This window comes from Halomonas sp. Bachu 37 (assembly GCF_039691755.1).
In the GTDB taxonomy this organism is placed as follows: Bacteria; Pseudomonadota; Gammaproteobacteria; order Pseudomonadales; family Halomonadaceae; genus Vreelandella; species Vreelandella kashgarensis.
In genome coordinates this window covers 1663060-1720730 of the sequence record NZ_CP137552.1, presented here as the reverse complement: position 1 = coordinate 1720730, position 57671 = coordinate 1663060, and the positions used below count along the sequence as shown (strand labels likewise).

General features: G+C 57.6%; 53 protein-coding genes (2 of these 53 only partly in view). 38 read left to right on the top strand and 15 right to left on the bottom strand.

The features are described 5' to 3' along the window. The 3 genes from R5M92_RS07890 to R5M92_RS07880 form a co-directional block, all read right to left on the bottom strand. Window positions 1-1223, bottom strand: the 5' portion of a protein-coding gene (locus tag R5M92_RS07890) for an EAL domain-containing protein (RefSeq protein ID WP_346799178.1). The gene continues 673 nt to the left of window position 1, outside the view; the window shows 1223 of its 1896 coding nt (coding positions 1-1223); the start codon lies at window positions 1221-1223; the stop codon falls past the left edge of the window. Between the two features lie 17 nt (window positions 1224-1240). Next, window positions 1241-1828, bottom strand: coding sequence for a transglutaminase-like cysteine peptidase (locus R5M92_RS07885; RefSeq protein ID WP_346799177.1), 588 nt, complete (start codon window positions 1826-1828; stop codon window positions 1241-1243). A 210-nt stretch (window positions 1829-2038) separates the two neighbouring features. Next, window positions 2039-2722, bottom strand: a complete 684-nt coding sequence (locus tag R5M92_RS07880) for an arylesterase (protein ID WP_346799176.1) — start codon at window positions 2720-2722, stop codon at window positions 2039-2041. Here R5M92_RS07880 and R5M92_RS07875 point away from each other — a divergent pair. The 6 genes from R5M92_RS07875 (at window position 2721) to nadS (ending at window position 9808) form a co-directional block, all read left to right on the top strand. Continuing rightward, window positions 2721-3440, top strand: a complete 720-nt coding sequence (locus tag R5M92_RS07875; RefSeq protein ID WP_346799174.1) for an ABC transporter ATP-binding protein — start codon at window positions 2721-2723, stop codon at window positions 3438-3440. The genes R5M92_RS07880 and R5M92_RS07875 overlap by 2 nt on opposite strands. After that, window positions 3437-6007 (top strand): ABC transporter permease, encoded by a 2571-nt coding sequence (locus tag R5M92_RS07870; protein ID WP_346799172.1) that lies wholly within the window; start codon window positions 3437-3439, stop codon window positions 6005-6007. Before R5M92_RS07875 ends, R5M92_RS07870 begins: the two co-directional genes overlap by 4 nt. A gap of 117 nt (window positions 6008-6124) precedes the next feature. Next, on the top strand, window positions 6125-7537 hold the full coding sequence (locus tag R5M92_RS07865; RefSeq protein ID WP_346799170.1) for a hypothetical protein: 1413 nt from the start codon (window positions 6125-6127) through the stop codon (window positions 7535-7537). A 151-nt stretch (window positions 7538-7688) separates the two neighbouring features. Next, a complete protein-coding gene (gene glyA / locus R5M92_RS07860) occupies window positions 7689-8954 on the top strand; it encodes a serine hydroxymethyltransferase (protein WP_346799169.1) in 1266 nt (421 codons plus the stop codon). 291 nt (window positions 8955-9245) lie between these two features. Next, complete coding sequence (locus R5M92_RS07855; RefSeq protein ID WP_417339139.1) at window positions 9246-9527, top strand: type II toxin-antitoxin system RelE/ParE family toxin; 282 nt, start codon at window positions 9246-9248, stop codon at window positions 9525-9527. Then, window positions 9524-9808, top strand: coding sequence for a NadS family protein (gene nadS, locus R5M92_RS07850; protein ID WP_346799167.1), 285 nt, complete (start codon window positions 9524-9526; stop codon window positions 9806-9808). Before R5M92_RS07855 ends, nadS begins: the two co-directional genes overlap by 4 nt. Window positions 9809-9973: 165 nt before the next feature. On the opposite strand, the gene R5M92_RS07845 is transcribed toward nadS, so the two are convergent. Together R5M92_RS07845 and R5M92_RS07840 are read right to left on the bottom strand one after the other, a co-directional pair. Further along, window positions 9974-10288 carry a hypothetical protein gene (locus tag R5M92_RS07845; RefSeq protein WP_346799165.1) on the bottom strand — a complete coding sequence of 105 codons (315 nt, stop codon included), beginning with the start codon at window positions 10286-10288 and terminating at the stop codon, window positions 9974-9976. Window positions 10289-10290: 2 nt separating this feature from the next. Next, complete coding sequence (locus R5M92_RS07840) at window positions 10291-10527, bottom strand: addiction module protein (RefSeq protein WP_346799163.1); 237 nt, start codon at window positions 10525-10527, stop codon at window positions 10291-10293. Between the two features lie 250 nt (window positions 10528-10777). On the opposite strand from R5M92_RS07840, the gene R5M92_RS07835 reads away from it, so the two are divergent. The 19 genes from R5M92_RS07835 (at window position 10778) to R5M92_RS07745 (ending at window position 37422) form a co-directional block, all read left to right on the top strand. Further along, window positions 10778-12532, top strand: a complete 1755-nt coding sequence (locus tag R5M92_RS07835; protein ID WP_346799161.1) for a type I secretion system permease/ATPase — start codon at window positions 10778-10780, stop codon at window positions 12530-12532. A 5-nt stretch (window positions 12533-12537) separates the two neighbouring features. Continuing rightward, window positions 12538-13947, top strand: a complete 1410-nt coding sequence (locus R5M92_RS07830; RefSeq protein WP_346799159.1) for an HlyD family type I secretion periplasmic adaptor subunit — start codon at window positions 12538-12540, stop codon at window positions 13945-13947. Window positions 13948-14141: 194 nt separating this feature from the next. Then, window positions 14142-15638, top strand: a complete 1497-nt coding sequence (locus R5M92_RS07825) for a TolC family outer membrane protein (RefSeq protein ID WP_346799158.1) — start codon at window positions 14142-14144, stop codon at window positions 15636-15638. 9 nt (window positions 15639-15647) lie between these two features. Then, window positions 15648-17027 (top strand): undecaprenyl-phosphate glucose phosphotransferase, encoded by a 1380-nt coding sequence (locus tag R5M92_RS07820; RefSeq protein ID WP_346799156.1) that lies wholly within the window; start codon window positions 15648-15650, stop codon window positions 17025-17027. A 12-nt stretch (window positions 17028-17039) separates the two neighbouring features. Beyond that, a complete protein-coding gene (locus R5M92_RS07815; protein ID WP_346799155.1) occupies window positions 17040-18869 on the top strand; it encodes a DUF6311 domain-containing protein in 1830 nt (609 codons plus the stop codon). 59 nt (window positions 18870-18928) lie between these two features. Beyond that, the gene (locus R5M92_RS07810; RefSeq protein ID WP_346799154.1) at window positions 18929-19690 is read left to right on the top strand and encodes a glycosyltransferase family 2 protein; all 762 of its coding nucleotides are present in this window, start codon (window positions 18929-18931) and stop codon (window positions 19688-19690) included. A 174-nt stretch (window positions 19691-19864) separates the two neighbouring features. Next, window positions 19865-20242, top strand: coding sequence for a GtrA family protein (locus R5M92_RS07805; protein WP_346799152.1), 378 nt, complete (start codon window positions 19865-19867; stop codon window positions 20240-20242). Window positions 20243-20301: 59 nt separating this feature from the next. Beyond that, the gene (locus R5M92_RS07800) at window positions 20302-21738 is read left to right on the top strand and encodes a mannose-1-phosphate guanylyltransferase/mannose-6-phosphate isomerase (protein WP_346799150.1); all 1437 of its coding nucleotides are present in this window, start codon (window positions 20302-20304) and stop codon (window positions 21736-21738) included. Between the two features lie 100 nt (window positions 21739-21838). Further along, window positions 21839-23011, top strand: a complete 1173-nt coding sequence (locus R5M92_RS07795; RefSeq protein ID WP_346799149.1) for a glycosyltransferase — start codon at window positions 21839-21841, stop codon at window positions 23009-23011. Continuing rightward, window positions 22992-23243 carry a hypothetical protein gene (locus tag R5M92_RS07790; RefSeq protein WP_346799147.1) on the top strand — a complete coding sequence of 84 codons (252 nt, stop codon included), beginning with the start codon at window positions 22992-22994 and terminating at the stop codon, window positions 23241-23243. The genes R5M92_RS07795 and R5M92_RS07790 overlap by 20 nt, the downstream gene beginning before the upstream one ends. Then, complete coding sequence (locus R5M92_RS07785; RefSeq protein ID WP_346799146.1) at window positions 23236-26214, top strand: glycosyltransferase; 2979 nt, start codon at window positions 23236-23238, stop codon at window positions 26212-26214. Before R5M92_RS07790 ends, R5M92_RS07785 begins: the two co-directional genes overlap by 8 nt. Further along, window positions 26214-27059: an ABC transporter permease gene (locus R5M92_RS07780; RefSeq protein ID WP_346799144.1), complete on the top strand. Its 846-nt coding sequence runs from the start codon at window positions 26214-26216 to the stop codon at window positions 27057-27059. The genes R5M92_RS07785 and R5M92_RS07780 overlap by 1 nt, the downstream gene beginning before the upstream one ends. A 101-nt stretch (window positions 27060-27160) precedes the next feature. After that, window positions 27161-28402, top strand: coding sequence for an ABC transporter ATP-binding protein (locus R5M92_RS07775; protein ID WP_346799142.1), 1242 nt, complete (start codon window positions 27161-27163; stop codon window positions 28400-28402). Continuing rightward, a complete protein-coding gene (locus R5M92_RS07770; RefSeq protein WP_346799140.1) occupies window positions 28399-29904 on the top strand; it encodes a class I SAM-dependent methyltransferase in 1506 nt (501 codons plus the stop codon). The genes R5M92_RS07775 and R5M92_RS07770 overlap by 4 nt, the downstream gene beginning before the upstream one ends. Continuing rightward, complete coding sequence (locus R5M92_RS07765; protein WP_346799138.1) at window positions 29901-30929, top strand: glycosyltransferase family 4 protein; 1029 nt, start codon at window positions 29901-29903, stop codon at window positions 30927-30929. The genes R5M92_RS07770 and R5M92_RS07765 overlap by 4 nt, the downstream gene beginning before the upstream one ends. 465 nt (window positions 30930-31394) lie before the next feature. Further along, window positions 31395-34010, top strand: coding sequence for a DUF4214 domain-containing protein (locus R5M92_RS07760; RefSeq protein WP_346799136.1), 2616 nt, complete (start codon window positions 31395-31397; stop codon window positions 34008-34010). A gap of 127 nt (window positions 34011-34137) precedes the next feature. Next, a complete protein-coding gene (locus tag R5M92_RS07755; protein ID WP_346799135.1) occupies window positions 34138-34914 on the top strand; it encodes a SapC family protein in 777 nt (258 codons plus the stop codon). Window positions 34915-34926: 12 nt separating this feature from the next. After that, window positions 34927-35136 (top strand): DUF6447 family protein, encoded by a 210-nt coding sequence (locus R5M92_RS07750; protein WP_346799134.1) that lies wholly within the window; start codon window positions 34927-34929, stop codon window positions 35134-35136. 432 nt (window positions 35137-35568) lie between these two features. Further along, on the top strand, window positions 35569-37422 hold the full coding sequence (locus R5M92_RS07745) for a DUF4214 domain-containing protein (protein ID WP_346799132.1): 1854 nt from the start codon (window positions 35569-35571) through the stop codon (window positions 37420-37422). A gap of 60 nt (window positions 37423-37482) precedes the next feature. Here the strand turns inward: R5M92_RS07745 and R5M92_RS07740 are convergent, their stop codons facing one another. Then, entirely contained in the window at window positions 37483-38040 is a 558-nt protein-coding gene (locus tag R5M92_RS07740; RefSeq protein ID WP_346799131.1) for a hypothetical protein, read from the bottom strand. A gap of 215 nt (window positions 38041-38255) precedes the next feature. Between R5M92_RS07740 and R5M92_RS07735 the strand changes: the two genes are divergently transcribed. The 5 genes from R5M92_RS07735 (at window position 38256) to R5M92_RS07715 (ending at window position 43331) form a co-directional block, all read left to right on the top strand. After that, entirely contained in the window at window positions 38256-38462 is a 207-nt protein-coding gene (locus R5M92_RS07735) for a hypothetical protein (protein WP_346799130.1), read from the top strand. Between the two features lie 77 nt (window positions 38463-38539). Next, entirely contained in the window at window positions 38540-39301 is a 762-nt protein-coding gene (locus R5M92_RS07730; protein ID WP_346799129.1) for a SapC family protein, read from the top strand. 128 nt (window positions 39302-39429) lie between these two features. Beyond that, complete coding sequence (locus R5M92_RS07725) at window positions 39430-41085, top strand: DUF4214 domain-containing protein (protein WP_346799127.1); 1656 nt, start codon at window positions 39430-39432, stop codon at window positions 41083-41085. 369 nt (window positions 41086-41454) lie between these two features. Next, entirely contained in the window at window positions 41455-41937 is a 483-nt protein-coding gene (locus R5M92_RS07720) for an NUDIX hydrolase (protein ID WP_346799125.1), read from the top strand. 275 nt (window positions 41938-42212) lie between these two features. Further along, on the top strand, window positions 42213-43331 hold the full coding sequence (locus R5M92_RS07715) for a DUF4214 domain-containing protein (protein ID WP_346799124.1): 1119 nt from the start codon (window positions 42213-42215) through the stop codon (window positions 43329-43331). A 173-nt stretch (window positions 43332-43504) separates the two neighbouring features. Here the strand turns inward: R5M92_RS07715 and R5M92_RS07710 are convergent, their stop codons facing one another. Both R5M92_RS07710 and R5M92_RS07705 read right to left on the bottom strand, forming a co-directional pair. Beyond that, window positions 43505-45856 carry a FlgK family flagellar hook-associated protein gene (locus tag R5M92_RS07710; protein ID WP_346799122.1) on the bottom strand — a complete coding sequence of 784 codons (2352 nt, stop codon included), beginning with the start codon at window positions 45854-45856 and terminating at the stop codon, window positions 43505-43507. 42 nt (window positions 45857-45898) lie between these two features. Continuing rightward, on the bottom strand, window positions 45899-46228 hold the full coding sequence (locus R5M92_RS07705; RefSeq protein WP_346799120.1) for a flagellar basal body protein: 330 nt from the start codon (window positions 46226-46228) through the stop codon (window positions 45899-45901). 329 nt (window positions 46229-46557) lie between these two features. Here R5M92_RS07705 and R5M92_RS07700 point away from each other — a divergent pair, with 329 nt between their 5' ends. Further along, on the top strand, window positions 46558-47754 hold the full coding sequence (locus R5M92_RS07700) for a Calx-beta domain-containing protein (protein WP_346799118.1): 1197 nt from the start codon (window positions 46558-46560) through the stop codon (window positions 47752-47754). A gap of 168 nt (window positions 47755-47922) precedes the next feature. After that, complete coding sequence (locus tag R5M92_RS07695) at window positions 47923-48135, top strand: DUF6447 family protein (protein WP_346799116.1); 213 nt, start codon at window positions 47923-47925, stop codon at window positions 48133-48135. 243 nt (window positions 48136-48378) lie between these two features. Here the strand turns inward: R5M92_RS07695 and R5M92_RS16225 are convergent, their stop codons facing one another. From R5M92_RS16225 to R5M92_RS07690, 3 genes are read right to left on the bottom strand one after another with little or no spacing between them, the layout of a single operon-like run. Beyond that, on the bottom strand, window positions 48379-48480 hold the full coding sequence (locus R5M92_RS16225; RefSeq protein WP_417339081.1) for a hypothetical protein: 102 nt from the start codon (window positions 48478-48480) through the stop codon (window positions 48379-48381). Continuing rightward, complete coding sequence (locus tag R5M92_RS16220) at window positions 48434-48805, bottom strand: type II toxin-antitoxin system YafO family toxin (RefSeq protein WP_417339136.1); 372 nt, start codon at window positions 48803-48805, stop codon at window positions 48434-48436. Before R5M92_RS16220 ends, R5M92_RS16225 begins: the two co-directional genes overlap by 47 nt. Window positions 48806-48809: 4 nt before the next feature. Further along, complete coding sequence (locus tag R5M92_RS07690) at window positions 48810-49340, bottom strand: hypothetical protein (RefSeq protein ID WP_346799114.1); 531 nt, start codon at window positions 49338-49340, stop codon at window positions 48810-48812. 53 nt (window positions 49341-49393) lie between these two features. On the opposite strand from R5M92_RS07690, the gene R5M92_RS07685 reads away from it, so the two are divergent. The 4 genes from R5M92_RS07685 to R5M92_RS07670 all read left to right on the top strand — a co-directional run bounded on the left by R5M92_RS07685 (window position 49394) and on the right by R5M92_RS07670 (window position 53348). Continuing rightward, the gene (locus tag R5M92_RS07685; RefSeq protein WP_346799112.1) at window positions 49394-49516 is read left to right on the top strand and encodes a hypothetical protein; all 123 of its coding nucleotides are present in this window, start codon (window positions 49394-49396) and stop codon (window positions 49514-49516) included. A gap of 174 nt (window positions 49517-49690) precedes the next feature. Next, on the top strand, window positions 49691-50689 hold the full coding sequence (locus R5M92_RS07680; RefSeq protein WP_346799111.1) for an Rpn family recombination-promoting nuclease/putative transposase: 999 nt from the start codon (window positions 49691-49693) through the stop codon (window positions 50687-50689). Window positions 50690-51055: 366 nt separating this feature from the next. Continuing rightward, window positions 51056-52498 carry an MBL fold metallo-hydrolase gene (locus R5M92_RS07675; protein WP_346799109.1) on the top strand — a complete coding sequence of 481 codons (1443 nt, stop codon included), beginning with the start codon at window positions 51056-51058 and terminating at the stop codon, window positions 52496-52498. A gap of 178 nt (window positions 52499-52676) precedes the next feature. Continuing rightward, window positions 52677-53348: a hypothetical protein gene (locus R5M92_RS07670; RefSeq protein WP_346799107.1), complete on the top strand. Its 672-nt coding sequence runs from the start codon at window positions 52677-52679 to the stop codon at window positions 53346-53348. A 156-nt stretch (window positions 53349-53504) separates the two neighbouring features. On the opposite strand, the gene R5M92_RS07665 is transcribed toward R5M92_RS07670, so the two are convergent. The 4 genes from R5M92_RS07665 to R5M92_RS07650 all read right to left on the bottom strand — a co-directional run bounded on the left by R5M92_RS07665 (window position 53505) and on the right by R5M92_RS07650 (window position 55586). After that, window positions 53505-53822 carry an addiction module antidote protein gene (locus R5M92_RS07665; RefSeq protein WP_346799105.1) on the bottom strand — a complete coding sequence of 106 codons (318 nt, stop codon included), beginning with the start codon at window positions 53820-53822 and terminating at the stop codon, window positions 53505-53507. Window positions 53823-53825: 3 nt separating this feature from the next. Further along, window positions 53826-54122, bottom strand: coding sequence for a type II toxin-antitoxin system RelE/ParE family toxin (locus R5M92_RS07660; RefSeq protein ID WP_346799104.1), 297 nt, complete (start codon window positions 54120-54122; stop codon window positions 53826-53828). Between the two features lie 163 nt (window positions 54123-54285). Beyond that, entirely contained in the window at window positions 54286-54885 is a 600-nt protein-coding gene (locus R5M92_RS07655) for a FlgO family outer membrane protein (RefSeq protein ID WP_346799102.1), read from the bottom strand. A 5-nt stretch (window positions 54886-54890) separates the two neighbouring features. Next, on the bottom strand, window positions 54891-55586 hold the full coding sequence (locus R5M92_RS07650) for a hypothetical protein (RefSeq protein WP_346799301.1): 696 nt from the start codon (window positions 55584-55586) through the stop codon (window positions 54891-54893). Window positions 55587-56010: 424 nt separating this feature from the next. Here R5M92_RS07650 and R5M92_RS07645 point away from each other — a divergent pair, with 424 nt between their 5' ends. Both R5M92_RS07645 and R5M92_RS07640 read left to right on the top strand, forming a co-directional pair. Next, on the top strand, window positions 56011-57195 hold the full coding sequence (locus R5M92_RS07645) for an OmpA family protein (protein WP_346799100.1): 1185 nt from the start codon (window positions 56011-56013) through the stop codon (window positions 57193-57195). A gap of 333 nt (window positions 57196-57528) precedes the next feature. Then, window positions 57529-57671 carry the 5' end (the start) of an HAD-IIB family hydrolase gene (locus R5M92_RS07640; protein WP_346799098.1) on the top strand. It continues 766 nt past the right edge of the window, so 143 of the gene's 909 nt are visible here — the first part of the coding sequence; the start codon lies at window positions 57529-57531; its stop codon lies off the right edge, out of view.

The following is a 57671-nucleotide window of genomic DNA, read 5'->3' as shown; positions in this document are numbered from 1 at the left end:
GCGGTGCGCCATTCCGCATGGGTATTAAACAGTACCGTGCGCTCACGATGACGAATGACGATTTGTTGAGTTACGTCGTTTTCCGCCGTCGCCAACGCATCATCCAGGGTTGCCAGTAGTTCGCCACGATTATCATTCTGCGCATAATCGACCACGGCGGCAGGGAAGCGAATGGAAAAGTCCTTCTGCCTTTTCTGTATCATGCTCAGGGCCAGCTTGAGGCTACTGGTTATTTTATCCAGCTCGTCAGTGCAGGGAATCAGCAGCGCGAAATCGCGTCCATTCATGCGCCCCGTTAAAAAGTCGCTGTACTGGCGTCCAAGCTTCTCCAGTTGCTTTGCCAGATCCTGGAGCATTTGGTCGGTTTCAGCATGGCCCACTTGTTCATTCATTTCATCCAGGTTTTCCACCCGCACCAGCAGAAGAATGCCGGTGGCCCGGCGATCGTTACTGTCGAGATAAGTGGTAAACCGCTCGATGAATGTCGCCCGATTCAGCAGGCCGGTAACGCGATCATGTTGTAATTGACGGCGCAGCTCTTCCAGTTTTCTGCCTTCTTTACTCAGCATGGCACGAACGTTGGCGGAAAGCGCATTCATGGCTCTCACCACCTGGCGCAGCTCCCGAATACGAGGCTCGGCAACGGTAGTGAAACGTTTCGCGCTGATATCTTCGGCTTGGCTTATGACGGTCGCCAAGGGGCGCTTGATCCGGCTGACCAGGAGTGCAGCAAGCAGCAAGCTGAAAAGGCCCGCGAGGGCGAACCATCCACTCAATTCCAGCATGCTTCTCCAGAGCGAACGATAAGCGAAGCTATGCACACTCTGTAGCTCCAGAGTGCCGTATTGGCGCCAGCCGTCTTGAACGGTAGCCGTGCCGGCGGCAACATCGAAGTCAACCATGTCGACGAACCAGCCCGGCACATTAGCGATGCGCTCACCCGCTGTCCGGCTGATTAGAGTTTCCCCCTCGGGATCGAAAAGCTCGATGCGACGATAGTGGCCGGTATCGAACTGCGCCGCCAAGAGAAGCTCCATGGTGACGGGGTCTTTTTCCAGCTGGCTCATGGACAGGGCCAGAGCGTTGGCATTATCCGCATTCTTGAGCAGGATCTCCTGCTCCATATAGTGGCGACTGGTGGTCACGCTGATCAACAAGCTGCCCAGCAACGAGACCAGCAACAAGCTCAGAATGGCTAACCACAGCTGTTTTGTCAGAGTCATGTTTTTTAATTCTCCCTTTAAATGAATCCCTGCGTCTGCATACGCTCAATGACGCTACGCCAGCGTGATAGCCGCGCTAGAGGATCTGCCTTAGATTGCGACGATCCCCCCGCCCAAAGACCGCTACTGTTGAAACTGAACAGAGGGTCAAGGTCGGTACGTTGAGAAGCGGGCGTGATTGACGGCACGATGTTATCGAGAACCAACGGCTCGGCAGTCGGCGTGGAGTAATAACCCAGCACCATATGGGCCTGGGTAATCTGGCTGCGCCCGATGCGAGCCCGAACATAGATCATCCGTAGGCGTTCCCCCTGAACACCCAGCTGCTTTAACGTGATGTATTTGGCAATCGAGTAATCCTCGCAGTCCCCTTCTCCCTTGCCCATGGTCTCCAGTGGTGTGGCCCAGTGGTCTTCCTGACCCCAGACGACATTATCCTCTACCCAGCGAATACGATGATTGAAGAAAGCATTTACCTCTCTGAGTCGGGTCTGGATATCTTGATCGCGTAGCTGCTCGAGTAGTGCAAGCCACTCCTCGAGAATGGATAGTCCTACCTGGCCGAACTGCTGCTGCATGTGTTGGCGCAGGCGTGACGGCGACATATCGGCCTGCAACGTTTGCGTTTTCAGCCCTAAAGCGCCCAGGCACAAACTCGCGGCAAGGCCCGTCAAAAAACGACGGCGTCCGGGAGAATAAGCGATAGAAGGGCGGTTTGAAAACATCGAGTACCGTGGGTAAAAAGTATGAAAATTGCAGCGTGATCAACGAGATCCGTAAGAGATTCGGCTGAAGCCAATCTCCTTGACTCGTCATCATAGGCTAGTGGCGTCTGCCGATAAATGCATTTCCAGAAGTGGCTCCAGCGCCGGCCAGACATTGTCGAGTATTCTGGGTTGGGCCGAAGCGGTGGGATGAACGCCGTCGCCTTGCATCAACTGTGTATCGAGTGCGATCCCTTCCAGCAGAAAGGGTACCAGGTCGATATCGTAGTCCGCTGCCAGTTCGTGGTATACCCCGGTGAAAGCATCGCGGTAGGCTTGACCGTAATTGGGCGGGATGTCGATACCCAGCAGCAGGACATTGGCCTCGGCCTGTTGGGCGGCCTCTATCATCGTGGCGAGATGTCCGCGCATCTGGCCCGGGGGCAAGCCGCGCAAGCCATCGTTACCGCCAAGTTCGAGCAGAACGATATCGGGTGAGTACTCCTCCAGCAGTCGGGGAAAGCGCTCGGCGCCTCCCGAGGTGGTTTCGCCACTGATGCTGGCGTTGACGACACGCGCGTCGTCGTCCAGGCGTTGCGCCAGAAGGTTCACCCACCCCTGCTCTTGCTCGATACCATAGGCGGCACTCAAACTGTCACCCATGATCAGCAGGGTGGGGCGCGACTCGGCGTGTGCCGTACCCGCAGCGAAAATCGCGGTGGTAGCCAGCAAGAACAGGCACATGGATGCCGCTAGCCATTGTTTCCGCCATGTCACAGGGATGCCTATCTTCATGTCCATATCCTCCAATAAAACCCGCCAAACCCCCATCTTACACGCTCAAGGGCTGACCAAGCAGGTCGACAGCGGCGAGCGTCGCCTGACGATCCTGCAAGACTTGTCATTGAGTGTCTATCCCGGTGAAAGCGTGGCGATACTGGGGCGCAGCGGGGCGGGCAAATCCACGCTGCTAGGGTTGCTTGCCGGGCTCGATACCCCCAGTGACGGCGAACTGGCCCTGTTCGGCCACCAGCTGAGCCAACTGGATGAAGACGGGCGCGCCGGACTGCGCGCGGGGCGGGTCGGTTTCGTGTTCCAGAACTTCCAGCTTCTTCCCACCTTGAATGCCCTGGAAAACGTGCTGTTGCCACTGGAGCTTTCTCCCCAGGCCGGGAGCGAGGCGAACGCCCGGGAGTGGCTGACCCGCGTCGGCCTGGGCGAACGCCTCGATCACTTGCCCAAGCAGCTTTCCGGCGGTGAGCAGCAGCGCGTGGCGATTGCTCGAGCCTTCGTCACCAGCCCCGAACTGGTATTCGCCGATGAGCCCACCGGTAACCTCGACCCCGCGACCGGTGCCAAGGTGATCGAGCTGCTGTTCTCGTTGAACCGCGAAATCGGCACCACCCTGATTCTGGTCACCCACGACCATGCCCTGGCCAGCCGCTGCGACCGCTGCCTGCAACTCGAGGAAGGCCGTCTGGCGGCGTTCGAACCCAGCGAGGTACCGGCATGAGCGATGCCAACTTGCGTCTGGCCTGGCGCGGCCTGAAACGCGACATGCGGGCCGCGGATGTACGCGCCCTGTTTATCGCCCTGGTTCTGGCGGTGGCGGCCTCCACCATGATCGCCTTCTTCCTCGATCGGCTGGATAGTGGACTCGAGCGCCAGGCCGGGCAGATGCTGGGCGGCGATCTGGTGCTGGAGCAGCGTGAACCGTTCTCCGAAGCATTGCGCCAGGAGCTGGTCGATGCCGGACTGACCCTGAGCGACCAGGTCGATCTGGTCTCGATGATCAGCCGGGGAGAACGCTTCCAGCCGGCCAGCCTCAAGGCGGTGGATGACATCTATCCCCACTATGGCAATGTGCGCGTGGACCGGGGCGAGGGCATCGAGCTGATCGACTCCGGGCCGCAACCGGGCGAGGTATGGCTCGATCCGCGCCTGACGCTGCTGCTCGAGATCGAAACCGGGCAGCAGGTCCAGGTGGGTCGGGCCGAACTCACCGTCGGCGGCATTCTCGAGCGCGAGCCCGACCAGTCCGCCGGGTTCGGTAGTTTCAATCCACGCTTGATGATGAACACCGCTGACCTCGACGCCACCGGCCTGGTCCAGGAGGGCTCGCGGGTGGAATTCGAGCTGCTCGCCGCCGGCCCGCCCGCCGCTGTGGAGAGTCTGGAAGGGCGCTTGAACCAGCTGCGCCGCGACGGGGTGGAAGTGCGCGATGTACGCCATGACCGTCCGCAACTGGGCAACGCCCTGGAGCGCGCCGAAAGCTACCTGGGTATCGCCGGGCTGGCGGCGGTTCTGCTGGCCGGGGTGGCGGTCGCCATGGCCACGCGGCGTTATGTCGAACGCCATCTGGATACCGCGGCACTGCTGCGCTGCTTCGGCGCCACCCAGCAGCAACTGGTGTGGATATTCACTCTGCAGCTGGCCGGGCTGGCCCTGGTCGCATCAATACTGGGCGCGCTGCTGGGGCTCTTGGGTCAGGCCGTTCTGCTAAGGCTGCTGGCCAATTTTCTGCCGATGACACTGCCGGCTCCCGGCGTCATGCCGCTGGGGCTGGGCGTGCTCACGGCGCTTGCGGTACTGGTGGGATTCGCCGGGCCGACCCTGTTGCGCCTGAAACGCGTCAGTGCCCTCAAGGTACTGCGCCGGGAACTGGACCCACTGCCGCCCTCGGCGTGGCTGGTGGTGAGCGTGGCCTGCTTGGTATTTGGCGCACTGTTGTGGCTCTACTCCGGCAGCCTGAGTCTTGCCTTGAGTCTGCTGGTGGGCGGTATGCTCATGCTCGGCCTGTTGTGGGGAATCAGCGCGGTGCTGTTGAACGGCCTGCTGAAAGGGGTCAAGGCCCTGCCCGGCATCGGTGGCTGGTCGCAGGCCCTGCGCTTGGGCGGTCGCCAACTGGCGCGGCGGCGAAGCGCCGGGCTGGGGCAACTGCTGGCGTTTTCCATTACCTTCTTCGCCATGGCCATGATCGTGATGGTGCGCGGTGACCTGTTGAACACCTGGCAGAACCAACTGCCAGAGGACACCCCCAACTATTTCGCCATCAACATCCAGCCTTCCGAGCGCGCCCCGTTCGAAGAGGCGATCGCCGAGGCCGCGCAGAGCCGCAGCGCACTCTATCCCATGGTGCGAGGCCGCATCATCGCCATCAATTCACAGCCGCCCAGGGACGTGGTGCCGGAAGAGGCTCGTGGCGACAACTCCTTGCGCCGGGAACTTAACCTGACCTGGCAAAGCGAACTGCCCGAGGGCAACCGGGTAGTGGCCGGGGAGTGGTTCACGGCGGATCAGATCCAGGATGGAGCCGAGGAGGGTTGGATGTCGCAAGTGGACGCCCAGCGGCAATCCCGGTCGGTGCCCATTTCGGTCGAGGACGGCCTGGCCGAGCGTCTGGGGCTGGAACTGGGCGACGAAATGACCTTCGCCATCGGCGGCGAGGAGATAACCGCCGAGATCACCAGCCTGCGCAGCCTGAACTGGGACAGCTTCAAGCCCAACTTCTTCGTCATCTTCCCGCCCGAAGTGCTCGAACGCTTCGGCCACAGCTACATCACCGCGTTCTATCTGGAAGAGCAGGAGCAAGGTTTGGTGCGTGAACTGGTTGCGGACTTTCCCGGCGTTACCCTGCTCAACGTGGAAGCGATTCTCGGCCAGGTGCGCGATGTGCTGGGACAAGTGACCCGCGCCATCGAGCTGGTGCTGGCCCTGGTGTTGCTGGCGGGAATCAGCGTGCTCTACGCCGCCCTCACCGCCAGTCGGCCGGTGCGCGCCCACGAAAGCGGCCTGCTGCGGGTATTCGGCGCCGGCAACAGCATGATCTCGCGCATCCAGGGGGCGGAATTCGCCCTGCTGGGCTTCGCCAGCGGTTTCCTGGCGGCGATACTGGCCGAACTTGCCACCGCCGCCCTGTACCTGTTCTGGCTCGACTTGCCGCCGCGCCTGCATTGGGAGCTTTGGCTGCTGCTGCCTCTGGGCGGCGCCGTACTCATCGGCATCATCGGTCACTTGCTGTCCCGCGGCCTGCGCCGCCAAGCCCCGGCGGCCAGCCTCGGCCTGCTGGGTGAGGCGTAGGATCGATGCCTCGAAGCGCGGCGCTCTGCCGGGCATGGGGGCCTACGCATGGCGTTACTGCAGCGAGGGGGCATCGGGTTTGCTAAACTTGGATTAATACTTTCTGGAGGTTACTCGATGCCGCTTTTTCCCACTGCTGCCAACTCGCTGCGCTCAGGCGCTGTCTTCGCTTTCGCCGCGTTTTGCGCCACCCCGGCCTTTGCCAGTACCGAGCGTCTTGAAGCCGAGTTGCAGGCGCTTTTCGCCGATGGCGGCGAGCTGCAGATCGGTGAGCTTTCCGATGCTTTTCTGCGTAGTCGCTACACGGCGGAAGACGTCGTTTATACCAGCGTAGACGGGGAGCGGCTGCACATCGGCAGCTATGTCGTCCACGGTGATTATGACGAGCCGGAGCGCGTCACCTTGGAAGATATTCGTATCGAGGATGCCCTGACCGACCTGGTCTTGCTGAGCATAGACGAGGTCGTTCTCAACGAGCCTTCGCGAGCGGTATATTCCCATTACGATGCCCAGGCCGGAGAGGATTACCGCCTTGGCGGCTTGACCATCGATCAACTGATGGTCGACTTGAGTTCGGATGCGGCGCAAGCGCTGATGGAAGAAACCGGAGCGCGTGGCCAGGGGCGTCTGGAGGTCGAACGCATCTACGGCGAATCGCTGAGTGCCGAGGCGGTCGGACTGCTGGAATTGACCAACCTGTCCGCCACCGGGGAGAACCTGGAAGGCTTCGGCAGCGGCTCGTTGATGCTTGAAAGCATGCGGCTGGAAGAGCTCACCGGGCTGCAGGAGAAAGGCGAGGAGCAGCTCGGCTTGCTGTTGCTGGAGAACATGCAGATCGACAGCGACCAGCTGGTGGGCCGCTTCGACCGGTTGCGCATCGACGGCGACATCAGCGATGCCGAAGCCGGCATGCAGCTCGACGCCTTCGAGATCGACCTCGAACGCATGATCGCCATGGCGCCGGCGGCCGAGCGCGCCCAGATGCGCATGGCCAGCAACGTGCTCACCGATGGCAGCGGGCAGCTCAAGCTGGACGCCGGTTTTACCGGACGCTGGGAACAGCAGGAAGGCCATAGCGTGCTGGGTGGAGACAGCAATATCAACATCGACAATGCGATGCGCCTGCTGTTCGACATGAACGTACCGTTGATCCTGCCCAACAACGCCGAACCCATGGAGGCCTTCCACGATACCAGCCTATTAGATGCCGCTACGCTGCTCGGCGGTGATCTCTCGCTCACGCTCAGCGACATGGGTCTCTTTTCCCGGCTGGTAACGGTCGGGGCCGCCCTTGAAGGCATCAGCGAAGCACAGCTGATCGAGCAGGCGCGAACCCAGGCTCAAGGATTCGGCATGATGTTCGGCCCCGAGGTGCAGCAGGTGCTGCTCGGCCTGGTCACGTTGCTGGAAGGTAGCGCCGAGGAACTCGAGATCAACATCGATCTGCCAGCGGAGAGCAATCTGGAAACCTACACCAACGACCCCCTGGGAGTATCGCGGCAGCTCGACGTTCAGGTGGAAACCCGCTGAGCTCGTAACATGAGCTGGCGATACTTCCAATAACATGAGCCTCGCTCATGCAATACGTGACGCGGATTCCATGAAACCCGCGTCATGCTGCGCTATGATGAGCGCCTGACTTCTTCCAAGCTTGCACGTTTCGTTATGAGGTTTCTCGCCGATGTTCAGCCGTGACATGACAATTGCCGGATTCGATGACGCCCTGTTGGATGCCATTAACCAGGAAGTGGCCCGCCAGGAAGCCCACATCGAATTGATCGCGTCCGAAAACTACACCAGCCCCCGCGTACTGGAAGCCCAAGGCAGCCAGCTGACCAACAAGTACGCGGAAGGTTACCCCGGCAAGCGTTACTATGGTGGCTGCGAGTTCGTCGATATCGTCGAAAACCTGGCGATCGACTATGCCAAGCAGCTGTTCGACGCCACCTATGCCAACGTCCAGCCGCACTCCGGCTCCCAGGCCAACAGCGCGGTATTTCAGGCGCTGGTCAAGCCGGGTGATACGGTGCTGGGCATGAGCCTGGACGCTGGCGGTCACCTGACCCACGGCGCCAAGCCCAACTTCTCGGGCAAGCACTACAACGCTATCCAGTACGGCTTGAACGAGCAGGAGCTGATCGATTACGAAGAAGTGGCGCGCCTGGCCCGTGAACATAAGCCGAAGTTGATCATCGCCGGCTTCTCCGCCTACTCGCAGGTCATCGATTGGGCCAGGTTCCGTGAAATCGCCGATGAAGTGGGTGCTTACCTGCTGGTCGACATGGCTCACGTGGCCGGCCTGGTGGCGGGCGGCGTCTACCCCAGCCCCGTGCCCCACGCCCATGTGGTCACCACCACCACCCACAAGACTCTGCGCGGCCCGCGTGGCGGCTTGATCCTCTCCGCCGAAAACGACGCCGATATCGAGAAGAAGCTGCAATCCGCCGTCTTCCCGGGCGGGCAGGGCGGCCCCTTGATGCATGCCATCGCCGCCAAGGCGGTCTGCTTCAAGGAAGCCATGGAGCCCGAGTTCAAGACTTACCAGCAGCAAGTGGTCAGCAATGCCCAGGCCATGGCGGGGGTTTTCATCGAGCGTGGTTACGACATCGTCTCCGGCGGCACCGAAGATCATCTCTTTCTGCTGTCGCTGATCAAGCAGGGCGTTACCGGAAAGGATGCCGATGCCGCCCTGGGCCGGGCGCACATCACCGTCAACAAGAACGCCGTGCCCAACGACCCGCAAAGCCCGTTCGTCACCTCCGGCCTGCGGATCGGCACCCCCGCCGTGACCACTCGTGGCTTCGATGAAGACGATTGTGGCGACCTGGCCACCTGGATCTGCGATATCCTCGATGTTCTGGCCAAGGGTGAAGACACCGCTGACATCGAAGCGCAAGTGAAAGGCAAGGTGGAGGAAATCTGCTCCCGCTTCCCGGTATATCGTTAAGCACTCCTGGTTGGCGTTTTAGCTGACTAAAATAACAAACGCCCGGTTCAGCCGGGCGTTTGCCTGTCTGGCCCAAACTCCCTTCGAATTCCGATAGTAGGCCGGCTCAGCCGGCGAGGGTTTCCAGACTCAGCCACCCACATAAACTCGCACGGGTTATCCATATCGACGTCTTGCTCTACTTAGGTGTACTATGTACATGCTATGATGCGTTGACTGAAGGATGCGCTTGATGTGAGTCATGCCATCGAATTTATCGAAACGCCGACCTTTACCCGACAGATCCAAGCTATGGCTTCAGATGATGAACTGAAGGAACTCCAACGCATCCTCATCGCTCAGCCCGATAAAGGTGACCTTATTCGAGGCACAGGTGGGCTGCGCAAAGTCCGTATGGCGTTTGAACATCAAGGAAAACGTGGCGGCGCTCGGGTTATTTACTTTCTGGCTACCGCAGAAGTCATTTACCTGATACTGGCCTATCCCAAGAGCGTGAAAGACAGTCTAACGCCAGCCGAAAAAGCCACATTGAAGGCCCTGACTCACCATTTGAAGGGGGAGGTTTCCAAATGAACATTTTTGACGAACTCCAATCATCACTGCAGGAAGCTGTTGATATCGAACAGGGCAAGGCCCAGGCAAGCCGTGTCACACGTCATGAAGTGGCCGATGTAAAGGCTATTCGAACAAGGTTACATGTTTCCCAGGCGGAATTTGCCAATGCCATGGGTACCAGCGTTGATACAATCAAAAGCTGGGAAACCAAGCGCCGCAACCCCACTGGACTCGCAGCCAAGGTACTGGCAGCAATTCAGGACAACCCAGCGTTCTTTAAAGAACTAGCCTCCCACTGAACGAACACCTGAAGCAGAAAGGCAGGTGATAAGCCGGCTCCGCCGGGCGAGGGGTTCACAGGTTACAGCACCAAACCCTCGCGCGGCTTACGCACGCTCCTACCACGAATCATGTCACACAGCGTGGGCCAAACCTGGCAGCAGAAGGTCAGGGGATGGCTAGCGTTAGGGCTTACTGCGTTCCCGCCAATAACCTGGCTTTCGGGAGTGGTGGGCAACGGCTATTACAACCGCTCCTTCGGGTAATTCAATGGCGACTATATCGTAGGGGAAGCGCTCTAGAATCAGCCGTTTCGCACCGGTACTGCCAGCTTCTTTGGGGAGAGGAGATAAAGGGATAAGATTTTCTTCGATCACATCAATGGCAGCATCAACAGCTACAAAGAACTCGGCTCCAAGCCCAGGTTGCTCGCTTTCGTACCATGCTGCTGCCTCGGTCGCTTCCTGCGAGGCTTCTTCCAGTATCCTTACTGTTCGCACTGTTACTGGTCTATCCTCTTGCGCACCTTTGATCGGAATTCTGCACGGCTAAGCAGTGTGGCATTGCCGCTTCTTACCTTGGCGACACGCTGAACGATCTCATCGTTCCAAGCTTGCTCAACGGAGTCATCAATGGGGCCGTCCAGGCTCATTATGAGCTCGCGAGCCAGCGCCGCACGTTCCGGCTGAGAGAGAGACGAAATCTGTGAGCGTAGATGTTCGAGTGTTTCGGTAGTCATGGTGCCTCCACGAGTGCCCTTGTCAACATGCTATTCGGATTCATAGGCCCTAACAAGGTCTATTAGGGCCTACTAGGGCCTACCATGGTAACGGCTACTACATTGTGGCTGCTCACTCATGCCAGCCCCGCCTGGCGAGGGTTTCCGGTCTCACCCTTTAGACCCCTACCCCGGCGAAGGGCATTTCTGTTATGCTGCCGCGATTAAATTTCCGCGCTTGACGCCCTTTGAATCAACGGTGAACCGCCCCATGGCAAAGCAACAGGAAGCAACGGATCTGCAGCGTGCGTTGAAGGCCTGCAAGGGTTCGTTCGTTTCGGTGGGTTTTTTCAGCATGTTCGTCAATTTGCTGATGCTCGTCCCGCCGATGTACATGCTCCAGGTCTACGACCGCGTACTCACGACCCAGAGTCTCGATACCCTCGTAATGCTGACCCTCGTGGTGGTGTTCCTGTTCATGATCATGGGCGGGCTGGAACTGGTGCGTTCGCGCATGCTGGTTCGGGTGGGCAATCGTCTCGATACCAACATCAATTCCCGGCTTTACAGTGCCATGTTCCGCCGCAGTCTGATGGCCCAGGGCACCCAGAGCGCCCAGCCGCTGAACGACTTGACCAGCCTGCGCCAGTTTCTTACCGGCAACGGCCTGTTCGCGTTTTTCGATGCGCCCTGGGTTCCGGTCTACCTGGGCGTGCTGTTCCTGTTCCACCCGTGGCTCGGTATCTTCGCCACCTGCGCGGGCATCATCCTGTTGGGCCTGGCGGTTGCCAACGAGAAAGCGACCAAGAGCCTGCTGGCCGAAGCCAACAGTGAACACATCCAGGCCCAGAACCTGGCCAACTCCAACCTGCGCAACAGCGAAGTGCTCCACGCCATGGGCATGTTGCCCGGCATCATGGGGCGCTGGTCCAAGCGTCACCATGAGTTCCTGTCCAAGCAGTCACAGGCCAGCGACAGAGCGGGCGCCCTGACGAACACCTCCAAGGTGCTGCGTTTGATGTTCCAGTCGCTGATCCTGGGATTGGGGGCATACCTCGTGCTGCAGGGCGACATGACTCCCGGCATGATGATCGCCGGTTCCATCCTCATGGGCCGGGCCCTGGCACCCATCGACCAGATGATCGGCGGCTGGAAAGGCTTCGTTAACGCTCGTGGCGCCTACGACCGGCTCAACGAGCTACTGACCCAGATACCCGACGAGCAGAAGCGCATGTCACTGCCTGCGCCCAAGGGCGAGATCAGCCTGGAAGGCGTTGCGGCGGCACCGCCCGGATCGCGCATGGCGACCATTCGCGGCATCAACTTCAGCGTAGGCAAGGGCGAACATATCGGCATCATCGGCCCCAGCGCCGCCGGTAAATCCACCCTGGCCCGCGTGCTGCTGGGCATCTGGCCCTCCCAGGTCGGCGATGTTCGCCTCGACGGCGGCGAGATCACCCAGTACAACCGCGACGAGATCGGCCCCTATATCGGCTATTTGCCTCAGGATATCGAACTGTTCGACGGCAGCATCAGCGAAAACATCGCTCGCTTTGGCAACATCGACCCGCAAAAGGTGGTCGAAGCCGCCAAGAAGGCCGGGGTTCATGAAATGATCCTGGAACTGTCCAACGGCTACGACACGGTGATCTCCTCGACATGCGGTGCGCTCTCCGGTGGCCAGCGTCAGCGCATCGGCCTGGCGCGCGCCCTTTACGGCAATCCCGTGCTGCTGGTGCTGGACGAGCCCAACGCCAACCTGGACGACGCCGGTGAACGCGCGCTCAGCCAATCGATCGCCCAGCTCAAGGCCGAAGGCACCACCCTGTTCGTCATCAGCCATCGCACCAGTGTGCTCAAGAACATGGACAAGTTGCTGGTGATGAAGGAAGGGCAGGTGAGCATGTTCGGCCCCCGCGACCAGGTCCTGGCCCAGTTCGCCAAGAAACCCCGCGCCCAGGTCAGTCAGCAGAACGCCGCCCGGCTATCCGCCATCCAGGGCGGCCGTGGCGGTGAGGAGTCATAAGACACATGAACGACAAGACGAACGACCAGACGAATGGTGAGCACGGCAAGGACAACTTGCCGACCCGCTCGGAAATCGATGTGACCCCCAAAGGCCCGGTCACGCTGGACGGGGAGTATGAGCAAACCCTGCCTACCAGCGACAAGGGCTACCGCAAGCTCGGCTTCGCCATCCTCTTCGTGGCGCTGGGCGGCTTCGTGCTGTGGTCCGCCACGGCATCGCTGGCGGTGGCGGTGGTCGCGCCGGGCAACGTCTCCATGGAGTCGTTCAAGCGCACGGTTCAGCACCTGGAAGGCGGCATCGTCAAGGAGCTGCTGGTCGAGGACGGCGACAGCGTCGAAGCCGGCGACCCGCTGGTCGTGCTCAGCGATACCCAATCCCGCTCGCAGCTGGACATCGCCCGCTCGCAATATCTCATCAACCGCGCCATGGAAGCTCGGCTGCTGGCCGAGCAGGAAGGAGCGGAGATGTTGGTAATCCCCGAGGACCTGCGCAACATCGACGACCCCCGTGCCGAGCAGGTATTGGCGGTGCAGCAGAGCCTGTTCACCGCTCGCCGCCAGTCGTACAAGAGTACGCTGGAGTCGCTGGACGAACAGATCGTGCAGATGCGCGAGCAGATCGAAGGGCTGGAGTCGCGGATCAACGTCAACAACCAGCGCATCAGCTCCCTGCGCAGTGAAGCCGAAGACTTCCGTTCGCTATATCGCGAAGGGTTGGGCGATAACCAGCGCCTACGCGAGCTCGAGCGGCAGGTTCTGCAGTACGAGGGCGACAATGCCGAATTCCGCGCCAATATCGCCCAGTTGCGTTCGCAGATCAGCGAAAACCGCATGCAGAAAGAGATTCACCAACAGGACTTCCAGAAAGAGGTCGGCGAGCAACTGCGCGATGCCCAGGCCCAGATCGCCGAAGCCGAAGAGCGCATTACCTCGCTGACCGATCAGGTCAACCGTACAGTGATCAACGCCCCGGTGTCCGGCACCGTGGTGGGCCGCCAGGTGCATACCGTGGGCGCTGTGGTTCGCCCCGGCGACCCGATCATGGACGTGGTGCCCAGCGGTGACGGCTTCGTCGTCGAGGCGCGCATTCCCACCCGGGACATCGACAATATCTACCTCGGTCAGCTGGCGGAGATACGCTTTTCCGCGTTCAATCAGCGCTTGACCAATGTCATCGACGGCGAAGTCATTCACGTCAGTGCCGACAGCTTCGAGGATGAAGCGACCGGCCAGCGCTACTACAAGACGCGAGTCAGGGTGACCGAAGCTGGCCAGCAAGACATGACCGAACAGATGCAACTGCTTTCCGGCATGCCCGCCGAAGTGATGATCCGCACCGGCGAGCGCACGTTCGCCAGCTACATCGCCAAGCCGATAACCGATATGCTGGCACGCGCCATCCGGGAGGATTAATGACAAGCACGGACAAACCCAAGGTGGAAGGCCGATTTAATGTGGGAGGCCGGTTTGCCCCCTCCTGCCAAGCGCCGGGCAATGTAAGCCGATTGAAGGTGGGAGGCCGGCTCTGCCGGGCGAGGGTTTCCGGGCTCATCCACCCAAACCCATCGCGCGCTGAAGCGTCCTCCCACCATGAATCAGGCTCGGGAGTGAGCAGCCTAGGGGGAGGCCGGTTTACCGGGCGATTGGCGCCGGCAGGTGCCCTGGCCGTAGCGATCATGCTCGCCGGCCAGCCACTGATGGCCCAGGACGACGTACCCGCCGGCGAATCCGCCATGGCGGAACTCAACGCCATCGAGGAAAACCGCACCGCCAACGCGACCCAGTTACCGTCGCTGCCCGAGCTGTTCGCCCGAGCACTCGAGCATGATGCCGAGCTTTCTCGCCAACGCTATGAGCTGGGCGCCACCCGGGAAGAGCTGCCCATGGCTCGCTCGCAGTTGCTGCCGCAGATCAGCGCCAGTGGCTCATACCTGTGGCAGGATTCGACCAATATCCAGACGTCCCCGGAAGACTTCGGCCTCGAACAAGAAGCCCAGCGCCCCGGTGAAATCGACGAAACCATCTGGCAGGTGCAGCTGCAACAGCCGCTGTTCAGCCTGGAGCGCTGGCGCGGCCTGGATGTGGCCGAGGCGCAGATAAGCGCCGCCGAACTGCAACTGGCCGTGGTCGAGCGCGACCTGGCGCTGACCGTCAGCGAAGCCTATATCGAAGCCTTCCTCGCCGCCCAACGCCTGGGTCTGCTCGAATCCCAGCAGGAATCACTGGAACTCCAGGCCCGCCAGGCACAGCGCGCCTATGATCTCGGTGTGGGGGACCGCATCAACCTGCTGGAAGCCCAGTCACGGCTGGACCAGGCCATTTCCGATGCCGTACTCGCCGAAAACGAACTCGACAACGCCCTCAGCGAACTGGAACGCCTGACCGGGGCCAGCCCCAGGTTTCGCGGCCTGGCCTTGGGCGACCTGGAGCGGATATCGATACAGCGTGAGTGGGGCGGCCAGGACGAATGGATCGCCCGCACCGGGCAGAACCTGCGCGTATTGCTCGCCCGGGAAGAGCAGCGCGTGACCGAGGCCGATACCAGCACGCGGCGTGCCGGCTACTACCCCGAGCTGAATCTCAACTTGAGCTACTCCGACCGCGATAGCGACGATGTACTGCGCGAAAGCGAAGACTACCGCGCCAGTGTCGAACTCAGCGTGCCGATCTACCGTGGCGGCTATACCACTGCCAACGTGCGCCAGGGTGTCCAGCGGGTAGAAGCCGGGCGCCAGGCGGTCGAACACGAGCAGAACCTGGCCGCCCAGGAAGTTCGCCAGCGGCTGCGCTCGCTCAACGGCAGCATCCGCCAGCTGGAAGCCCTGAACCAGTCGATCGAATCCAGCCAGCTGTTCCTGCAAGCCGCCGAGCGCGGCGAGCAACTGGGCCTGCGCGACCTGGTGGATGTATTGGATGCCCGCGCCAGTCTCTACGACCAGCGTATCCAGTACGTCGACACCATCGGCAACTACGCCCTCGACCTGCTCGCCCTGCAGTCCGCGGTCGGTGGGCTGGAAAGCGACGATCTGGCCGCCATCATGGCGCTGCTGACCGACATCACCGAATCCGCGGGTGACGGCATCACCACCCCGACGGCCGGTTGATGAAGTAGCATGGCTGCGTTGCGTAGAAGTCAGGGGAGTGATTGGCTACGGCGTGCGATGCGCTGCTTCGATGCCGGTATTGCTGTGGCGGTCGCCTCGCTTCTGCTGTGGGCGATGCCGCATATCCAGGCGGTCGGGCATATCGATTATTCTCTGTTGATCCTGGTAGGGGCGCTATTGTTGCCCGCCCTCGGCGAAATGATGGGGCTCTACCAGCCCTGGCGTGGGCGCAGTCTCTACACCATGCTCGGCGTGTACATGCTCAGCTGGCTGGCCACTATCGTCATTCTCAGTCTGTTGCTGGTTGCCACCCAGAGTACCCACTACTTCTCCCGTTTATGGATGGGCAGCGCAGCGCTGGCTGTGTTGTGCAGCGGCTGCGTGTTGCGTGCCGCCCTGTATTGTTACTTGCGTCATGTCCGCTCTCAAGGGCATAACCTCAAGCGGGTGCTGTTGATCGGCCGCCCCGACTATCTCGCGCGACTGGAAAAGAAAGTCAAGGATTTACCTCATGCCGGCTATGTCGTGGTGGGGCGCTATCAGGATGACGATGCCGCCTCCTTCATGGAAGATATGGCCGAGTTTGCCAAGGCCAGCATTTTCCAGCGAGATTTCGACGAAATATGGCTGGGTTATCCGCTGGTGGATGGAGACAAGGTGCGCACCCTGATGTCTCAGTTGGCCGGCATACCCGCCAGCATTCGTTTCTTCCCGGACCTGCTGGATATACGCCTGCTCAATCATCGCATTACCCAGGTGGCCGGGCTCTACTCGCTTGAGCTGAATTACACTCCCCTGAACGGCCCCATGCGACTGGTGAAAATGCTGGAAGACCGCATCCTGGGCCTGATCCTGTTCATCATTTTTTTGCCCGTAATGCTGGCCGTGGCGGCGGCCATTTACTGGAACATGGGCACGCCGGTTCTGTTCAAGCAGCAGCGCCATGGGCTGGATGGCAAGTGTTTCAAGATATACAAGTTCCGCACCATGCGTCTGCACAAGACAAGCAAGACGCAACAAGCCTCCCACGGGGATATGCGCATCACCCGGTTGGGACATTTCCTGCGTCGTACCAGTCTGGATGAGCTGCCGCAGCTGTATAACGTCCTGCAGGGCAGGATGTCCCTGGTCGGCCCTCGTCCCCACGCCATGGATCATAATGATCATTACAAGGATCACATCGATATCTACATGCAGCGTCACCGCGTCAAGCCCGGCATGACCGGCTGGGCCCAGGTCAATGGCCTGCGGGGGATTACCGAAGATGTGAGTCTGATGAAAAAGCGCGTGGAATACGACCTCTACTACATAGAACGCTGGTCCTTGGGCCTCGACTTGAAGATATTGGCAATGACCCTGACGCGGGGCTTTGTGAATCGACAGCCTTAGAGCAGGAAGCCAATGAACATAATGGGCACACAAAGACCGCTAGCATGGGGGGAAACGTTCGCTTTAGCTGGGGCAGGGGGACTCGCTGCATTCTTTGCTATATACCTCTACCGTGGGATGTTAGATCCTCGTGATGCATTTTGGCTGCTGCGCGAAGGGGAATCCTTCCAGCACTATATCGGCTGGCACTTTTTCCGCCATGAACCCTGGGGTTGGCCTCTAGGTGCCGTAGATAACCTGGCAACGGAGCTATCCACCAGCATCGTATTTACAGACTCGATACCGTTGTATGCGATCCCGCTTAAGTTATTTCATCACTGGCTGCCGGACACTTTTCAGTACCTCGGATTGGCCGTTGTCATTAACTACTTTTTAAATGGTCTTGTTGCCTGCTTTTTGTTGCTTCGTCTCAACATCCCAGCATATGTGGCACTAGCCGGGGCATTGCTCATCAGCACGCTTCCTGTTGTCGTATCACGTGGACTAGGAATTCACGGTCACGAAGCATTAACCGCCCATTGGCTAATTTTACTCGCCATCGATTTCACCTTGATGTATAGAAGACCTTGCCTCAAGGCTACCTTTACTTGGCTTCTACTTCTGGTAGTTGCTGTCCTTATGCACTTCTATCTTTTTTTTATGGCGGGTGTTTTCTGGGCGGCTTGGTGGTCGTACCAGGGTTATGTCTTGATTAAAGAGCCACTTGCCGAAAGTTATAGGCCAGCACTCGACAGTGTACTGCGTGGGCTATCCCAAAATGGGGTGTGGTGGCTGATGGGCATCGGCACGCCGCTGATTGTTCTCTTAGTGATGTGGGCAGCGGGATACTTCCATTTGGGTAGCCAAAGCGCCGCTTCAGGCGGCTACGACTATTATTCGGCGGAGCTGTTGACGTTTTTTAATCCCAGCTCAACGGCGTGGTTTTATGACGAGAATTTTACTTCCATGTCGGCGCTTTTCCCCGGTTGGCAACCTGCGAAAATGGGGCAGTACGAAGGCATGGCATATGTAGGAGCAGGTGTCCTGCTGCTGTGGTTAGTATGGTTGATATTGACGCTATTCAAGCGGGTCCCACTTGACTGCAGACGAATAGACGCGAAATTGGTGGATAATAGCCATGCTGCAGATAAAGAGCCTCGCTCTTATCTTTGGATGCCGGCCTGGATAGCCTCTCTAGGGCTTTTCGCATTTGCCATTGCCGGTGAGGTGTCGTTTGGCCAAGGTAGCATACCGCTTTATTACGAAATGCTGTTCAAGCCATTCAGGGATTACGTGCGATCCAGCGGCAGGATGGCATGGCCGCTGCTTTATCTATTAATGGCTATAACCTTCCTGCAGCTTTCATACCGGCTGAAAGCGTATTGGCTGGTGCCTTTGCTGATGCTGGCTCTTCTGGTTCAATGGGAAGACTTGCGCGAGTGGCACAGTCTTGTTCGTGACTCGGTAAAGGGACGGGCTGAAGCAAGTCGAGCTGATCCTCTAGCGTATGATGTGCTAAAGGATGACGAGTTAAATGATGTCTGGGCATCCCATAATAGTCTAGTTGCCTTTCCGGCTCATGATCTCAATGCCCTTAAGCCTTACTTATGGTTGGCAGCAGAGTACCGGCTATCGATAAACGTGGCCTACCTTGCCAGGGCGAACCATCACATCATCGATATGGCAACACAGGGTTACCGTAGTAACCTGCAACAAGGCGAATTGCCTGAAGGGCATGTTTATCTGATAACTGACCCTGAGCTAGCGCTACAGGCTTGTCGCTTAGAGGGCTGGTCCTGTGTTGAGCATCAAGAAGTTACTATTGTTTGGCAAGACGCCTCTGCACGCCAGGCCATCCCATAATTCGCCAAGCAGAGGGGTGTGACGTATCACATACCCTGTAAATTACTCACAAGGACCACATGGAAGATAACGCTCCCCCCGTGATTACCCTTGTCGTCCCGGTGCTCAACGAAGTGGAAACGGTGACGATCTTTGTTGAGCGTGTACACACCGTGCTTGCCGATGCTTCGTGGCAGTGGAACATCCTGTTTATTGACGATGGCTCAACTGATGGAACACAGCGCGAGATCAGGCGCCTTTCCCAAGCCTATGAAAAAGTTGGTTTTATTGCACTGAGCCGTAATTTCGGTAAGGAAGTGGCACTTTCAGCGGGTTTGCTCAATGCTAGGGGTAACGCGGCCGTACCCATTGATGTTGATTTACAAGATCCCCCTGAGCTCATTTTCGATTTCGTCAATATCTGGCAAACGCAGGGTATCGACATGGTCTACGGAATCCGCAGTGATCGGCCGGAGGACACGACCGCCAAGCGCCATTCGGCAAGCTGGTTTTATCGGTTGTTTAACCGTATTACCGAAACTCCCATCCCGGAAAACGCCGGCGACTTTCGATTGATTGACCGTCGCATGATCGAAGCTCTTCGCGCCATGCCCGAGCGTAACCGGTTCATGAAAGGGCTATATGCCTGGGTCGGTTATCAAAGCGTGGGAATACCCTATCGACGCCCGGCGCGTGTGAAAGGAGAGTCCAAGTTCAACTACTGGAAGCTATGGAACTTCGCCTTGGACGGCATGTTCAGTTTCAGCACGCTACCTTTGCGGATATGGTCATACATAGGGGGGGAATCGCGTGCCTGGCGTTTGTATACATCACCATCATAGTTAGCCAAGTGTTGATACTCGGGCGCGACGTGCCCGGCTATGCTTCATTGATGACAGCGATCTTGTTTTTTGGCGGTATGCAACTGCTTTCCATCGGGATTCTGGGCGAATATATCGGTCGTCTTTTTATCGAAAGCAAACAGCGGCCTCTCTATATCGTGGCAGATACCAGTGATGAGTACTCCAGCGCTCGCTGAGTTATGGCAAATGATGCGCTTTGGCCTTGTCGGGCTTGTGGCGTCTATCTCCCATATCCTTGTGGCTGCCTTGGTGCTATACGTGCTGCCCGTGCTACACGAGTTTTGGGTGAATGTGATTGCCTATGGCGTGGCATTTGGCGTATCGCTGATGGGCCACCAACGCGTCACATTTCAGCGTACCGCAAGCCTGTGGCGTTTTACCGTCATGTCACTCACAGGCTTTGGAATCAATAACTTGGTTTTGGTTGGAGCTTTAGGGATAGGCTTTTCGGGGCTTATAGCCATTGCTCCCGCTGTTGTAGTAGCGGCAACGGCAAGCTACGTGCTATCGCGATGCTGGGTATTTACCTAATAGTGCAATAATAACGTATCGTTTTTAATTCTTTACATAGCAAGCCTTTCGGGGGAAGTATGATCATACCGGTAATTTTATCCGGCGGCTCAGGGTCACGCCTTTGGCCTGTATCGCGAGAGCATTACCCAAAGCAGTTTCTCAACCTCAACCATGAGACGCTGAGCCTGCTGCAGGAAGCGGCCCAGCGTCTGCAAGACGTGGAAGGCGCGGGCACCCCCATCGTCGTCTGCAATGAAGAGCACCGCTTTCTGGTGGCGGAGCAATTGATGGCGATCGGCCTGCAGGATTCGCATATCATCCTCGAACCGTGCGGCCGCAACACTGCCCCCGCACTGGCGCTGGCGGCACTCGCGGCGCGTGACCTGTCGCCGGAGGCCGAGTTGCTGGTCATGCCCGCCGACCACGTCATCGAAGATGCAACCGCATTCGCTAGCGCCGTGAGACAAGGGCGCGAACTGCTGGCAAGCGGAAAGCTGGTCACCTTCGGCATCACCCCGGACAAGCCTCATACCGGCTACGGTTATATCCGGCGGGGTGAAGCGACAGGGCAAGGTTACGTCGTCGACGCCTTCGTCGAAAAGCCCGACGAAGCGCGGGCCAAGGCTTATCTGGAAAGCGGCGATTACCTCTGGAACAGCGGTATCTTCCTGTTCACGGCCACGGCCTACCTGGACGCCCTGAAGCAGTATGCCCCGGATATCCTGGAGGCCTGCGAACACGCCTACCAGGCTCGCAGCGAAGACCTGGACTTCCTGCGCATCGACGCCGCCGCCTTCGCCCGGTGCCGCAGCGAGTCGATCGACTACGCCGTGATGGAGCATACCCGACAGGCCGCCGTGGTGCCCATGGACCCCGGCTGGAGCGATATCGGCGCCTGGGATGCGCTGCACGAACTCAAGGCGGACGAAGCAGAGGGCAATAATGCCGTCAAAGGCGACGTCATGCTGCACGAGACCCGCAACAGTCTGGTCCGTAGTGAATCACGCCTGGTCGCGGCCGTCGGCGTGGAGGACCTGATCATCGTCGAAACCGAAGACGCCGTGCTGGTGGCGGACCGCCGTCACGCCCAGGGCACCAAGTTGATCGTCAACGCCCTGAAGGCAGCCGGACGCACGGAATGCCAGTCCCACCAGCGTGTCTATCGCCCCTGGGGCCACTACCGCACCATGGTGCTGACCGAGTCCTTCCAGGTGAAGGAGATCGTGGTCAAGCCCGGCGCCAAGCTATCACTGCAGATGCATCATCACCGTGCCGAACACTGGGTCGTGGTGGAAGGCACCGCCAAGGTCACCCAAAGCAAGGGGCACGGCGATACCGAAGCACTGCACAGCTTCCTGCTCTCCGAAGACGAGTCCACCTACATTCCGTTGGGCACTATGCACCGCCTGGAAAACCCCGGTGTCATCCCCTTGAAGCTGATCGAAGTGCAGACCGGCTCCTACCTGGGTGAAGACGACATCGTGCGCTTCAACGACGACTATGGGCGAGAATAAGGGTAAGAATCACACTACCAAACAAGCAGCGGGGATGGAGCCAATTCCCTGCTTGCTTTAAGCTATAGCGCTTTTTGAGTCCAACAGGATGCAGGGCGTCATGGAAGTACAACCTCCCCATTATTTTCGCGAGCGCCGTGTCGCCATCGTACACGACTGGCTTGTCGTCAATGGTGGGGCGGAAAAAGTGCTTCACGCGCTGGTTCAAGCCTTTCCACAGGCGGAAATTTTTACCTTGGTCGATTTCATGCCCAAGGAAGAGGCCGCTTGGCTGCATGGCAGGAAAATACACACCAGCCATTTGCAAAAATTGCCTTTCGCCAAGCGGTACTATCGCCACTACCTACCGTTGATGCCGTACCTGGTCGAGCAGTTTGATCTGCGCGGCTTCGATCTGGTGATTTCCTCCAGTCATGCGGTGGCCAAAGGGGTCATCACGCACCCCGAGCAAGCCCATATTTGCTACTGCCATACCCCCATGCGCTATGCCTGGGACATGAAGGAAAGCTACCTTGACGATGCCGGTTTCCGCTTTCCAGGCATGGAAACCTACGTGCGGAAAACGCTGAAGGGTATGCGTCAGTGGGATTACTTTACTGCGCAACAGGTGGATCACTTCATCGCCAATTCGCATAATGTGGCGCAACGTATCGCCAAGTACTACCGCCGTCAGGCCCATGTGCTGCATCCCCCGGTAGATATCGAGCACTTCTGTCTCAATGACGGCCCGCGCGAGGCGTACTATTTAGCAGCGTCCCGGCTGGTGCCCTATAAGCGACTCGACCTGATTATCGACGCGTTTAAACGTACCCCCCAGCGATGCCTGAAAGTGGTTGGCGCAGGCCCGGAAGCCGCGCGGCTCGCCCAGCGTGCGGCAGGCGCCGACAATATCGAGCTCATGGGCTACCAACCCGATGCCAAGCTCACCACGCTGATGGCCAATGCCCGAGGCTTCATATTTGCGGCCGATGAAGACTTCGGCATTTTACCGCTGGAAGCACAGGCCTGCGGCACCCCTGTACTGGCTTACGGCAAGGGAGGCGCGCTGGAGACCGTCAAAGGCGAGGCCCATGGCGCAGCGGCCACCGGTCTTCACTTTCCGGCGCAAACCGCGCGCTCGCTACTCGATACACTGGAACGTTTCGAAACCATGACGTTTGATCCTCACGCCTGCCGTCGCCACGCCGAGACCTTCAGCTATCCCCAATTTTGGCAACGCTTAGGCGCGTTACTCGACACCATGGAGGTCCTGGGTGATCAAAGCGACGATTAAACGCTGTTTACGCCCCATCATAAAAAAGCTCATCACCTACCCGGCGTTCAGACGGCTAGGACAGCGTATTCTGGCACCCTTTCCGCATCTCAAGGGCTGGGTGATACGTACTGTACAAGCCGGCCAATACGGCAGCCTCGCGGCGAATAACCGGATCGAGGGCTATGGCGAGCGCCAGCAGCAACTCGCCGATGGGCTCGAACAGCGTTGGAAACAGACTCCTCATGAGTAAAACCACTCTCTACATCGTTGATGCCCGGCAAGATGCTTCCCTGGCCAAGCCCGAGTCGGGAATCCAGGCGCTAGCTAGACACCTTCCGGCAAGCGCTGAGTGCGCGGATGTGCACGTGCTGTTGATGGGCTTGGATGAAATTTCCCTTGTTCGTTGGCATCGTGCATTGTTTCAGCACGGCATTGCCGAGGCGCACTGCCACACGCTGCTGCCCGATAGTGCCGAAGTATTGAGCCGAGTGGACTCGCAGTTGCTGGATAGCACCATTGACCACATGATTCAGGCCTTGGCGCCGAACGCGATAATCGATGTGGCCACTGGGCAAGCATGTCCTACCCGCCATGGCGAGACGCAAAATGACGCAGCAATCTCGGCTCACGCGCCGCCCACGCTGGCGTTCATTTCACCGCTACCGCCGCAAGCCACCGGCATTGCCAGCTACAGCGCAGAGCTTTTACCGTACCTTGCCAGGCACTTCACCATCACCTTGGTGGTGGATCAGCCCGAGGTGGATGCCGATGTTGCCGCGTTCGAATGCATCGACCCCACCACATTCAGCCAGCGCGCCGATGATTTCGATTACACGATCTACCAGATAGGCAATTCACTTTACCACGCTTATCAATTCGGTCTGCTGCGCCATCACCCAGGCATCGTGGTATTGCACGATTACTTTCTTTTCGATGCCGTATGGTGGCTCAACGAAAGCGGCCTACGTCCCAATGCGGTACGCGAACAGCTCTACGCCGACCATGGCTATCCGGCGCTTATTGCCCATGCTCAAGCTGCCCAGCATGCGCGTGGTGCGGAGCAGTACCCCGTCAACGGCTTGATTACCCGGCAAGCGGGCGGGGTGATCTACCACTCCGAGCATGCCCGCTCACTGGCGAAAGCCTGGCGCCAGGGTGTGCAGCCGCCCACCTATCTGATCCCGCACCTGCGCAAGCTTCCGCCGGTAGTGAATCGTGCGACAGCACGCCAGGCGCTCAATGTCAGCGACGACACGCTGGTCATTGCCAGCTTCGGCGGCATCAACCCCAAGAAGCTGACCCATATACTGATCGACGCCTTTCTCGGGGAATCGGCACAGGCGCAACCGCCATTCGGCGACAATGCTCGGCTGGTACTGGTAGGTGCGCAGCACAGTGGCGATTATGGGCAGCGACTTGACCGACTGCTGAAACGTCACCCTCGCGGCGATCGAGTTACCGTTACCGGCTATGCCTCTCGCGAGACCTATACCGCCTGGCTGCAGGCGGCCGACATTGCCGTACAGCTGCGAACGCAATCCCGCGGTGAAACCTCCGGCGCCGTTTTCGATGCCATGGCCCACGGTGTCGCGGTCATTGCCAATGCACACGGCAGCAATGCGGAGCTGCCCCAGGAACGTGTCTGCTTGCTGCCCGACCCCCAGGACCCCGCCCAGTTGGAGCCCTTCCTGCGCGATGCGCTGACTGAGCTGAGCACGAATCCCCAGGCACGCGAGCGGCTTGGCCAGGCAGGGCGGGAATTCGTCGCCACCGCGCTGGCGCCGGAACGTATTGCCGAACAGTACCGTGATGCCATTATCGAGGCGCCGCGCCGTGCGCCGCGCTATCGCTACGAACGTTATCTGGATCAGCTCGCGGCCAATCCCGCGCTGCGCAGTGCCATGGACACGGCGGAAACCGCCAAACAGCTCACCCGTATCTTGAGCGAGCTGGACACCACGCCCGATGAACACCCGCCACGTTTGCTGATCGATGTCAGCACCATTGCCTGGGAAGACCTCAAGACCGGCATCGAGCGGGTTACCCGGCGGGTCGCCGACCACTTGTTGCGCCAACCACCGCAAGGATGGCGGGTCGAGCTGATTCGCTGGGGAGGAGACGACTTTTACCTTGCCCGCGGTTTTGCCTGCGACCAATTGGGGTTGACCGAATCTCCCGGCCCCGACATTCCCGTTGAGGCACGTCCCGGCGACCGCTATGTCACACTCGAATGGGCGCCCCCCTTGCTCAAACAGGCCGGACACGTCATGCGCCGTATGCGCGCCGGCGGCGTGCGTTTCTATTTCACCGTACACGACTTGCTGCCGCTCTCGCTGCCCGAGTGTTTTCCCGAGCATATTCCCGCTACCATGCGTGAATGGTTCGACGCCATCAGCGAACTGGCCGATGGCATTACCTGTGTGTCCGCTCAGGTGGCCCGCGTGGTGGAAGCGGAACTGGATGCCCGCAGCGAAGGCAAGTACGGCAAGGACAGGCACGGCGAAGACAAGCACGGCGAAGATACATGCGATGAAGCCCCGCATCGCCCGTGGGTCAAACACTTTCACCTTGGCGCGGATTTTCAGCCCACCGAAGGGGCGCACGGAAAGCAGGCGGCGCTGAGCCAAAGCGAGCGCCGCTGGCTAAAAACGCTTGACCACAGCGATGGGCCGATCTGGCTCATGGTGGGCACCGTCGAGCCTCGCAAAGGGCATCGCCAAGTGCTTGATGCCCTGGAGCAGTGTTGGGCGGAAGGTGAGCCCTTCAACCTCGTGATCGTGGGTAAGCAAGGCTGGGACGTCGAAGCCCTTATGGCGCGCATCAAACGGCATCCGCAGCGTCAAAAGCGGCTTTTCTGGATGCAGGGTGTCAGCGATACTCTGCTTGATACGCTCTATCAGCGAAGCGATGCCTTGATTGCCGCCTCATACGGCGAAGGCTTTGGCCTTCCGCTGATTGAAGCTGCCCACCACGGCATCGATATTTTCGCTCGCGACATTCCTGTGTTTCGTGAAGTCGCCGGAGAGTATGCCGACTACTTCGAGGCCGACACGCCCGAGGCGCTCGCCCAGGCGCTCAAGCGCTGGGCCAAGGCCTGGCGAGAAGGGCGCGTGACACCTTCGCGCGGCATGCCCTACCTCAACTGGCGCCAAAGCGCAGAGCGCTGGGCATCCGCCATTCTGAACGACCAACCTGCCACACTGGTAAAGGAACCCCGCTAATGGCGACGCTATCATCTCTTCGCCATACGGCGGTGTATTACGCGACACAGCAGACCCGACTCCTCCGCCGACACCTGCCGCTCATTGCGCTGCTGACGCGTCAAGAGCTGGTCGACCGCCACAAAGGCTCGTTGCTCGGGCGCACCTGGACGGTGGTCTCGCCGTTGATCAACATCCTGGTATTCGTGTTGATCTTCTCGACCATCATGGGCGCGCGCCTTGAAGGCTTCGGCGCCGAGATCGACGAATACACCTACAGTATCTATCTGATCAGCGGCATCCTCGCCTGGACCGCCTTCGCCAAGAGCCTCAGTGCCATCACCAACCTGTTCATAGACCGCGCGGGGATGATCACAAAGATCAACGTCTCGTTGAAGGCGCTACCGCTTTCCACGCTGCTGGCCGAAACGGTGATCTACCTGATCGGCATGGCCTTTTTTGCCGTATTTCTTCTGCTCATTGGTTTCCCTATAGGTCCGCATTGGCTGGGCGTGCCGCTGGTGCTGGCGCTACAGTTAGCGTTCACTTACGCGCTGGGGCTTCTGCTCGCCATCCTGGCGGTTTACTTGAAAGACATTCGCGAAGGCGTCGCGGTACTGCTGCCCGTCTGGTTCTGGTTGACCCCTATCGTCTACGTCGATGACATCATTCCGCCCTGGGCGCTGGACATCATCGCGCTCAACCCCATGTTCCAGTTCATCGACGCCTACCGCGCGCTGATTCTCTATCAGCAACTGCCCGGCGCGGCAGGGCTGGTCGCGGTGTCCGCCGTCACGCTAGTGCTGCTATACGCTGCGCTCTGGCTACTCAAACGCACCGAGCGCGACCTTCGCGACGCGCTGTAAATCAAGCGCTCTCAGTCCAGCGCACCCGATAAGCCCAGCGCACTCAAGTCAAATACAAGAAAGAAAAAAGAACAGACAGTAAAAGCACAAGAGGCATATCCATGACCACGCCGCCAACGGCTGATTCCAACATCCGCGTGACCGCGCTGCGCAAAACGTTCAAGCGTTTTGCCAAGCCGGCCGACCGTCTCAAAGAGGTGGTGACCGGCCGTGTTCGCCACGAAGCCCATGTCGCGCTGAACGATATCAGCTTCTCCGTGGCCCCCGGCGAGGTATTGGGAGTGTTGGGGCAAAATGGCGCGGGCAAGTCCACGCTGCTCAAACTGATGACCGGCGTACTGCTGCCCGATAGCGGCCAAATTGATATTCAGGGGCGAGTGACCGGCCTGCTGGAGCTCGGCACCGGCTTCAACCCCGAACTGAGCGGCGCCGACAACATAATCGCCAATGCCTTGATGCTGGGTATGAGCCGCGCCGAGATAGAGCAGCGTCGCGACGAGATTATTGCCTTTTCGGAACTGGGCGACTATATCCATGAGCCGTTGCGCACCTACTCCTCCGGCATGGTGATGCGGCTGGGTTTCGCCATTGCCATTCACGCCGATCCCGCCTGCCTGCTGGTGGATGAAGCGTTATCGGTCGGAGACGGCTACTTTCAGCAAAAATGCATGCAGCGCATTCGTGACTTCAAGGCCCAGGGCGGCTCGATTCTGTTCGTCTCCCATGATCTCAATGCCGTCAAGATTCTCTGCGATCGCGCCATCGTGCTGGATGGGGGACGAATCGTGTTACAGGGCAGCCCGGAAGAAGCCGTCAACGTCTACAACCACATCATGGCGCGGCAGTCGGAAGAAGAAGAGGGCCGCCACCTGGCCCGGCAGGCTCAAGTGTTCGGCACCCACGACGTAGTGGTCGAACACGCCACGCTCAGCGGCCAGCGCAGTGGCGCCAACATGCTCACCAGCGGTGAAATGTGCGACCTGTATGTCACCATTCGCGCGCAAACCGCCTGCGACGATGTCGCGCTGGGGATGCTGATACGCGACCGCTTCGGGCAGGATATCTTCGGCATCAACACCCATGAGCGTCACGGCGCAACCGCGCTCAACGCCGGTGAAACCCGCACGTTTCATTTCGCCATCACCGCCACCATTGCACCGGGGAAGTACACCGTAACCCTGGCCCTGCACCCCGGGGGCCAACACCTGGATAAATGCTACTGGTGGCAGGATGGCGCGCTGACGTTTGAGGTATCCGGTTTCAGCGGCCCCGCCTTTTCCGGTATATGCGAACTTCCCCATCATATTCACGTGGTTGCGCCAGCCGACCAGGAGACCTCATGAGCACACAAGAACAGGATATCGAAAGGCTGGAACAGCGCCTGCGTCACGCCGCCGCCGAACTCGAAGCGCAGCATTTGCCGCTCGGCGAACCCACCGAAGACTGGCGCCGCCATCTGGCCTTCCTGAACGAGCGCGAAGACACCCGCTTTGCGCTGTTGGTGCCCACCCGGCCACGGCTGGAAGAACTGCTCGCCTACGACCAGGACGACGCCACCTTTATCGAGGCGTTCTACCACCATTTGCTCGGCCGCGAAAGCGACCCGGAAGGGAGCGCCTACTACCTGCGGGAAACCGCTGCCTTTGGGCGACTGTTCGTACTCAGCAGCCTGCTGCAAGCCGCGCCCGCCCAGGCGCATATACACCGGCAGGGCATTCACTTGCCGCCGATTCTGCGCCGGCTGACGCGCCTTCATGCCATGGCCAACCGCGGCAGTGGCGCCATGAATCGGCTACAGATGGCCGCGTTTTGGCGCCTGCTGCGCGCATGGGACAAGTTGAAGCGCCGCCGTTGGGCTAACACTGCCAGCCTTTACCGGCTGCTGGCGCGTAACAGCGCGGCGAGCCAGACACGCCAGGTGATCGCCAACGCCCTGCTGGAAATCGACCAGCGCCAGCAAGCCCTTACCGAGCGGCAGCAACACGAGTACGCCCGCCAGGGGAGTTTATGGCAGCAAGTCGCCGAGCTGCGCCGCCAAACGTTGTCCACGCCTGGAGGTGGGGAAGTCGGTGCGCCCCACGTACCCGCGCCGCCCACTGACGATGACGGTGCGCCCAGCGCAACTGCGCTGGATGCCTATTATCTCGCCTTTGAAGATGCCTTCCGCGGCGAGGAAACCCAGATCAGCGATCACCTGGAGCGCTACCGCGATACCTGGACCCGCGCACGCCAGGCAGGCCGGCGCGCCCTTGACCTGGGCTGTGGCCGAGGAGAATGGCTGCGCCTGCTCACGCAGGCCGGGTTCGAGGCGCACGGGATAGACCTCAATACCACGATGGTGGCGCACTGCCAGGCGCAAGGCTTTGCGGTTGAGTACCAGGATGCTCTGGCAGCACTGAAACACCAGGCGGATAACAGCCATGCGTTGATCAGCGGGTTTCACATCGCCGAGCACCTGCCGTTCGAGGCGCTGTTTCAACTCATCGCCGAAGCCCATCGTGTGCTGGCTCCCGGTGGCGTGCTGATTCTGGAAACCCCTAACCCGGAAAACCTGATCGTCGCCAGCTACAGCTTCTACCACGACCTGACCCACCGAAACCCGCTCACACCGCCGACGTTAGGCTTTCTCTATCAGTTTCACGGTTTTCAGGCCGTGGAAACCCGGCGCTTCAACCCGCCGCCGGAAAGCACCCGTATCGATGCGCAAGACCCCGCCGCCGAGCGCCTTGACCGCCTGCTGATGGCGCCCATGGACTACGCCATCATCGGTACCAAGGACGCCCCGCACCGCGACACGCAAGGTGACCCGCAACGCGACTCGCAAGGTAAAGAGAGCGAACAATGAACATTCTTGTTACCGCCAACCAGACACCGTTCTTGCCCGGCGGCGCCCATTATCATGTGCAGGGCCTGGTAGGCGCGCTGCGCCGCTTTGGTTACCGCGCCGAGTTACTGACGCTACCGTTTCACTACGCCGAAGCGCAGATAGAGCAGCAGATGGCGTTTGCCGAGCAGCTCAACGTCACCGCGCCCAACGACGTGACCATTGACCGAGTGATCAGCCTGCAGTTTCCCAGCTACGGGGTGAGCCACCCCGAGCACAGCGTATGGCTAATGCACCAGCACCGCATCTGCTATGAGCTTTACGACCCCGAGCAGGCTAGCCCGGCGCTGAAAGCGCTGAAGCCCCAGGTAGAGGCCTATGACCGCCGCCACCTCGGCAATGCCAAGCACCTCTTCGCCAACTCGCCCCGCGTGGCGGAGCGTTTACAGCACAACACCGGCCTGAGTGCCGAGCCGCTCTACCACCCGCCGTACCGTGCCGAGCACTTCACCTGCGCCGACGACTGGGGTTACGTCTACTACCCCAGCCGCCTGGAGCCGCTAAAACGCCAAGCGTTACTCATTGAAGCCCTGGCACAGACTCGCACACCGGTAAAACTGCTGCTGAGCGGGGAGGGCAGTCAGCGCGCCCAACTTCAGGCGCTGATTGAACAGCACTCACTCAGCGACCGCGTGCGGCTGCTGGGTCACATATCCGAACAGGAAAAACTCACCCTTTACGCCCACGCCTTGGCCGTAGCCTTTCCCACGTTCGATGAAGACTACGGCTACGTGACGCTAGAGGCGATGCTGGCGGCAAAACCCGTCATCACCTGCACCGACAGCGGTGGCCCCCTGGCGTTTGTCGAACCGGGAGCCACCGGCTGGGTAGCCGAACCCCACCCTCAAGCATTGGCCCAGGCATTGGATGAGGCCTACGCCGACCGCACCCGCGCCAAGCGCCTGGGGCAGCAGGGGAGAGCCGCCTACCAGGCGCTGAATATATCCTGGCACCATGTCGTTTCGCGGCTGATGCAAACGCCGTAATGGGCGTATACTCAGTGCAACCGTCTGTTAAATGCACTATTCAATGAGCTGGCGCAAGGCAGCACCACGTGTGAGGAGTGAACCCTTGCACGGTTTCCAAGCTAGCCTTAGACTGACCATTAAAAATCAGTGTTCGATAATTCGGCCTCGTGTAGTGGGATGCCGTTAGTGTGGTTGAAGACTTTCCTTGAAGCATCTGGCTAGCGCAACAGGCGTAACAAGGGGTTACCAAAGCCGCGCGACTTCACTAGGCAATATGGCGGATAGTGTAATCGGGGCCAAGAGTCGTTGACTTACGCCCAAGCGTGACATTACATTAGCCGTGTTCCATTAGGTGTAGGTAAGCCACTAATACTTAGGCACCACACTGTACGAGGGAACTCAGATAACACCTTGAGCGCTCAAGGTCTGATAAGAACCCCCCATGTCGGGAGGTATCTTTCTAAGCAAGGAGACTATAGTCCCATGGCTACACAAGAAAATCTGGAACTGGCTCAACAGCTGTACATCGCCTACTACGGTCGCCCGGCTGACGAAGCTGGTCAAACCTACTGGGCAGAGCAGATCGAAGAAGATGGCCTGGCCGCTGCCGTCGAAGGTTTTGGTACTTCCGACGAGTACACCTCGCGCTTCGGCGACATGACCGACGAAGAGCTGGTCAACAACCTGTACCAGCAAGCGTTCAACCGCGATGCTGATGAGGGTGGCCTTGAGTTTTACGTAGGCAAGCTGGAAAGTGGTGAACTGGACCTGGCCAGCATCGCGCTGACCATCGTTCAGAATGCAGCGGACGTTGACGCTCAGGATCTGACGACCCTGAACAACAAGCAAGCTGCTGCTCAGCTATTCACCGACGCCGCTGGCGAGAACTACAGCGATGACGAAGCCGCTGATTACGCGTCTGAGTTCCTGGCCGACGTCAACGCCGAAACTGACGTGGACGCGGACATCGACATCGACGCCGTTGTCGCTGACATCCCGCAGCAATCTGTACCGGGCGATGACTTCAGTCTCACTACAGGTGTCAACGACCTGACCGGCACTGCGGACGATGACACGTTCAGCGCGCCACTGGATCAGGTTACCGATCCGGCTACTGGTGACCAGTTCCAAATTCAGACTCTTACTTCTGTTGATCTGGTGGATGGCGGCGAAGGCACTGACCGTTTGAACGCGCGCCTGGTCGACAACTCAGCTGACAATGTTGTGATTGAAAACGTTGAGCAGCTTTACTTCCGTTCCACCAACGATAATGCCGCACTTAACGCATCTGGCGTTACTGGTGTTGAACAGTTATGGAATGATCGTTCTAGCGCCGATTTAGATGTGACCAATGTTCAGAACTCCGTAGTTGTTGGTCTGAACGCAGTGCGTCCAACTAGCACCGATGGTTTTAGTGTTGCCTATGCTGACGGTGTATTGGGTTCTTCTGCTTTCGCTCAGACGCTAGTAGCAAATGGTGCCGGCACTCAGGCCAATTCGCTAGATGTCGATATCACTGCAGGTACAGGTGATACTATCACAAGCCTGAATGTTGATGCTTCTGGCCTTAATAACATTGAGCTTCAGGCTGGTCTTGATGACGTCACAGCTCTGAACGTAACCGGTGACGGTTCCCTGAACCTGAACACATTGACAGCTAGCCTTGAGTCAATCGCTGCTGGTGATCATGCCGGTGGCCTTACTCTCACCGCTGCTGACGGTGACCTGCAGGAAGTGACTACTGGTGCGGGCGACGACAGCCTCACACTGGCTGGTAATCTGCTAGATGAAGGCTTCGTCAATACTGGCGCAGGCGACGACAACGTTAACGCTGGCGGCTCCGATGTTGAAGCAGGTGCTTCCATCGATCTGGGCGCTGGCGACGACGTTGTGAGCAACCTGGGTACAGTCGACAAAGATGCGTCTGTTGATGGCGGCGAAGGCACTGACACTCTGCAGCTACAAGCTGTGGCTGCCGCCAACGTTGGCGCGTTCAGCAACTTCGAAGTGTTCGATGTCAACGCTCTGGACAAGACCCTCGACCTGAACATTTTGTCTGCAGACAATGATGTTCAAGAAATCGTTGGTACTGGTGCCACTGGTGCAGATGCTGAACTGACTAACGTTGGTGCTGATGTTGGCTTCCGCGCTACTGCCGATATGGGTACTACAAACGATATCGTGCTGACTCAGGCAACTGCAGGCGCTCTGGATGTTACTCTGGATGCTGATCAAGCTGCTACCGCTTCAGCAACCGATGACAACATCGCCACTACGACTGTTGCAGCCACTAATGCGACCAGCGTTAACGCTGTTTTTGATTCTGAAAGCGTTAACGAAATCGCTGGCGGTATCACCAACGTACAGACAATTGACCTAACTGTTGGCGACTCTGCAAATACAACAGGCGGTGCAACTTCTATCACTATCGACTCTAGTGGTGAAAATGCCGCTAACGTGTTGGTTTTGAGCGACGACACCGAAAATGCTGATGGTGATTCAGTATTGACAGAACTGACTATTACCGGTGATCAAGATTTAGATATCACTGATATCTCATCAACCAATGGTTCTGCTATCGAATCTGTTGATGCAGGTGCGCTGACCGGTGACCTAACCGTTGATCTGGGTACTCTGGCTAACGGTGGCGAAGTTACCTTGGGCAGCGGTGCAGATACGGTTGAAGTCGGTGTTAACGCTGGTGCTGCTACTGGCGATATCGAGTCTATCGTTGGTTTTGAGGCTTCCGAGTCTACTACCGATGCAGAGCTGATTGCTGATGCCGACATCATTGACTTTGTAAACGATGCGTCTATCGGTGCTGGTTCGAATGCTAATGTCGAAGTCGAAGATGGTGTTGCTACCTTCTTGGGTGCTGGTCCGTCCACACTGGATCAAGCCATCGACTTTGTTAATAGCCTGGACATGGCCCAAAATGCCGCAGTTGCATTTGAGTACGTGGGCGATACCTATACCTTTATCGAAGGTACGGCTGCAGGCGTTGTGGATGCTGTCAACGATTCAGTCGTTAAGCTAGCAGGCGTGACTGATGTTGACTCTCTGAACATCAATGGCGATGCTAACCTCTACATCGCTTAATACCTCTCTCTGAGAAGGATGCCTATCACTAGATAGGTTAGCTACAGAACCCTCGCCTCGGCGGGGGTTTTTTCTCCTTGCTTTTCAGCCCTGCCTCGGTAGGGCTTTTTTCAATTAAGGAGCCCCTATGCCCCAATGGATTGCGCTCTCACGTACAGAACACTCAAGCCAACATGTGCTTCCGCGTGACGGCTACCACCACAGTGCCAAACAGCGTGTGGTGCCGGTGCTGCTGGCTGAGTTGAACAAGCTGATTCCCCACTACGTGCTGGGCTTTATTCGCCAAGGCGAACGCTACACACCCGTTGCCGTGCTGGGCGTAAAAGGCAATGCCTACTTGGCTCCGGATGGTCGTTGGTTTTCCCCTTACGTTCCGGCCCAGTTGCGTGGCTACCCTTTTGCCTTAGCCAAGGCAGAAGACGGCCAGCAGGTATTGGCGATTGATACAGCGCACTTGGTGAACGGTCCGGACGGCAAGCCGCTGTTCGATGAACAAGGCGAGCTTTCCGAGCACACCCGCAAGGTATATGGCTTCCTGGCCCAGTGTGAGAAGAACCGCCTCGCCACCCAGCAAGCAGCCGATGTACTTGCCAAGCATAAGCTGTTGGTGCCCTGGGAGATGGTCATCGGCACCGATGCCGAAGGTGGTAGTCCGGTGAAGCTGGACGGCCTCTATCGTGTGGATGAGCAGGCGCTCAATGCTCTGGAACCTGAAGCCTTGGCCGAACTTCGTGGTGGCCCGCTGGCATTGGCCTATGCCCATTTGTTTTCCACCGCCCAGCACAAGGCGCTGGCGGATCGCGTGCAATTTCAAGCCAAGTACGCCGAGCAGGGTAGTGATGTACCGTCCAATCTTGATGACGTATTCGACGGCGACGAAGATTTGGAATTTGATTTTAGCTAGGGAGCTATGACCATGGCAGACGAACAGAAAACGATCACGATTGACGGCACCGCGTACTACGTCGCTGACCTTTCCGAGAACGCCAAGGCGCAGGTCACCAACTTGCGCGTGACCGATGCCGAGATCGACAAGCTCAAGCAGCAGCTGGCAATTTTCCAGACGGCACGTACCGCCTATGCACGGGCGTTGAGTGACGAACTGCCCAAGAAAGAGACACATTGATCATGCTGCGATTCACTCTTATAGCTGCCATCGGGCTTGTCTTGGGTGGCTGTGTGCCATTCGTGCCGATTATTTGATAGTGTTTACGGTTGTCGATTGATCGGCCAGCTATTTATAATTAGGAAAAACAGTATGTTGGGGATTTTCCAGATCGAAATGAGATTTTTAGCTTCCTGCCACCGTTCGACAGTTTAGTGACAGAATTACAAGCGTATAGAATGACAGAAAGGATGCAGCATGCATCCTTTCTGTCGTGGTGTATTTTCATTAGTGACTTTTTATGTAAGCAATTTCTTACAAGACTAAGGGATATTTCCTAGGTTCTAATAACTAGATTTGTGGTACTTTGGTGGGTGCAAAGATTACTTTGGGTATTCGAGCTGTACCTGTGGTCGATGCATTTTTTAGCTCACCGTCACAATAGGAAATTCCATGGAACCGCAAAGCCTCGTTCAACAACTTTACCTCGCTTACTACGGCCGCCCCGCTGATCCGGGTGGTCTGGCTTATTGGTCAGAGCAGCTTCAAGCCAATGACGGCAACCTTGATTCCATCATCAACTTTTTTGGCGACTCCGACGAATTTACCCAGCGCTACGGCGACCAAGAGCCGACCGAGCTGGTTAACAACCTGTACCAGCAGCTCTTTGGCCGTGATGCGGAAGAAGGCGGTCTTGAGTTCTACACCGAGAAATTGAATAGCGGCGAACTGACTCTGGCGCAAATTGCCTCGACCATCTCGCAAAATGCCGCTAATGAAGACTCAACCACTGTTAATAACCGTGTCGAAGTCGCCAACCGTTTCACTCAAGACGTACAAGAGCGTGGCTTAGCCTACGGCCCGGATCAAGTAGAAGCGGCGGGGCAGCTTGTGGCAAGTGTCGCTTCCAATACCAACGTTGCAGAATACATCCAGTCTGCTGTCAACCAGATGCTTGATACACTGCCTGCGAACGATAATGCTGGGCCGGGTGAGGATGAGGAAGAAGAAGACCAGGATACTGGTAGTGATTGGACTCCGCCTGCTGAGCCTGAGCCTGTTGTCCATGAAGTAACTAACGATGACGTCGCGAACAATGGCATTAAGACGATAGACGGTTTCGATTTTCTCCGCGGGGACGTAGTTGATATGAAAGCCGTGGAAAATGTCGACTTTTTTTCATCTGCTGGTTTTCAGTTCCGTGGAGGGCGTGAGGAGTGGGATGAAATCTCCCCCAACGGCACTCATGACTTAGTCTTTCAGCTTGATGGTGGGACAGGGCGTCATGTCACAATTTTGTGGGGTAACGAAAGCCCTGCAAGGGTTCAATTTAACACCGATAATCTTAAAGTTTTAGGAGAGCCTCTTGCTGACGCGGGGCTTGGTGATTTTGACAGCACGTTAGAGATGCTGCTTACCAATAACCCACGTGGGAATTTATATAGCACCAGTGAGGCAGGTGAGCGTCAACTTCTTGTTGGTGGCGATGGTCCGCAAACTCTGTATGGAGGGGGGGGAGATGATATCTTGGTCGGTGGTAAAGGTGATGACGTCTTTTTAACCCTGTCGAGTAGCGATGTCATTTTCGGCGGGCAGGGCGCTGATGTTTTTTATATGGGAAGTTCTGCTAACGATAATTTATTCCGTCCCGTCATCAAAGATTATTCTTTCGATGAAGGAGATGTGATTGACATTTCACATGTGCATTACCCCAAAGGTTCTGAGGGGCTTTTCAATCATTTCGAGTTCCGTTCTGGCGAACGTGAAGATGTGTCAGGAACTGCTGATGATTTAGTAATTGAACTGATTGGCGATGAATTTGAGGGTTCAACTGCCAGCTCAGTGATCGTGCTGGAAGATAGAGCGAACTCGAATGTTCGCCTGTCCCTGGGTGATCAGCTTGATAATACTCCTTTCTCATCGGTGGAAGAAGCAATTGTTGGTCGTGGCGAAGACGCAAATATTGTTGGCGATAGCGAATATGGCCAGCTTCTGATTGGTGGCGATGGTACTCAGACCCTCACTTCCGGTGCTGGCGATGATGTGATGATAGGCGGTAAAGGAGAGGACACTTTCAAGTTCGAGGGTGTCTTCGGTGATGATATTATCTTTGACTGGAGCAATACCGGAGAGACCGGGAACGTGATCGATATGTCATCATTCGATGCGCTTACTTTTGACAATATTTCCCAGTCGACAGATGGTGACAACTTGGTGATCTCAACTGATGAGTTCTCCAGCTCAATTACTCTTATTGGTGTGTCAAAAGAACTTATAGAGAGCAGTTTCACCTTCGCGCCTAACTAAGTTGTCCCTCGTTCCTTGACGAGTGTCCCTTGCCCCCGACCCAGCGTCGGGGGTCTTTCGTTAGCAGGCGTGACCTTCCCCCTGGGCTTTCAGACTATCGGATACGGTCGTCCTGCCGATACGAAAGCGCAGTTCGCCACCGGAAATCATGTTGGCGATTCGCCGGGCACCGTAGCGCGGATTGTCGCGCTTGATAGTCAAGATGGCCTCGACAATGAACGCCGGGGTCGGTGGTCGGCCACGACGCTTTCCTTCCGCGACCTTGTCGGCATGAGCTTTACGGCTTTTTCCCTGCAGCCATCGGATGTACGTCGTGGGGGTAAAGTGCATGAAGCGCGTCACCCAAGGAAAGAGCCGGTGCAGGCGGGCAAACCACCAGCGCTGCCACCGGGTCAGGCTCGGTCGCTTCCTTATCAGCCGGCGCTTTGCCGGTGGTGTGCGGCTGCCTTGAGCGGCGACGACTTTCTCTCTCAGGCTTTTGACTTCCAGCGACAGCACCGCCAGCTGCAATCTCCGTTTTGCCCAGACGACCCGGTCGCGTCGAAATCGTCGACAGCTGAGCGCCCCAACCAACAGCCCCGAGGCAAATGCCAGCAGGGTGAACAACCACACCGCCATTGCACGATCCTTTGGCAAAAGGGCGCAAGGATACGCGAGGCGGCGGTTTCGATTCTACTAATGTGATGTATGCCGGCCCGTGCCGCTTTCAAAGCCCTACTCGGGCCTTGGGGCTGCGCCACCGCATAAACGTGGCCCTGTGGCCACTGTATGGTCGAGTTGCTGTCTCGGAACCGGTACCATTGTCCTACCTTATTTGCCGAAGGAGCCATGACATGGCCGACGAACCGCAGCAGACCATCACCATCGATGGCACCGAGTACAATGTTGCCGATCTTTCCGAAAACGCCCAGAACCAGGTAGTCAACCTGCGCGTGACGGATCAGGAAATCGCCAAGCTCAAGCAGCAACTGGCGATTTATCAAACGGCGCGTACCGCGTATGCCAAGGCACTGAGTGAAGAGCTGCCGAAAAAGCACTGACGAACATCCTCCGCCTCGGCCTTGAGCCGGGGTTTTGTGACGAAGGTCGACCATTTATCAGTTCTACCGGAGCCACCATGACGCAATGGATTGCGGTCTCCCGCACCCAACACGCCGACAAGCACTACCTGCCCCGCGAAGGCTACGACTTTGCCAGTAAACAGCCCATGGCCCAGGTCCTGCTCGCCGAATTAGCCAAGCTGTTGCCGCATTACCCCCTGGGCTTTATCAAGCAGGGCGAACATTATGTGCCTGTGGCGCTATTGGGCACGGAACAGAACCTATACGTCGCGCCCAGCGGCAAGTGGCTGGGCAAATATGTGCCCGCGTCCCTGCGCGGCTACCCCTTTACCCTGGCCAGCAATGAGACCGGTGAGAAAGCACTCGCCATTGAGGCGGATTACCTGAGCGACGACGCAGGCAAGCCGCTCTTTGCCGAGGGGGAGCCGACTAAATCGGTGGCTGATACCCTGGCATTCTTGACGCAATGCGAGAACAACCGCCAAACGACCCAGGCCGCGTGCCAGGCGCTGGAAAGCGCAGGTATTCTCACGCCGTGGCCACTTACTGTGCCGATTGGCGAGAGCCGCAAGCGGTTCAATGGCCTCTATCGCGTGGATGAGCAGGCACTCAATACACTCGATGCCGAAACCTACGCCACCCTGCAAGGCGCCCCCATGCAGTTGGCCTACGCGCAGCTCTACAGCATCGCCCAGACCGAGCAGCTCACTCAGCGGGCCGCGCTGCAGGAAAGGCTCGCTCAAGCCCAGGCGCCCGCCAACTTGGACGAACTGTTCGGGGAAGAGGATGATGACCTGGAATTCGATTTCGGCAGTTAATTCGGCTGAGGCGCTGTATTTTTTTTTGTATAGAGGTAAGCATATCTCGTGAGTTTGGACTATAGGTGTAGGCGGCGCATTTCATCATAGTCAGCGCCCTTTATTCGATCACGTGTAAGGAGACATCCATGGAAACACAAGATCTCGTTCAACAACTTTACCTCGCATACTATGGCCGCCCTGCGGATCCGGGTGGTTTGGCTTACTGGTCAGAGCAGCTGGACGCCAATGATGGCGACCTGGACTCCGCAATCAACTTCTTTGGCGACTCCGACGAGTTTACCCAGCGCTACGGCGATGAGGAGCCGACCGATCTGGTCAACAACATGTACCAGCAGCTGTTTGGCCGCGATGCTGAAGAAGAAGGCCTCGAGTTCTACACCGAGAAGCTGGAAAGCGGCGAAGTCTCGCTGGCGCAAATTGCTGGCATTATTTCTCAGAATGCCGCTAACGAAGATGAGACAACAGTCCAGAATCGCGTTTCGGTCGCCAATGACTTCACCCGCGAAGTAGAAGAGCGCGGTTTGGAGTACGGCCCGGATGAGATAGAAGCTGCTAGCCAGCTCGTCGCCAACGTAAACGCCGACACCGACGTCGACGCGTACGTACAGGGTGATGTTGAAGCAACCCTGGAAACTCTACCTGCGGCCGATGACGAAGAACCTGGTAACGGCGACGACGAAACACCGGGTGACGGCGATGAAGCGCCCACGCCAACTGAGCCGACTTTTGAAGCCGTTGAAGATGCTGAAGGCAATGTGACCTTCGACGGCACGGCGACCGGCAACATCACGTTCACGACAGATAGTGAAGATAATGCTACCTTCAGCCGTGAGGGCGTTGCCGCAACGAACACAGTTGCAATTACCCAGGATACTGAAATCAACCTCGCTGAAGGCCAGACGCTAGAGCTGACAGCCGAGCAAGCGGATCTGTTCGGAAACGGTCAGATCACGGGTGATGGCGATGTTGTCCTCAATGAAGTGACTTTCAGTGAACTCGAGGGTGCTTTAGCCAAGTTTGGCACGTCTGGCGATGTTTCCTACACGCTCGACGACACGGAAGGTGATATTGCAGTAACTGACGCTGATGACGCTGTGCTAGTTGCCGGTGCCGAAAATGCTGGTGACTACACCATCGACTTTGATGGCGATACTGAGGGTGGCGATGCTGAACTGACCGCCGAGCAGTTCACCACCATTACCGACGCTGATGTTGGGTTGAGTGACGACGATGCCATCACCGTAACTGGCGTAACTGCCGACGATTTCGATGATGTCTACGGTGCGCTGCAGGATGACGACACGATCGAAGTTGCTGCTGACGAAGAAGTCGAGCTATCCGCAGACGAGCTGGCAAGCGACACTGATGCCACGCTGACAGCAGCCGAAGGCGAGTCTGCTGATCTGCTGGTGGCCGGCGTTGCTGACGACGACACCCTGACCGCTACCGACCTGGTCGACACCTTCGACGTGTCTGGTCTGGAAAATGGTCAGTCCGCTACTATCGAAGGCTTTGAAGTCGGTGATGGCCTCGATACGGGTATAGTCGGCATGGAAACCGGTGTATTGGATGATGGCGCAGAGTCTGGGTTCCAAGCCTCCGTTAACGATATTGATAGCGATGGAGATGGTTCCGATGATTCAGCTGAGGTCATCTATGAGCTCACTGAAGATGGTTCTCAAACAGCAACAGTAACGCTCACCGGCATCACGACTGGTGACGCAGACTTTGAGGCCAATGGTGGCATCATTACAGCTGTTCCTTCCGATAACGTCGCTTAAACCCTCCCCGAGTGAGATGCCTATCCTCGGATAGGTCAACGCAAAGCGAGCCCGCCTCTTCGGAGGCGGGTTTTTTGCTTTTGCAGGGCATCTTTATCAGCGATAGCACCTGAGCGGGCTGCCTGAAGAAATACTCAATGGAGCCTTGAGCATACGGGCGATGCGTAAGCAGCGGGAGTGGGTGGGCCGGGCCTATTGATTATTCGGGCTGGCCACGCCACGGAAGAGTTGCTGCGGGTGATTGCGGATGAAGCCATGGGCTACCTGGAAGATAAGGCGATTGATCATGGCATCGATTAGGCCTCGCGTGAAAAACTGGTTTGGCTTTTATACCAAGGGCACTGAAAAAATCGGGGTCGAGCTGACGTAATGATTGACTACACAAATCCCTGGTTCCAGGTGGTTCGGGAAGGCGGCAATTACTGGGCGGAAGAGCCGGCGGCTGAGCATGGTGCGGCGGTGTTGCCACTTGTCGGGGAGCGGGTGCTGCTGGAGCGCCAGCGACCCGCTCAAAAGGGCGTGACGACCTGGGAGATCCCCAGAGGGTACGCTGAGCGAGGAGAAGATGCGTTGGCTTGCGCGCGCCGTGAACTGGCCGAAGAGACGGGGTTGCATGCCAGAGAGTCACACATGTACTCGCTGGGGTGGGTTCGCCCCAATACCGCCATTCTGACCAGCTGCGTAACGCTATTTATTGCCACGCTCCCCGCTGATACGCCATGCCACGCAAGGGATGCCGAAGCGCTCGATTTTCACTGGCTGGCTGTGAAGGATATCCCCCAGTGCTTGGCTTCGGGCCGGTTGGAGGATGGCTTCACCTTGGCGGGGATGGCTCTGTTCATGGCCAGGTAGTGGGCGGGGTAAGATGCAGAAATCGCTTTACGCCTTACCCTGCACCCATCGCAGCCCACTTACAGTTGCGCTTCTTCCAGTTGCTCTTCTTGTGAGCAGGCCTGACGGGTGAAGTCGGACTTTTACCGTCCAGCCTGGTTGGGTTGCTAGACTCTTGGTGTAGGCATTTGCTTACTTTTTTTGAAGATAAAAACTTACGCAAATTTCAGGTAAATTAAATTTAATCCTGTGTTAATTTGTTCGCTTAAAAAAATACTTATGAAAGGGAATGGGTAATGCAAAAAGTCATATTTGGAACAAACGGAGATAATCATTTATCGGCTAACGACAATGTCAATATGTTTGGCTTTGACGGAAACGATACCCTGGTGGCCGATTGGAACGACCATTACTATTATGCAGCTTTTATGATGGGGGGTAATGGTAATGACAGCTACCATTTCGATGGTGATTATGGAGTGATCGTAGATACGGGAGGCAGCGATACGCTGTCTCTCCCAGGGTATTCAGCCGACTATCTTGGTGCTTTCGTTAACGGTCAGGACTTGGTGCTTGTCAATGAATGGACTGGCCAAGGGGTATTTATTCTGGATGCGAAAGGGCGCGGTCTTGTTGAAACGATCACATCCCAAGGGGGAGAGTCGTTTAATGCGTCACAGATAGAAAGCATGGTTTACAACCAGGGATTAGGCGATATTTCCTATAGCGAACTGGAGACTTTGACAGGCGGCATGTTCGCAGCAGATCAGTTTATTCACACGAAAGAAATTAACAAAGCATGGGCAGACCTGGATTGGGGCACTGTTTGGCAACAAATCGCCGATAGAGGCGATTTAAGCGCCGAGGCAATCGCTGACACACTGAACGCGAACATCACCGCCCGCTTGTCTCCCGAGGCGTTACAACTCTGGAATGCCCAAGGTGGCCAGCAAGCGCTTGTGTCATCAACCTACGAAGGGGTGGAGCAAAACCTCCCTGGAGCCACTGCTCCGCCTGCCCCTTCCCCCTTTGTCCCGCAGGAAGCCGCCGAGAATATCGCTCTGCTATACGAAGCGGCGCTAAACCGCTTGCCTGACATTGAAGGCCTGAATTTCTGGATTGATGAGTTCGCGGGTGGAATGAGCTTTGAAGGGATAGCACACAGCTTTATTCAATCGGAAGAGTTCATATCACGGTTCAACATCAATAGCGATGAAGCTTTCATCGACCAGCTGTATTTAAACGTTCTTGGGCGTACTGCTGATGAGGGCGGAAGGGATTATTGGCTGGGCGAAATAGACAAAGGCCTACCGCAAGCTGAAGTGCTTAACTATTTCGCTGTATCTGAGGAAAACGTGGCAAACGCAAACTGGCTTGCTGGTCTTAACGACGACAGCGGTAATTGGACGTTCTAGAACGCAACGCTCCCCGGGCCTTCAAGGCGCCGGGGAAGTTATTCTCAAGAAGCTAACGGCAGCGGCGTTCTGGCGAGATTTGCTGGCATAAACGCTTATTGATTGCCGGTGTAATTCCGATTGACCTGCGTGGTCGAACGAGAAATAGCAAAGCTCAATAAGCCGCTGTCGAGTTAGCTCCTTAGGCCAAGGATGGTATCGAACATCGAGGCGGCGGTATCGATCACCCTGGCGTTGGCCTGATAATACTGCTGATAGCGGATGAGATTCGCCGCTTCTTCATCCAGGTTGACCCCGGACTCCGATTGCTGAACGGCGCGCAGCTGATCGGTAAGGCCTTGTCGGGCTTCAAGGTTTACCTGAGTGATATTGGTGCGGTTTCCCACATCGCTGACCATGGCACCATAAGCGCCGCTGAATGAAGCGCTTGCTCCTACGGTATCGTCACTTTGCAGGTTCTGCAGGGCCAGGGCATTGCGGTTATCGCCCGGGCCGGTGGTGCCGGAAATACCGGTGAACGTTACGCCGCTGGTGGAGCCTTCGCTTGGCAGTTCATCGATGGTGAAGCTGAGAATCACATTACCGGTGGCGTCGTCTCGAATCGTCAGGCGTTCGCCGACCGCCAAAGAATCTCCCGAGTCGGGACCATTGACCGAGAGTACGTTCTCTATTTCCGTACCGTCCTCCTTAAAGATGCTGAAGATACCTTCCGGCGGCGGGGAACTTGGCACAGAGCCTGCGTCCGGAGAAACGAACAAGTTGTTCCCGCTATCCGCGCCGAAGAAACCCAGGCTCAGCGAACCATCGTCTGCGGCTTTCACCGCAAAGCTGGGTGGGCGGTAGGCGGTATCCATGGCATTGAAACCGCCGCCGATCTCGATATCGCTGACCTCAAGCTGGTCCTGCACATGGCCGATGGGGGTGTTGTCAGTTGTGACACCACCTGTTCCAGGGGCACCGGACAACCCTTCCCAAGATACTTTGAGGTCATATAAACCGTTACCCGAGACAACGAGAAATACGGGTTCTGTCACCTTATCAATGTGTATTTTCTCTACGTTATAAGGAGCACTCGCTCGGCCATCATTAAACCCACCATCTAGCCGATCACCATCACCTGTATAAGAGAACTTCATACTATTGTATGTGCTCTCAATGCCGTCTTCTAGATTACTAGAGTAAGGACCGCTGCTGCGCGTCAGGAGATGTTTGTCACTGTAGGTAGTGTCTTCTGGAAAGCCGTTCTTAATTGTGAGGACTGGTTCGGCGCCATACGCTAGGTTAGCTCCCTCTTCCAAGTCTTTGCTTGCTTCAACCCCATAGGATTTCCAAGTAAAATCTATATCATCTCCCGTAACGGGGGTACCAACGAGATGCTTCCCATCGCGACTAAAAATTTGGATGTCATCGTCTTCGGAGAAGTCGTTATTCATCTCGATGGTAACGTTTGTTGCGCCTTTGGGGATAAAGGCAATGGGATCAATAGTGGAAATCCTCCCTTTGTCCCACTCTCCATTCGATAGCTCACTCTCAATACTTTTTGTGTTCCCCAGACGCGTCATGCTCTGCGATTGAAAATCAACCGTGGAGTAAGGCATCGGCCGTACCGGGCCAAGAGCCGCCGCGATCTTGTCTAGGTCGTTGACTCGGACATCCATTCCTGCCGCCGCACGGCGCACGGGCTGCACGTTGAACGTATCGCCCGCAGCGGGTGTGCCGTTGAGTGCCATGTCGATACCGCCGAAGGAGAGCATGGTGCCATCCCATTCAGCACTGACTTCTTCGCCGCTGTCCTGCCGGGTGACGGTAAATTCAGTGCCGTCGTAACGAACCTGATAGTCGGTAGCGCGCACCTCATCAACGCGGGTTGGATCAAAGGCGATCGATGCGACTTTGGCGCTGTTTTCGGGCCCGTTATAGGCTTGTGGCACACGAATGCTGAAAAAATCCTCGCCCTGTTCGCCGTTAAGGTCCACGCCTTGCTTATGTTGCTCATTGAAGGCGGTGGTGAGCGAGACGGCGAGCTGGCCGATCTGATCCTGGGTCTTGTCCAGGGTTTCCTGGCGAAAGCGCAAGAGCCCACCCAAACTGCCACCGGTTATCACATCCTCTTCCATCGTTACGACGTTTCCGCCGCCATCGCGATAGCCGACCAGGGTGCGTTGCGGGTCGGTCTCGTCCTGTACGGGTACTAGCTTGAACGCATCGGTACCGCTGACCAGTGGTTGACCGTTGGGCAGGCTGACGTTGTAGGTCTTGTCATCCTGAATATTGAGGCGTGAATCCATGCGCTCGCTTAACTCGGCAATCATCTGGTCACGCTGGTTCAGCAAGCTATTGGGGGCTTCGCCGGTGCGTGCGCGAGCTAGGGCGATTTCGCGGTTGAGTCCGGCGATCTGTTGCGTGGTGTTGTTGACCTGAGTGATTTCATCCTTGATCTCGCTATTGATGTTGTTCTGCATATCTTGCAGATAGCTATCAAAGGAGCGGAACTGGGCGCTGAGTGTCTGAGCGTTGCCGATCACGCCTTGACGAGCCGCTGGGTCCGAGGGAGCGCTGGCGAGGTCTTACAGTGCCGAGAAGAAATTCTGCATCAGCGGGGCTAACCCCGCCTCGCGGTCGGCAAGCAAGTTGTCGATCTGGTCGACTTGCTGGGCGTACTTTTCCAGGGCGCTGGACTGCGTGCGGGTGCTGTTGAGTTGGTCGGCCACGTAACGGTTGAACTGGCGCTCGATATCATTGACCTGCACGCCACCGGTACCGGTGGAGCCTTCCCCCAGCATGGTGACTTCGCGGTTAAAGCCCGGCGTGTAAACGTTGCTGATATTGTTGCTGGTGGTGTTGAGGGCATTTTGCGCTGCGTTTAACCCGCTTAACCCAGTGGTGAACATGCTCATCGCGAAATGCCCTTATGCGACCAGACCAATTAAAATTAGTATTAGTGAAACGTACTTTACCATTTTTTTAAAAAAAGGGGCATGTGGGCGCGATGATTTTGATGATGATTTAACTTCAAAGTCTCGACCGGCTGTCCGCAGCGGAAACCCGGCGTGCGTAGTCGGGCTAGTGGTGGTTGGCTTTCACCTTGGCGGTGCTGGCTCCGTTCATGGCCGCATTTTCTAATGCATGAAATTGAATTATTTCAGGTCATCATTGCTATGATGATGGTGTTTTTTTGTGCTTTAGTGAGCAAGAGGCTAATTATGGGTAAAACAAGTAGATTTTCATGGTAACGGTGACTCGCGATCCGGATCGCTACCGCGTATTGCCCGGTGAAGGGCATGAAGGTGTCGTTCAAGTCGTAGCGGGGGGCTTCTATGGCTCCGGTACACTACTGTACGGCGGGCGTGCCGTGTTGACCTCGGCGCATGTCATCGATGATAGCGACTCGGTGTCGGTACGGTTGGATACATCAGAAGGGCGCCTCGGTTTGCCGGTGTCTCGCTATGCTCTACACCCTGATCATGATATCGACAATGCCAATCATGACTTGGCTCTGGTGTGGCTTGCAGCGCCAGCTCCTGTGTTCGCTCAAAGAAGTGGGCTCTATCGTGAATATGACGAGCTTGGTCAGGAGGTGACGTTAGTCGGCTATGGACTGACCGGCGCGGGGCTTGATGGGCACCGCCCCCAGAACAGCGAGGGGCCAGTAAAGCACGCTGTCGGCAACCGGTTTGACACCACCGGCGATGCACTCAAGGCGGCATTCGGCAGTGGTATCTCCTGGTCACCAGCGCGGGACTCTCAGTTGATCATCGACTTTGATGACGGCAGCGATGCCCACGATGCCCTGGGCATGTTCATGGGGATCGACGATAACGGAATCGGCGAGGCCGAAGGGCTGATCGCCCCAGGTGATAGCGGCGGCCCGGCCTTTATCGACGATAAGGTGGCGGGCGTCACCACCTATGCGACAAGCTTGAGCCGCAATGGCCAATCACCGGATGCCACTGACGAGCTGGATGGCAGCTTCGGCGAGATTGCCGCTTTTCAACGTGTGAGCCACTACCAGCAGTGGATCGATCAAAGCCTGCGCATGGCTGACTCTAATGCACCAAGCCGCCCGGAAGACGTCGAAACTTCCATTCGCGAGGGTGATGACGGCACTCAGCTGATCTACTTCTTGCTTGAATTTCACGGTGAGCGCGATACCCCAGACCAATGGCTAAGCGTCGACTACGCCACGCGGGATGGCACGGCTACAGCGGGAGAAGACTACCTGGCGGTGGCCGATACCTTGATCCTCTACCCCGGCGAGACACAGGCAGCGATCGCCGTCGAGGTGATTGGCGACAACGAGCCCGAACCTGATGAGACCTTCTTTCTTGATGTTTCCAACCCAATAGGTGGTGATTTTAGTGCGGGCGTTGCCAAACTTACCGGTATTCGCACCATTGTCGATGATGATGGATGGATCGCGTAAGCCGCCCGGCAATCGTAAGCGATGAAAGCGCTGGCTTGAATGGTCGGGTGGTCCATGCCTCGCCGAAAGCAGTTTCACCCCAGAAAATATCCGCAAGCCTGGACAGGGTGCTGGATGGTATGGATTATGGCGGCCTCGCGTTTTATTTCGACCAAGGAGCCGAAACCCATGGCTAAGAACCAAGAAAGGCAGACCATCACTATCGACGGTACCGAGTACAACGTGGCGGCCCTTTCCGAGAACGCCCAGAGCCAGGTGGTCAACCTGCGCGTCACCGATGCAGAGATCGAAAAGCTCAAGCAGCAGTTGGCGATCTACCAGACAGCGCGTACCGCGTATGCACGGGCGCTTTCCGAGGAATTGCCCAAGGCTAAGCACTGATGATGCGTGGCATATTAATCGTCGCCCTCGGGCTTGCCTTGGGCGGCTGTGTGCCGTTCGTGCCGATTATATGAGCTTGCCATCGAATGGTCGGAGCTGCCGGTGCCGCTGGCGCTTTCTGAAAAAGACCACGCCGGGGCGACTCTGGCGGACGCCGAGGTCTACCGCTGAACCCTTGCTATCGCGAACTTGAGGTTGCCGCGTCGCTTCGCTCCTCGCAGTGACACAATTTGTTCCCGATGTTCAGTGTTGGTCTTTGAAGTCTTGTGCCAGGCGGGCGAGGTAGGAGATCGTGTGGTTATCGCTTGCTCGCTGATGGGCGTCCGGGTAGAGAATGGCAAGCAAGCAGTAGTGGTACTCTTCTAGCTCGCCTTGCACATACACCAAAGCGCACCAAAGCGGCATCTTGATCCGGTGCGTTCATGGGGCACTTCCGGTCAGCCTGGGGGCGCTTTTTGGGAAAGGTCGTTGGCGGGACGGCAATGTGAATATGCATGAGCCCTGCGCGAAACGCGCCATAAGGTTGCGTATAGGGCGCATCATTGCCAAAACAGTCAGGTACGACATCTCTACCGGAAGCGATATAGTCTGTGAAACTCTCCAGAAGCTTGAATCCAGGAAAAGTAGCGTCAATGCTGTCGAAGTAGTGTTCCGTCTCTGAATGGAACACTACCTCAATCACTGGCTTTCCTTGCTTTTTCACCCAGCTTTTCTGTCATGAGCTGGGCTGCGGCAGCGTAAGCGGACGGGGAAATCGTCGTGTCATACGTCTTGGCGATCACCTGCCGCTGTTTGGAAACCTGGGCAGCCAGCGCCATGCGGCTACGGGTCTTGGCGATAGCACGGCGAAAATCGTACTGCTCCAAGAGTACTGTGATATCGCTGGGTGTCTCGGCATGATGCATCAAGCGCTTGACCTCGCCCTCGATGCGTCGCAACCGTTCGGCAATTCCTTCCAGTGAGCGGTAATCCATAGGAGCTTCGCCGCTCTCCTCTACCGTCAGAATGTATTGATCGGCATCGTCCACCAGCTGATCGAAGGATGCCAGGGCGTTGCGGACAAGACGTTGGAAAGTATCTCCACCTAGCTGGGCATTTTCACGGGTATCCGCGATTCGCTGAATGAGCCGGCCTGCATTGTTGGCCAGGTCAAAGGCAACATCGAGTAGGTGCTGGACAAGGTGAGGATGAGTAGTTGCTATCATGATTTATACCTCTCACCGTGAATAGGACGGCTAACGGTAAGTGTATCATACCTGTGCAGAGGGCTTGTGTACGCCATACTCCTTTCATCGAATGGCCGGAGCTGCCGGTGCCGCTGGCGCTTTCCGACAAGGACCAGGCCGGGGCCATCCTGGCGGACGCCGAAGTCTACCGCTGAACCCTTGCCATCGTGAGCCTGAGATTGCCGCGTTGCTCCGCTCCTCGCAATGACACGGGCGATCACGGCACCTTGTGTGTCATCGCGAGCGCAGCGCGGCGATCTAGGCCTTGGGCTGACCGAGGTGAGGGAGCGAGTGGTATCCTGTCAGTCTTCAATCGGACAGGGGCGCCCATGGCCACCAACCACCACGATACTGGGTATAAAGAACTGTTCAGCTACCCTGAGTTCGTTCAGCAGTTGATTGAAGGCTTTGTGCCTGCTGGCATTGCCGGGCTGATGAACTTCGCCACGCTAAAGCAACACAACGGTCACTACATCACGCCGATGTTCGAAGAGAAAATTGAAGATGTGGTGTGGTCGGTGAACATCACTTGGGAAGGCGTGACGCAAGAGGTGTATCTCTACATACTGCTGGAGTTTCAGTCAGCAGTAGACCGCTCCATGCCGATTCGGCTGATGCACTACGTCGCCTGTTTCTATAGCGAACTGCTTAAGCAAAATGTCGCCACCCCCAGCCAGGGGATGCCGCCGGTGTTTCCGGTGGTGCTTTACAACGGTACGAAGCCTTGGGCGGCACCGTTGGATATGTACGATATGATCACACCGGAACCGCCGGGTTTTCTGCAGGTCTATCAACCGCACCTGCGCTATTACCTGATCGACGAAGGGCGCTATACTGATGAACAGTTGGGTTTGGTGCAGACGCCGCTGAGCGGGGTGTTCAGTGTAGAGAACGCTGGTGAGAGCTGGGAAAACCTGCAACAGGCCATGGATCGAATCGTGGCGATCATCCAGTCTGATCCTAATAAAGAACGGATAGATAAGGTCGTCACGCGTTGGATTAAGCGACATTTGCAGCGGCTTGAGGCTGACATCAATCTGGATCAGCTCGAAAGCCTCGTGGAGGATAAAGCCATGTTGGCAGAGAACTTAGAGAATCTGGTAAAAAAAGAGCGTCAGGAAGGGCGTCAGGAAGGGCGTCAGGAAGGGCGTCAGGAAGGGCGTCTTGAGGAGGCCCGCGATGTTGTGCGGACTCAACTCAACTTCAAATTTGGCGAAATACCTGGGTGGGTCGAGGCAAGGCTCGTTCAAGCTGATCATGATCAGTTGAAAAGTTGGATGCGCGACGTGCTGTTTGCCGATAGCCTGGAAGGCATGTTCAAGCACTGATGCCCGGTGGGACAAGGTTCTCGATAGCGTCCGATACGACTTGTAGCGTAAGCCCGTTCAGCCGCGCCGAGTAGACACTAGCGCCAAGGCAGCCAACCGGCTGCTTTTTTGTGGGTGCAATGGCATGCACCGCCGTTGTAGCCTTGGTGGAAGCGAGCGAGGAAAATGTGTCATCGCGAGCTTGAGATTGCCGCGTCGCTTCGCTCCTCGCAATGACACGGGTGGGCACGGTGTCTTTTGTGTCATCGCGAGCGCAGCGAGGCGATCTGGGATTTCCAAAAGACTGGATATTTAACCAACCCAGCTCAAGGTTTTCTTTCTCCGGCGGCTCATAATTAGGCTTCATTCCTCTCAAGGAGCGAGCCGATGAGCCGCCGCGACAGCCGTAACTCAACCTTTCCGCAGTTCCTTCATCACGGTGGCGCCGGGGGCGTGACCGGCAGTTGCCATCAGTTGCTGGCCAACGAGCGCCACTCGCTACTGGTGGACTGCGGCCTGTTCCAGGGTGAGGATGCGGCGCCGGATGGCTTTGATCAGCTACAGGTCGAGTTCGATATCAGTACGCTGCGGGCGCTGATCGTGACCCATGTGCATATCGACCATATCGGGCGCCTGCCTTACTTGCTGGCGGCGGGGTACGAGGGGCCGATCCTGTGTTCGCAACCTTCGGCGCTGTTGTTGCCACTGGTGATCGAGGATGCGCTGAAGATCGGCTTCACCCGCGATGCCCGGTTGATCGAGCAGTTCCAGCAGCGGGTACAGCAGCAACTGGTGCCGCTGGATTACGGCCAGTGGCATACCCTGGTGAATGACGAGACGCTGCTGTTGCGGGTCAAGCTCAAGCGCGCCGGGCATATCCTGGGGTCGAGCTATGTCGAGGTGTCGCTGCACGACAGGGTGCGGGGTGGCAAGCAGCGTGTGGTCTTTTCCGGTGACCTGGGGGCGCCTTATTCACCTTTGCTTCCGGCACCAAAATCGCCTTATGCCGCCGATGTGCTGGTGCTGGAATCCACCTACGGCGACCGCTTGCACGAGCATCGCGTGGACCGGGTGAAGGCGCTGAAAGCCGCTATCGTACGGGCATTGGAAAACGGCGGGACGGTGATCATTCCCGCCTTCAGCATCGGCCGCACCCAGGAGCTGTTGTACGAGCTGGAAGGGGTGATTCATCAAGCGCAGCGAGCGGGGGACACCCTGTGGCGCGATCTGGAGGTGATCGTCGATTCGCCCTTGGCGGCGCGTTTTACCCGAGTGTACCGCCAGCTGAAACCCTACTGGGATGCCGAGGCGCAGCGCCGCTTGCGAGCGGGGCGTCATCCGCTGGATTTCGACAATCTGTATACGGTGGATGACCACGACACCCACGAGAGTACCGTGCGCTACCTTGCGGAAACCGGCCGTCCGGCGGTGGTGATCGCGGCCAGCGGGATGTGCGCCGGCGGGCGAGTGGTCAATTATCTCAAGGCGATGCTGGGCGATCCGCGCCATCAGGTACTGTTCGTGGGCTACCAGGGCGCGGGCACGCCGGGGCGGGATATCCAGCGCTACGGCCCGCAAGGCGGCTGGGTGGAACTGGATGGCGAGCGGATCGATATCCATGCGGGAATTACCACCATCAGCGGCTACTCCGCCCACGCCGATCAGCGCGACCTGCTCAACTTCCTCAAGCGTATGCGCCAATGGCCCCGCGAGGTGCGTCTGGTCCATGGCGATGATGGAGCGAGGCGGGTGCTGAAAAAAGAAATCGAGAAGATGGCGGCCAGACGCGGCCATGCCATAAAGGTGTTGTTGCCGGTTTCCGGGCAGTAGCTCCACCTGGATTAGGTTTTCTGGCCTAGTTAAAAATAATTATCAATAAGCATGAGTAATTCCACCATGAGCCATGCCGATAGTTATATACTATCGCAGGCTAATCGGTACCAAGATAGAGGTGCCTGGAACAGCCGGGGCGACGGCTTACCATTGAATCAAGAGAACGATTGGAAACATGAAAAAAGCACTTCTTATTGCAGGTACCTTGGCACTGGCAACAGCGGCCACATCGGTTAACGCGTTTGAAAAGCGTGTGTCTGTCGGCGCGATTGCCGGCACCACAGGCTTCGGCGGTGATCTCTCCTGGCGCTTCCACGAAAATCTGGCGTTGTCGGCTCGCTACACGGATGGGCTGGATTTCGATACTGATTTCGAGGAAGACGATGTCGACTATGACGCCGAGTTCGGTCTCAAGGCATCCAGCTTCAAGGTCGATTACTTCCCCTTCGGCGGTCGATTCTTTATTTCTGCGGGCGCAATGTTGCCGAATATCGACGCTAATGTGACGGGTACACCGCGGAATGGCAGCTCCTTCGAGCTGAATGGCGTGAACTACTCGGCGGCGGAGATCGGTTCTGTGGTGGGCAAGGCCACCGTAGCCGATGGTACCCAGCCCTATGTGGGATGGGGATGGCGCAGTTCGCACACGGAAGGCTTCGGCTTTTTCTCCGAGTTCGGCGTCGTGGCGACGAATGTCGATGTCGCGCTTCGCACGACCAACGGCTTCGAGAACCTGGATCCATCCTTGAATGATGACATGCGTGCCGAGGAAGCAAGCCTGAAGGATGACATCGATAAGTTGCCGGTTTTCCCGGTGGCGCTGATTGGTATCAGCTATACGTTTTAAGTTATCAGGTACTACAGCTTGATCAAGGCAGCCTTTGTGCTGCCTTTTTGTTTTTCGACCTTTTGTTTTCGAAAGCCTCCTCGCCGGCGGAGTCGGCCTCCCACCTGGCATTTGGCTCCAAACTTGAGTCAGGGTGGGAGGGCGCGTCCTGGTTCGTTATTCAACAGTGATTTCGGACTGAGAAAGTGGTTCAACTGTCAGGCGTAGCCCTAGAGCGTTGGCCACCTTGCTGATTGTGGAGAAGGCTGGATTGCCTTCCCCGGACAGGGCCTTGTAAAGCCCTTCACGGCTCATTCCCACCTCCTTGGCGAGCTGGCTCATGTTTCGCGCGCGGGCAATATCACCCAACGCGGTGGCGAGAAGAGCGGAGTCATTCTCCTCCATTACTGCCTCTAGGTAGGCGACTACGTCCTTTTCTGTCTGCAGATAATCAGCAGTATCGTAATGACTGAACGTCGCGTGCCGGGACGCCATGTGTCACTCCTTCCATTGTGCGGCAATGGTTTTGGCTTGGTGGATATCACGAATTTGGCTGGCTTTGTCACCGCCACAGAGCAGTACCACTACAATAGGCCCCCTGGTGATATAGTAAATGCGATAGCCGGGGCCGTAGGGAATGCGCAGTTCGGAGACACCTTCTCCCACTGGCTTCACGTCGCCAGGGTTACCCAGGCTCAGGCGTCTGATACGGGTAAGGATTTTGGCGCGAGCCCGAGTATCCTGCAAGCCGTGTAGCCATCGATCAAAGGCATCTGTTTTTATGAGTTCGACCATCAGTTGACTCTAGTTGGCAATAATTAGAGTGTCAACTGTGGTTGACATATATCAAGCCATAGGCCACCGATGACCCCTTGCCAGGCGGAGCCGGCCTCCACACCCGGCATTTGGCTTCCAGGCTCGAGTCAGGGTGGGAGGCCGCTTTAGCGGGCGATGGGTGCTACCAGCCTCCGCCGCCGAGCAGGCTGCGGGTGTTGTTGTTCAGCGGTAGCTTGAACTCGGCGGTGCCGAGGACCATGGCGTCCCCCGAGCGCACCACGCGGGTGCTGATGTAGACGTAATCCTGCCCTTCGGCGTAGGTGCCCATGAGGATTGAACGGGCGCCGTGCTGGGCGCTCAAGCGCTGCACCTGGCGGGACAGAATAAGCTCGCCGACCTCTTCCTCGATGAACATGCTGTCGCGCATCTTCACTTCCCGTACCTGCATGCCGTGATTGGCGAGCGCCGAGGCCATGAGTTCCGAGCTGATGCGCCCCAGTGTCGAGGAGCGGGTCAGGTTATCGATGCTGACGAAGGTGGCGGCGATCATCGGGCTGTGGCGAGTGATATCCGGGTTATTGGCGATCATGCGTTCGGCGGCCGCCTGGACCAGTTCCGGCAGGTCGGGTTGTGGTTCTACCTGGTTGACGTTGTTGTTGCGGTTGCCAATCGCCTCGCAGCCGGTGAGGCTGAGCACGACCAGAGCGCCGGCAAGCAGGCGAAGCCCACGTCGAAATGCGGGGAACCGCCGAGAAAAGCAAGCGTGATGACCTAGAAACATGAACATTACCAGGAGTCGGTGACGGAAACGGTGGGAGTCGGGGCAGGCCGCGAATTGACGCGCTCCGGCGCATAGTGACGACGATCGCCGCTATTGGTGTAGTAGATGTTGGAGGAGGAGTAGAGAATGCGCTCGTCATCGACGATCTGGGTGGTGACGATGATCTCCTCGTTACCGGTATTGGTCCAGCTGCCGCTGATGCCATCGGCCACCATGGCGGCGGGGATCAGCCCGAGAGCGGGTTCGGTCCAGTTGTTGATGGGCAGCGTGGCGACGGCGACACCCCCGGCCAAGGCGGTAAAGGCACCCACCGGCGGACGAATGAAACCACGATCGCGGTGTTCCACCACTTCCACATCGACATGGATTTGCGCACCGTTGACCCGGGGCTGGGTGGTCAGCACGGCACCGCGTGAGACCAGCTCGCTGGTTAGCAGGGAACGGAACCCGCGCTTAAACTCTCCGCCGCTACCGCGGTAGGTATAACCGTTGATCTCTTCGCTGCCATCGGGGAAATACAGGTTGAGAAACCGTACACGCTCGTTGCGCAGGATACCGTTGGCTTCGTGGCGCGCCAGTACATCCCAGTGATGGGCGGCCTGCATGCGTTGCTGCTCGGTATAGGGATAGGTGACGGCAATCGGCGCTTGAGAAGTGTTGGCGTAGAAGCAGCCGCTCAGGACCAGACTGGCGAGCCCCAACGTCAGACTGCGCACCAGTGGGCGAAAGTTGGTAGTCCGCGACGCCTTGGCGAGGCCCGAGAAGGAGAACGGGCGGAAACAGACGGATGAATAAAGGGAAGCGCGTAACTTGGGCACCGGGGATTCCTTCTCGCATCAGGACGGCGTAAGTGCCGATGTATAGGTCGTAAATGCAGACACAAGTGCATGCGTATCAGTAAAAGACGATTGCAGCGTAGTCTGCCATGCTCTGAAACAATCGGCCACGCCGGAGGAAACTTGAACATTCCTTTGACGCTGGTGTCAGCGTCCGGGTGGTCAATGGCGCCACTGAGCCAGTAAGATAGCGCGGGGTTTCGTGGCGCTCCCCATGGGTTTTCCGCTGATGCACCGTTCCGCTGCCGGGACGATTTTACGAGGTTAGTTTTGTTGAGCGAATTCTTGCATGCTTGAAGACCATCGCGGGGTATCTCGTCACGATTCACTGCTGTCGGCTTATCCCGAGGAGGAAAGCGGCAACGCCTGGATGATCAGTTATATCGACATCATGACGCTGCTGGTGGCGCTTTTCGTGATCATTATCACCGCTGCGGGCCCGGCGAATGTTTCGCTTTTCAATCGTGAGCCGGAGCCTGAATTCGTCTTTGTTCCGGAGCCGGTGCTGGAAGTGCCGTTGCCCGAGTCCCTGGGCCAGGCACGCCGAGGGCGGCTGGGATTCGAGTTGCCGCCGGCCGGTTCCCGGCAGATCGCGCCGTTGGCGGTAAGCGCCGCGCTGGGCGTGGCGGGTCTGCCACCGCGCCGCACCTGGGTGCCACCTTTGTTGGCGCAACCGGCATCGCTGCCTGTCACTGCCGAAGCGGCGCCGCCTCCTTCGCCCCAGGCCCCGGAAGAATCGCCGCTGCTGACGTATCCGGTCGCCTTTGGCGAGTTGGTCGCGGTTCCCGAGTCGCTGGCCTTCCTGAGACAAGCCACCGCTCCCGAGAGTGATGAGCCCATTCTCGTGGCTCTGCCCCCGGAGCGCCCTGAACTTGCCGAAGAAGTATCCGCACCGAGACCGCTACCCCGCATGATGCTGGAGGATAACACCGACCTGGCATCGCCGCTGGCGGATTTCATGGTGGTTCTGACCGACCGCGCACCGCTCAATGTCGAGGAAGTGGACCCCGAAGCGGTGGCGGGCGCCCTGGCCTTGGCACCGGTGTTGTCTCAACGCGTGGAAGAGTCCCCTTACCTGCCGGATCTCGAGGGAGTGGAAGTCTCGCGGGTGGAGGAGGGCATCAAGCTGCGCGTGCAGGATCGCTTGCTGTTTCCCTCGGCCCAAGGTGAGCTGACCGATGACGGTCGCGAGCTGGTATCCAGCCTGGTGGAGACCATCCAGCGTTACGAAGGAGAAGTGGCGGTCGAGGGCCACTCCGACAGCCGCTCGATCAACACCGAGGAATTTCCTTCCAACTGGGCGCTCTCCAGCGCACGGGCCATCGCTATCGTCCATGCCCTGGTAGACGCGGGAGTGGACAGCGAGCGCCTGCGAGCAGTGGGCCTGGCCGATACCCGCCCCCTGGCGGACAACGACACGGCGGAAGGGCGTGCGCGCAACCGCCGCGTAGAAGTCGTCATTGAAGTGGAGTAGGCAAGTTAGGCCGAGCGTCTTGCTCACTCCTTAATGACGCACCATATCGGTGCGTTTTTTTATTCCATCCTGACCAGGATCGACCGTCGTCTTTTCCTACGAAACGTGATGTCGCCAGGATCGATGTTTCTATTCGGGTTTCTTCCCACCTGGCATGTTAACTGCTACATGTTCACTACTGTAGCAAAGCGCGCGTAACCAGTAGCTCCTGGGAACAAGAAAGAATATTCGAGAGCAAGGTAGAGTATTCGAGAACAAGGTAAGAGTATTCGAGAACAAGAGATGAATACGCAACGGGACGTGTATCGAGAAATCGGCCATTAAGGTGACGCCATGCACAAAAGAACTTCACACACCGCGCCGGCTCCTCCGGCTGATCTGGCGCTTCGCCCTCGGTTGGTACTGACCGACCTGGACGGTTCCTTGCTCGATCACGATAGCTATGACTTCTCGCCGGCCAAGCCATGGCTGGCGAG

Bases quoted from the DNA above. Each gene is read 5' to 3' on its own strand.
- R5M92_RS07730 (WP_346799129.1), top strand. From the start codon at position 38,540: ATGACGCAATGGATTGCGGTCTCCCGCACCCAACACGCCGACAAGCAC.
- glyA (WP_346799169.1), top strand. From the start codon at position 7,689: ATGTTCAGCCGTGACATGACAATTGCCGGATTCGATGACGCCCTGTTG.
- R5M92_RS07680 (WP_346799111.1), top strand. From the start codon at position 49,691: ATGGCCACCAACCACCACGATACTGGGTATAAAGAACTGTTCAGCTAC.
- R5M92_RS07840 (WP_346799163.1), bottom strand. From the start codon at position 10,527: ATGACTACCGAAACACTCGAACATCTACGCTCACAGATTTCGTCTCTC.
- R5M92_RS07715 (WP_346799124.1), top strand. From the start codon at position 42,213: ATGCAAAAAGTCATATTTGGAACAAACGGAGATAATCATTTATCGGCT.
- R5M92_RS07760 (WP_346799136.1), top strand. From the start codon at position 31,395: ATGGCTACACAAGAAAATCTGGAACTGGCTCAACAGCTGTACATCGCC.
- R5M92_RS07770 (WP_346799140.1), top strand. From the start codon at position 28,399: ATGAGCACACAAGAACAGGATATCGAAAGGCTGGAACAGCGCCTGCGT.
- R5M92_RS07755 (WP_346799135.1), top strand. From the start codon at position 34,138: ATGCCCCAATGGATTGCGCTCTCACGTACAGAACACTCAAGCCAACAT.
- R5M92_RS07740 (WP_346799131.1), bottom strand. From the start codon at position 38,040: ATGGCGGTGTGGTTGTTCACCCTGCTGGCATTTGCCTCGGGGCTGTTG.
- R5M92_RS07695 (WP_346799116.1), top strand. From the start codon at position 47,923: ATGGCTAAGAACCAAGAAAGGCAGACCATCACTATCGACGGTACCGAG.
- R5M92_RS07675 (WP_346799109.1), top strand. From the start codon at position 51,056: ATGAGCCGCCGCGACAGCCGTAACTCAACCTTTCCGCAGTTCCTTCAT.
- R5M92_RS07805 (WP_346799152.1), top strand. From the start codon at position 19,865: ATGAGTACTCCAGCGCTCGCTGAGTTATGGCAAATGATGCGCTTTGGC.
- R5M92_RS07735 (WP_346799130.1), top strand. From the start codon at position 38,256: ATGGCCGACGAACCGCAGCAGACCATCACCATCGATGGCACCGAGTAC.
- R5M92_RS07745 (WP_346799132.1), top strand. From the start codon at position 35,569: ATGGAACCGCAAAGCCTCGTTCAACAACTTTACCTCGCTTACTACGGC.
- R5M92_RS07705 (WP_346799120.1), bottom strand. From the start codon at position 46,228: ATGAGCATGTTCACCACTGGGTTAAGCGGGTTAAACGCAGCGCAAAAT.
- R5M92_RS07800 (WP_346799150.1), top strand. From the start codon at position 20,302: ATGATCATACCGGTAATTTTATCCGGCGGCTCAGGGTCACGCCTTTGG.
- R5M92_RS07815 (WP_346799155.1), top strand. From the start codon at position 17,040: ATGAACATAATGGGCACACAAAGACCGCTAGCATGGGGGGAAACGTTC.
- R5M92_RS07810 (WP_346799154.1), top strand. From the start codon at position 18,929: ATGGAAGATAACGCTCCCCCCGTGATTACCCTTGTCGTCCCGGTGCTC.
- R5M92_RS07855 (WP_417339139.1), top strand. From the start codon at position 9,246: ATGGCTTCAGATGATGAACTGAAGGAACTCCAACGCATCCTCATCGCT.
- R5M92_RS07785 (WP_346799146.1), top strand. From the start codon at position 23,236: ATGAGTAAAACCACTCTCTACATCGTTGATGCCCGGCAAGATGCTTCC.
- R5M92_RS07765 (WP_346799138.1), top strand. From the start codon at position 29,901: ATGAACATTCTTGTTACCGCCAACCAGACACCGTTCTTGCCCGGCGGC.
- R5M92_RS07725 (WP_346799127.1), top strand. From the start codon at position 39,430: ATGGAAACACAAGATCTCGTTCAACAACTTTACCTCGCATACTATGGC.
- R5M92_RS07820 (WP_346799156.1), top strand. From the start codon at position 15,648: ATGGCTGCGTTGCGTAGAAGTCAGGGGAGTGATTGGCTACGGCGTGCG.
- R5M92_RS07700 (WP_346799118.1), top strand. From the start codon at position 46,558: ATGGTAACGGTGACTCGCGATCCGGATCGCTACCGCGTATTGCCCGGT.
- R5M92_RS07720 (WP_346799125.1), top strand. From the start codon at position 41,455: ATGATTGACTACACAAATCCCTGGTTCCAGGTGGTTCGGGAAGGCGGC.
- R5M92_RS07885 (WP_346799177.1), bottom strand. From the start codon at position 1,828: ATGTCGCCGTCACGCCTGCGCCAACACATGCAGCAGCAGTTCGGCCAG.
- R5M92_RS07670 (WP_346799107.1), top strand. From the start codon at position 52,677: ATGAAAAAAGCACTTCTTATTGCAGGTACCTTGGCACTGGCAACAGCG.
- nadS (WP_346799167.1), top strand. From the start codon at position 9,524: ATGAACATTTTTGACGAACTCCAATCATCACTGCAGGAAGCTGTTGAT.
- R5M92_RS07665 (WP_346799105.1), bottom strand. From the start codon at position 53,822: ATGGCGTCCCGGCACGCGACGTTCAGTCATTACGATACTGCTGATTAT.
- R5M92_RS07780 (WP_346799144.1), top strand. From the start codon at position 26,214: ATGGCGACGCTATCATCTCTTCGCCATACGGCGGTGTATTACGCGACA.
- R5M92_RS07875 (WP_346799174.1), top strand. From the start codon at position 2,721: ATGTCCATATCCTCCAATAAAACCCGCCAAACCCCCATCTTACACGCT.
- R5M92_RS07830 (WP_346799159.1), top strand. From the start codon at position 12,538: ATGAACGACAAGACGAACGACCAGACGAATGGTGAGCACGGCAAGGAC.
- R5M92_RS07750 (WP_346799134.1), top strand. From the start codon at position 34,927: ATGGCAGACGAACAGAAAACGATCACGATTGACGGCACCGCGTACTAC.
- R5M92_RS07660 (WP_346799104.1), bottom strand. From the start codon at position 54,122: ATGGTCGAACTCATAAAAACAGATGCCTTTGATCGATGGCTACACGGC.
- R5M92_RS07690 (WP_346799114.1), bottom strand. From the start codon at position 49,340: ATGATAGCAACTACTCATCCTCACCTTGTCCAGCACCTACTCGATGTT.
- R5M92_RS07775 (WP_346799142.1), top strand. From the start codon at position 27,161: ATGACCACGCCGCCAACGGCTGATTCCAACATCCGCGTGACCGCGCTG.
- R5M92_RS07795 (WP_346799149.1), top strand. From the start codon at position 21,839: ATGGAAGTACAACCTCCCCATTATTTTCGCGAGCGCCGTGTCGCCATC.
- R5M92_RS07835 (WP_346799161.1), top strand. From the start codon at position 10,778: ATGGCAAAGCAACAGGAAGCAACGGATCTGCAGCGTGCGTTGAAGGCC.
- R5M92_RS07865 (WP_346799170.1), top strand. From the start codon at position 6,125: ATGCCGCTTTTTCCCACTGCTGCCAACTCGCTGCGCTCAGGCGCTGTC.
- R5M92_RS07655 (WP_346799102.1), bottom strand. From the start codon at position 54,885: ATGTTTCTAGGTCATCACGCTTGCTTTTCTCGGCGGTTCCCCGCATTT.
- R5M92_RS07870 (WP_346799172.1), top strand. From the start codon at position 3,437: ATGAGCGATGCCAACTTGCGTCTGGCCTGGCGCGGCCTGAAACGCGAC.
- R5M92_RS07880 (WP_346799176.1), bottom strand. From the start codon at position 2,722: ATGAAGATAGGCATCCCTGTGACATGGCGGAAACAATGGCTAGCGGCA.
- R5M92_RS07645 (WP_346799100.1), top strand. From the start codon at position 56,011: ATGCTTGAAGACCATCGCGGGGTATCTCGTCACGATTCACTGCTGTCG.